Consider the following 50,619-nt stretch of genomic DNA (forward strand, 5'->3'; position numbering starts at 1 on the left):
CCAACTGGCGTCGTACGAGGGCGTCCAGCACGTCGTACACGCGCTGGCGCGGCACGTCGGCCTCCCGGGCCGCCTCGGCGGCCGTGTAGGAACCACGCCTGATGAGCGCCAGGTAGACCCGTGCCTCGTACCGGGCCAGGCCCAGCGACATCAGGTCGTTGACCGTTGCATCTTCCAGCTCCATGGCTGCACAAGGTACCCGCCGCGGCCGGGGACTTGAGGGCAAGGTTTTACCAACCGCCCCTGTTCTCTTCGGCAAATGTTCCATAGCCTCGTCAACAGCCACCACTGACCGGGGTGGCACGACCGACAGCATGCCCGGAAGCGGGCTCCCCCCACGGCACACCCCCAACGGAAAGCGCTTGTCATGCACTCGCCACCTCGCTGAGGCGGGTGCCCGGCAGCGCCTCCGCCCGCCGTCGCGGGAGCCCATCCATCCCCCCACGGAGGGCAGTTCATTGCATTCGCATCGCAGAAGGAACCCGATACGCCGCGGCATACCCGCCCTGCTGGGCGCAGCAGCCCTGATCACCGGCGGTTTCATCGCCTCGCAGTCGGCGGCCTTCGCGACCACGACCACCTCGTCCGCCACCTCCGCCGCGGCCTCCGCCGCCACCACGGTGCACACCCACCGGCTCTGCTCGCAGCCGAGCAAGCCCGGCTACATGGCCTGTCAGGCAGAGGTCCGCACCGACCTGAAGACGCAGAAGTCGCTCGGTCGCCACGACACCCCCCAGGGCTTCGGACCGGCCGACCTCCAGGCCGCCTACAACCTGCCCAAGGACGGCGGCAAGGACGCGACCGTCGCGATCGTCGACGCCAACGACGACCCGAACGCCGAGAAGGACCTGGCGGCCTACCGCTCCCAGTACGGCCTGCCGGAGTGCAGCACGAGCAACGGCTGCTTCAAGAAGATCGACCAGGACGGCGGCTCCAACTACCCGACGGCGGACGCCGGCTGGGCGGGCGAGATCTCCCTCGACGTCGACATGGTCAGCGCCGCCTGCCCGCAGTGCCACATCATGCTCGTCGAGGCCAAGTCCGCCAACATGGACGACCTCGGCGCGGCCGTGAACCAGGCGGTCAAGCAGGGCGCCAAGTACGTCTCCAACAGCTACGGCGGCGGCGAGGACGCCAGCGACACCAAGGCCGACGACCAGTACTTCAAGCACCCCGGCGTCGCCATCACCGTCAGCTCCGGCGACAGCGGCTACGGCGTCGAGTACCCGGCCGCCTCCCCGTACGTGACCGCCGTCGGCGGCACCTCGCTCAAGAAGGACAGCAGCACCCGCGGCTGGTCCGAGTCGGTGTGGGGCACCTCCGCCGGCGGTGACGGGGCGGGCTCGGGCTGCTCGCAGTACGAGGCCAAGCCGTCCTGGCAGAAGGACTCCGGCTGCGCCAAGCGCAGCGTCGCCGACGTCGCGGCGGTCGCCGACCCGGCCACCGGCCTCGCCGTCTACGACACCTACCAGGCGAGCGGCTGGAACGTGTACGGCGGCACCAGCGCCTCCTCGCCGTTCATCGCCGGCGTCTACGCCCTCGCGGGCACCCCGGGCTCCGGTGACACCCCGGCGTCCTACCCCTACGCCCACCCGGACAAGCTGAACGACGTCACGAGCGGCGCCAACGGGTCCTGCTCGAACTACCTCTGCAAGGCGGGCACGGGCTACGACGGCCCGACCGGCCTCGGCACCCCGAACGGCGTCTCGGCCTTCACCAAGTGACACCCGAGAGCTGAGCATCGGCGGGAAGGGCCCGGCACACATGCCGGGCCCTTCCCGTGCGCCCGGCTCACTTCACGGCGCCCAACTCCACTCGGCGAACGAACCTGCGCCCCGCGTGAGCGCGGGCTCGCCCGGCCGGCCGCGCCACCGAGGTTCGCAGCACATGGACCATCAGGACGATGCACCAGGTCAGCCGGTTCTGCTACTTGATGCACTGCCTGGGGAGGGCAAGGGGTGCGCCACCGATGATGCCGCATGAGATCAGAGGAATCTCCCGGCACCTTGTGCCGGAATCTGGCCACAGGAACCGCACAGACACGCACATAGAACGCAATTTCGATCGACCGTGATCTTCCGCATACCTGCCGCAACCCAAGTCCGTACGGTGAACTCCATGCGGCTTCGGTACGGATTCCGCCTGTACCCGACGCCGGTCCAACGTGTCGCGTCGGCCAGGGCGTTCGGGTGCGCTCGCGTTGTGTTCAACGACGCGGTGCGCACCCGTGAGGACGCGCGGGCTGCGGGCAGGCCGTTCCCGAAGATGGCCGAGCTGTCCCGCAGTCTGATCACCCAGGCCGAACAGACGGTCGAGCGGCGCTGGCTCGGTGAGGTCTCTGCGGTGGTGCTGCAACAGTCCCTGCACGCTGCCGAGACGGCAGTCGATCCGGTTCACCTCGAGCGAAGTACCGGGCCGCCGCGTCAAGGGCCTGGCACGCACCCGACTGGCCAAGAGCGTCCACGATGCGGGCTGGTCCCAGTTCGTGGGCATGCTGGAATACAAAGCGAAACGGTACGGACGATCCTTCGTGAAAGTCGGCAGGTTCGAGCCCACCAGCCAGGTCTGCTCCACCTGTGGACACCGCGATGGTCCCGAACCTCCCCATGTGCGGGAATGGACCCGCACGGCCTGCGGCACCGTCCACGACCGGGACCACAATGCCGCGAAGAACGTGAGAACGGCCGCCGGACCGGCGGCGTCAGCCTGTGGAGCGCCGTTAAGACCAGATCCCGTTCTGGCACAGCGCGACGAAGCAGGAAGCCACGGAAGCCCGCCCGATGTCCATGCCGACTGAGCGGCACAGCATCGAGCGAGCAGGCGACAACTCCCTGTTTCAGGGAGAGCAGGTCAATTCAGCCCGATCGCGGCGCAGTCCGCCGCGTACGCCGGGGTGCAGATGTCCTTGACCGTGTAGACGCCGTCCGCGATCACGGTCTGCTTGATGTTGTCCCGCGTGAGGGCGACCACCGGCACGAGCCGCGCCGGGATGCTCTTCGTCGTCGGGCTGTCGACCGTGTCCCGGGTCAGCGCGTCGAACTGGATGTCCTTGCCCTTCACCTTGTCCACCGCCAGCTGCGCGGCGTCGGTGGCCTCGTCCAGGAACGACTTGTACACGGTCATGTACTGCGCGCCCGAGACCACCCGCTGCACCGCGTCCAGGTTCGCGTCCTGCCCGGTCACCGGCGGGACCTGGGTCGCGCCCGCCTCCTTCAACGCGTCGATGACCGCGCCCGCCATGCCGTCGTTCGCCGAGTAGACGGCGGCGATGTTGCCCAGCCCCATCGACTGGATCGTCTTCTTCATGTTCGCCCCGGCCACCGCGGGCGACCACTTGTCGGTGTCGAACTGCCGGACGATGTCGACCTGGCCCTGGAGTTCACCGAGCGCGCCCTTCTTGAGCAGGGCCGTGTTCGGGTCGGCGGGATCGCCGTTCATCATGACGACCTTGCTGCTCGCCGCCTTCGGTCCGAGCGCCTTGACGAGGGCGCGGGCCTGGACCTGGCCGACGAGTTCGTTGTCGTGGGAGACGTACGCGTCGACCGGCCCCTGGGCGAGGCGGTCGTACGCGATGACCGGTATCCCGGCGTCCTTGGCCTTCTGCACATCGGGCGCGACGGCCTTGGCGTCCAGCGCGTCCACCAGGATGACGTCGACCTTGCGGGCCACCATGTCCTGGAACTGCCGGCTCTGCGTGGCCGCGCTCGCCTCGGCGTTGGCGTAGACGACCTTGCCCTTGCCGTTCGTGAGGGTGGCGACCTCCTTCGCGATGATGGGGTGGTCGAACTTCTCGAAGCGCGCCGTCGTCGTGTCGGGCAGGAGCAGCCCCACCGTGATGTCGTCGCCCTTCGCCGAGGACGCGGAGCTGTCGTTTCCGCCGCCGCCGAGGACGCCGCACGCGGTGAGCGTGAGGGCCGAGGCCGCGGCGGTCACGGCAACGGCGAGACAGCGCAGGGGAGTTGTGTGGGGGGTCGGAGCGTTCACTGCAGGTGCCTTCCGGAATCAGGGAGCATCTGGGAACCCAGGTGGCGGAAGCAAACGCGGAACGCGGCAGAGCGTCAAGACGTCAGGACATCACGATAGTTGAGGCCCGGCGCCGCCGACGGCGAGGGAGTCGAGAGCGGCGAGGATGTCGGCGGGCTCGGCCCGCCGGGTGTAGTCGGTGTCCACGAAGGCCCAGCGGATGACGCCGTCGCGGTCGATGACGTACGTGGCGGGCAGCGGCAGGGTGCGGGCGTGGCCGCCGTTGACCCGCTGGAGGTCGAAGCCGAACGTGTCGTAGACGGCGGCCAGTTCGTCGGTCAGGTCGAAGGCGAGGCCGTAGCGCGCGGCGGTGTCCGAGCCGATATCGCTGAGCACGTCGAAGGCCAGCTCGTGCTTCTCGGCCAGGGTGAGGGACTCGTCGGGGATCTGCGGGGAGACGGCCACGAGGCGGGCGCCGCGCGCGGTGACGGCGTCGTGGTGCCGCTGGAGGGCGCGCAGGGCGAGGTTGCAGTACGGGCACCAGGCGCCGCGGTAGAAGGTCAGCACGACCGGCCCGGCGGCCAGCAGCTCGTCCAGGACGACGGTCTGGCCGGTCGCGGAGGGCAGGGTGAAGCGGGGTGCGTCGGCGCCCGTGGACAGTGCGCGGGCGGCCTGCCCGGACGCGGCGAGGTCCCGGGCCGCGCGCTCCATGACCTCCCGGTGCTCGGCCGGGAAGTCATGCGCTGAGCGGGACTCGAAGGAGGCACGCAGGGCGCGCAGTTCGGCGTCGAGAGTCATGGTGGTCGCCTTTCGTCCGGTGCCCGTCCCGGAAGATCACGGAAGATCTCGGAACGGACGTTCCAAGTTCGCTTCAGCCTAGCGGGCGACGGGCGTATCTTGGAACCCTCGTTTCAGGATGATGAGGGAACCATGCCGGACATCAAGCACTTCGACCCGGACACGGCCCTGGACACGGTGGTACGGCTGTTCTGGCGCCAGGGCGTCGCCGCCACCGGGATCCAGGACGTCGTGACCGCGACCGGCCTCAACCGCTCCAGCCTGTACGCGACCTTCGGCGGCAAGCAGGACCTCTACCTCGCCGCGCTGCGGCGCTACGTCGAGACCCACTCCGCACCGGCGTTCCGGGACCTCGCCGAGGACGGGCGAGGGCTGCCGGCCGTCGCCGCGTTCTACGCCGGACTGATCGAGGTGCGCTGCTCGGGGCCGTACGCCCGGTGGGGCTGCATGGTCGTCAACGCGCACGCCGGCGCCGAGAACGGCGACGCCGAGGTCCGCCGCGTCCTCGACGAACACCATCACCGGCTGCGGGGCGCCCTGCGCACCGCCCTGCGCACCGCCCGGACCCGGGGACAGCTGTCCCCGGAGACCGACCTCGACACCGCCGCCGAGCTGCTGGCCGTGCTCGCCTACGGGGTCAACCTGCGCTCCCGCGCCGGCGCCGCCCCCGCCGACCTGCACCGGACGGTGTCCGCAGCGCTGGCCCCCCTCGGCGCCGAGCACGCCTGAGAACCTGAAGCACAAACCCGCGAGCGGCTTACACCCGCACCCTCGGCGGGCAGAATCGAGGTATGCGGGTTCTCGTCGTCACCGCCGGTTCACGGGGAGACGTCGCACCGTTCACAGGGCTCGGACAACGGCTGCTCGCAGCCGGACACGAGGTCGCCGTAGCCGCCCACGCTCCCTTCGCGGCCCTGGTCGAGGCGTGCGGTCTCGCCTGCCGGGCGCTGCCGGGGGATCCGCAGGAGCTGATCCGCTCCCGGGGCCGGACGGTCTCCCCGGCCGAGGCCCGCGCGGTGATGACGACGTTCCTGGACGACCTGGCCTCGGGCGTGGTGGACGCCGTGGCGGGCGGTGCCGATCTGCTGCTGACCGCCTTCGGCCCGGCGGCGTTCAGCCGGGCGGCGGGAGAGGCGTTCGGCGTCCCGGTGCTCGGCACCTATCTCGCCCCGGCCTTCGCCACCAGGGAGTTCGCGCTGCCCGGCGCCGCGCCGGCCGACGCCGACCTGGGGCCGGAGGCCAACCTCGCCGCCGGCTGGGCGGTGCTGCGGCGCGGGGACCTGCTCTTCGCGGACGCCGCGACCCGGCTGCGCGACCGCCTCGGCCTGCCCGCCGGACGGCCGTCGGCACGGGCCGGCCCGTCGGCGCCGCTCACCCACCGCGGGCCGGTCCTGCACGGCTTCAGTCCGCTGGTGGTGCCGCGCCCCGCGGACTGGCCGTCCGGAGTCGGCGTCGCCGGCTACTGGTGGCCCGCCCGGCCCCGGGACTGGCGGCCGCCCGCCGAACTGGTCGACTTCCTCCAGGCCGGCCCGGCCCCGGTGTTCGTCGGCTTCGGCAGCATGACGCCCGCGGAGGGCGAGCGGCTCGGCGCCCTGGTGGCCGCCGCGGCGCGGCGGGCCGGGGTGCGCGCGGTGGTGCAGGCGGGGTGGGCCGGGCCGAGCGGAGCGGGCGACGACGTCCTGGCCGTCGGCGACCTTCCCCACGACTGGCTGTTCCCCCGCACGGCCGCCGTCGTCCACCACGCCGGGGCGGGCACCACCGGAGCCGGACTGCGGGCCGGGGTCCCCGCCGTCCCGGTCCCGTTCATGGCGGACCAGCCGTTCTGGGCGGCCCGCCTGCACCGGCTGGGCGTCGCCCCCCGGCCGCTGCCGTTCCCCGACCTCACCGCCGAGACCCTGGCCGCCGCGATCACGGCAGCCGCCGCCGAGCCGCTGCGCCGCCGCGCGGCGGCCATCGCCCGCCTGATGTCGACGGAGGACGGCGCGGGGACCGTCCTGACCCGCATCACCGAGGGCTTCGCCCCCTGACGTCCGGAGCCACGGCCTCCCGGGACCACGGTCTCCAGGCCCTGGGGGCCTCCCGCCCACGCCGCGCACCCCTCCGGCGCCCTCGGCCGCGGAGGGCGAGCGACCCCGGTCCGGGAAGAGCGGGCCCGTCGGCGAACGGCGGCCCCGGTCCCCGAAGACTTCTCCGGCCGGCGGAAGACCCCCGTGGCCGAAAGGCGCCTCCTGTCCGCGAAAGCCCCGTCAGCCCGCGCGGCGTCAGTCGGCCAGGGCGCCCATCGGGTCCCACGCGGGGAGCACGATCGGAGGTTCGTCCAGGGCGGCGGCCAGCTGCGGGGGCAGGGCGGAGCGACGGGCCGCGATCTCGAAGACGTGCTCGTCGAACCACGAGTCGTTCATGGTCCAAAAGCCCCGGTCGGCCTTCTCCTCGCCCCAGCTGTTCTCCACCCGCCAGCGGCGCGGGCCGCCGTCCACCACGTCGACGCCGGTGAACAGCATCGCGTGGGTCATCTGGGTGTCGTGGTGCAGCAGCCGGTCGGCCTTGTCCATGGTGAAGGGGGTGTCGTAGACCGCCGCGTAGTCGAAGAGTGCGGCGTCCCAGACACCCGCGTCCGAGCGCATCATCTTGGTCACGTCGCAGCCGAACCACACCGGCTCGCCGCCCGTGATCGACTCCATGGCCAGCCGCTTCAGCAGCTCCATCCCGACGTTGAGATAGACCACCGGCGGGCCGTCCACGACATTGCCCAGGTGCTCGACGGTGAAGGTGCGGCCGACCGGGCTCGACGGACGCGGGTCGTGCACCAGGCAGACGTACTCCTCCAGCGGAAGCTCCACGTAGGAGGCGGCGAACTCGGCCGGGGTGAGCCAGCCGTCGCGGTGGAACTCCTTGTCCTTGTCCTCCCACTGCCACAGGAACCGCTGCGGCGGCGTGCCGAGGTGGATGCCGAGCACGCGGTGGACGGCGGCCAGCACCTCCCGCTTGCGCTCCCGCTGCGCCTCGGCCCCCTCGCCGGCCAGCCCGCGCAGATCACGGGCGCCCTGGCGGAGCAGGGTCTTCAGGGCCCGGTTCATCGCCCGGGTCGCGGAGGAGCTGTGGGTCTCCGGCATGGCCGACTTCGGCACCAGACCGTGCTTGGCGATCAGCGCCACGAACATGTTCCACTGTCCGCCGTCGCTGATCGGGTCCTCCAGCAGATGCGCGACCGTACGGTCGTCGACCTCCCGGTCCGAGGTCTCGATGACCGCTTCCAGGAAGTGGTTCGCCCGCTCGAACTTGTCCCACCAGAGCAGGTGGTTCTGGGAGAACTCGAAGTCCTTCACGCCCAGCTTCCGCGCGGCCCCGACCCGCAGCAGATTGAGCCCGGCGAACATCCAACACCGGCCGCTCTGCTTCTGGTTGGTGACTTTCCAGTCGTCCAGGTGGTGGGAGACGGAGTGGTCGATGCCGGTCAGGATCCGCCGGTCCAGGGCGACGTCGTCCACCGACGTCTGGGTGACGGCGTTCTGCATCAGCCGGTTCACCGTCCGGGCGGCGAACTCCTTGTCGAAGGAATCGAGATGATCCGGTGTCAGGCTGCGGTCCATGCTCCTCACCGTCGCACGGCCGTTCACCCGCAGTCAACGGAATGTCGAACGCCGGACGACAATACGTGACGACCATGATCGACACGTGAGGCGTGTCACACTTCAGAAGGAGGGGGAAGGAAGAAGGCTGTCATGGCGGAGCAGCCCCGGCGACCGGCCGACCCCGGTGGTACCCACGCCGAGGGTCCCGGGAGATCCAGCGTCGGCCTCCCCAGCATCACCGAGTCCGCGCGCTACGCGCTCACGGAGATGGGGCCGAGGCGCGGCCTGCTGACGCTGCTGTCGGTGAACCAGACCGACGGCTTCGACTGCCCGAGCTGTGCCTGGGGCGAACCCGCCCCCGAGCACCGCAAAACGGCGGAGTTCTGCGAGAACGGCGTCAAGGCCGTCGCCTGGGAGGCGACGCGCAAGCGGGCCGACGCCGCCTTCTTCGCCGCGCACACCGTCGCCGAACTGCGCGAGCGGGACGGCCACTGGCTGGAGTCGCAGGGCCGGCTCGCCCAGCCGCTGCACCTCGCCCCCATCACCTGGGACGACGCCCTCGCGCTCACCGCCGCCCGGCTCCGCGAGCTGCCCGATCCGAACCGGGCCGTCTTCTACACCAGCGGCCGTACGAGCAACGAGGCGGCCTTCCTCTACCAGCTGCTGGCGCGCCGCCTCGGCACCAACAACCTGCCGGACTGCTCCAACATGTGCCACGAGTCCAGCGGCGCGGCCCTGACGGAGACGCTCGGCGCCGGCAAGGGCCTGATCGCGTACGACGACATCGCCGAACACGCCGACCTGATCATCGTCGTCGGCCAGAACCCGGGCACCTGCCACCCCCGTATGCTCACCGCGCTGGAGGCGGCCAAGCGGCGCGGCGCCCGCATCATCGCCGCCAACCCGCTGCCCGAGGCCGGCCTCGGCCGCTTCCGCAACCCGCAGACCGCGCGCGGACTGCTCGGCCCCGGCACCCGGCTCGCCGACCGCTGGCTGCCGGTGCGCGTCAACGGCGACCTCGCCCTGTTCGCGGGCCTGAACCGCGCCCTGACCGACCGCGAGGACGCCCGCCCCGGCACCGTCCTCGACCACGACTTCATCGACCGGTACTGCGAGGGCTTCGAGGCCGCCGTCGCCGCCTGGCGGGCCCTGGACTGGTCCCGGATCGAGGCGCTCAGCGGGCTGTCCCGCACCCGCATCGAGGCCTGCGCGGCCGACGTCCTCGACGCGGACCGGGTGATCGTCTGCTGGGCGATGGGCCTGACCCAGCACCGCAACGCGGTGGCGACCATCCGCGAGATCGTCGACTTCCTGCTGCTGCGCGGCAACATCGGCCGCCCCGGCGCCGGACCCGCCCCCGTCCGCGGGCACAGCAACGTCCAGGGCGACCGCACCATGGGCATCTGGGAACGGATGCCGGACGCGTTCCTCGACCGGCTCGGCGACGAGTTCGACTTCGACCCGCCCCGGGCCCACGGCCTGGACACCGTCGACGCGATCAGAGCCATGCGCGACGGCGAGGTCGACGTCTTCACCGGCCTCGGCGGCAACTTCGCCTCGGCCACTCCCGACACACGGGTCACCGAGGCCGCGCTGGCCAACTGCGCCCTCACCGTGCACATCGCGACCAAGCTGAACCGGTCCCACCTCTGCCATGGCACCGAGGCCCTGCTCCTGCCCTGCCTCGGCCGCACCGAGCGCGACCGGCAGGCGTCCGGCGAACAGTTCGTCACCGTCGAGGACACCATGGCGATGGTGCACGCCTCGCGCGGTCGGCTCCCGCCCGGCTCCCCGCACCTGCGCAGCGAGGTCGCGATCGTCGCCGGCCTCGGCCTCGCGCTCTTCGGCGACGGCCTGGGCTGGCGGGCCATGCGCGACGACTACGCCGTCATCCGCCGGCACATCGAACACGTCGTACCCGGCTTCCACGCCTTCGAGCAGCGCGTCCGGCAGCCCGGCGGCTTCATGCTGCCCCGCGCGCCCCGCGACTCCCGCACCTTTCCCACCGCCACCGGCAGGGCCCGCTTCACCGTCAACCCGCCGACGGCGGCCGACGTCCCGCCCGGCCATCTGCTGCTGACGACGGTGCGCTCGCACGACCAGTTCAACACCACCGTCTACGGCCTGGACGACCGCTACCGCGGCGTCTCCGGCACCCGCCGCGTCGTCTTCCTCAACCCCGACGACTTGGCCCAACTGCACCTCAACGACGGCGACTTGGTCGACCTGATCAGCGTCAACCCGGACGGCGAGCGCCGCGCCCCGGGCTTCCGCGCCGTCCGCTACCCGACCCCGCGCGGCTGCGCCGCCGCCTACTACCCCGAGACCAACGTCCTGGTCGCCCTGGACGCCACGGCCATCACGAGCAACACCCCGGCCTCGAAGTCGATCGTGATCCGCGTCGAGCCGGCGACGCCGGGCACGACCGCCTGACCGGACGTACAGGGCCGGGCGTACAGGGCCGGGCGTACAGGGCCGGACGTACGAGGCCGCCGCCTGCCGCGGATGCCAGGACCCCAGCCTGCCGTTACCGCGCCGCCGCCTGCCGTGGGTTCGGCTTCAGGACGGCGAAGACCGCGCCCGCCGGATCCGTCAGCCAGGCCACGCGGCCGACGTCGGGGATGTCCGACGGCGGCATCAGGACGGTGCCGCCGTTGTCCCGCACGGCCGCGACGGTCGCGTCCGCGTCGGACACCGCGAAGTACGGCACCCAGCGCGCCTCCTGGCCCTCCTGAAGCGGGGCCACGCCGCCGAAGGCGCCCTCCTGCTGGTCCCCGTCGGCGACGCTGAGCACGCGGTACGTCATGCCCGGCGCCGACATCTCCGCAGCCCGCCAGCCGAAGAGCCGGTGGTAGAAGGCGAGGGCCGCCTCCGGGTCGGGGACGTGCAGTTCCACCCACACCAGCGTGTTGTCCTGCGACGCCCGCTGCAGCCCCGTACCGGACTGGATCACGGCGAACTCGGCGCCCTGGGGGTCCGTGAGCTGGGCCATGGAGGCCTCGCCCATGGTGATGGGCTCGACCCGCACCGCACCGCCGGCCGAGGTCACGGCGTCGACGGTGGCCCGGATGCCGTCGGTCCGGAAGTACGTCACCCAGGCGGGGTCCGCGCTCTCCTCGGTGAGCCGGCCGGCGGCGGCCACCGTCGCGCCGTCCTGCTGGAAGAAGCCGTAACCGCCGGTGTCGGGGCCGGCGGAGGCGAAATGCCAGCCGAAGACGGCGCCGTAGAAGGCGGCGGTCCGGTCGAGGTCGGGACTGCCGAGGTCGAGCCAGACGGGTGACCCGGTGCGGAAGTCTGTGCCGAGCATGCGTTTCCTCCTGCCGATCCGGTGCGGAGCCGCCCGCCACTATGCCCACGGTCGCCGTACGGGACGGCGCACCGACCGGGTCGGCCGACGGGTTTCACCCGGGTGCCGAGGCCCGGCGGCGGGCCGGACCGCAGCACATGCCATCGGCGAAGAATCTGCGCAGGAGTGGCACACGGGCTGCACACAGCGTTTCGAAAGGCTCGTTAGCGTGTGGGATCGCTCGATCCCCCGTACGAGCGTGACCAGGCCGTGGTCCCGGTGACCGACGGCGCAGTCAACCCAGGAAGACCGCAGATGGACTACTGCTCCTCGTGCCGCCGGCACCTCAACGGTGCCCTGGTCTGTCCCGGGTGCGGCGCCTACGCCCCGGACATCGCCCCGCCCGGCACCGACGGGCACTCCGGCGCGTACGCCTCCGGCACCGCCTCCCCCCACATACCCTCCACCGCGCCTGCACCGGCACCGGCGCTCGACGACACCGCCTGGTACGACGGCGTGCCGGCCGCCGGCCCGGCCGAGTACGGCGCCGAGGCCACGGCGGGCGCGGCCGACGTCACGGACGCGCCCCGCGCCCCGCAGGGACGGGCGGCCCGGCGGCGGCAGCTGGCCCGCTGGAAGAAGAGCCAGCGCCGGGCCGTGGTGGCGACCGCCGTGGCACTCGTCGGGGGCGGTCTGGCCTTCTCCTCGATGGACCGCGGCTCCGGCGACCGCGCCCAGGCGGCCACCGCACCGGACAACCGCAGCATGGGCCTCGGCGAGGAACAACCCGCCTCGCCCACCCCGCCGGCGTCCTCGACACCGCCCCCGTCCGCCCCACGCCACGCGGCACCCACCACCTCCGGCGCATCCACCGGGTCCACGGCCCAGGCCCCGGCCGGGTACAGCTACGTACCCCAGCAGCAGTCCCACACCTCCGCGCCCCACACGGCGCGATCGGCGACCCGCCCGGACAGCGTCCCCACGACGCCCCGCCCGACGGGCACATCGGCCCCGAACACCGGAACCTCCACCAACTCCTCGACGAGAACGGGCAGTTCAACGTCTTCGACGCCGACCCCGCCCCCCACCACGAGCACGGCCCCGAGCACCCCTTCGAACTCCTCGGGCTCCTCGGGCTCCTCCTCGTCCTCTTCGTCCTCCAACCAGCTCTGCCTGGTCGTGATCTGCCTGGGCGGATCCTGACCCCGCAGCGGGCCCCCGGTGATCGGCTACGCTGCGCGTCCGACGACCGGGGGAGAGAGAACATGCTGATCAAGCGCACAACCATCGCCGGTACGGCACTGCTGCTGGCCGCCCTCACCGCGTGCGGCGGCCACACGGGCACCGCCCAGGCGGCCGGGAGCGGCGCCGCGCCGACCCCGGTGCCGGTCACGGGCCTGCGGGACACCGTCCGCCACGTCACCCGGCAGACCACCCGCGCCACCCGGCCCCACCTGGTCCGGTCCTGCACGACGAGGACCCACCGGGTCCGCCACTCCACCCGCACCGGCACGGGCAGCAGGCGCCGCACCCGCACCTGGTACACCACCGATCACTACCAGGACTGCCACACGGTCCGGCACGGCACCGACACCTACCGGCGCGTGATCCGCCCCGAGCGCTGGTGCGTCCGCCTCGACGACGTGAACGGCAACCGCAGGCGCGACGACGTCTGGTACCAGGTCACCCACGTCGACTACGACACGGCCTCCACCGCCGCCGACCACACCCGCCTGCGCTTCGTCCCGCTGGTCCCGGACGACGGTTGTTGAACAGAGCACTGGCTGCCGCGTCACAGCGGCGATCAGAGTTCCGGCTTCTCCTCGCGAGCGCGGTGCATCCACTCCAACGGACCGCGCCGCAAGGCCTCTTCGGCGAGCCACTTGGCAGAAGCCGTCTTCAACGAGGCGAGGGAGGTGTCGATCCACGCCTGCGTGTGCCGGTTGCCCTGCTCACGGTATTCGACGGCCTGCAGGAGACATTCCAGCTTGTCCGCGTCCCGGGCACATACCGATTCCGCCGAATCCCGCGCCTCGTACCCAGCCACGGCGCTGCCCACGACATCGGCCAGTGGCCCTGGCAGCGCCGCCGTCTGGTCCCCGGTGACTTCGGTGTTGGACGCTGCCTTCAGGTACCGCTTGCCGAGGTGGGGAATGTCAGTGGTGCGGGTCTCCTGGCTGTCGTGGAAGAAAGCCAGGAATGCGGCACGCTGCGGATCGGCACCCTCCAGCGCCGCGATGGCCGACGCGATGACCGCGGTTCGGTGGGAGTGATCGGCGATGCTCTCCGGGTCGGGGACCCCGGCAATGACCCAACCGGTGCGCTTGTAACGCTTCAGGAGGCCGATTTCGTAGAAGAAGTCCACAATCCGCACGTCGCTCTCTGCCATGAATCTCCTTGTCCAGCCATGGTCGGCTACATCCGCCCGCAGTCGTCCGGGGGCGCGTCCTCGGCTCGGTCAAGGCAGCGGTCAGGTAGGCAGATGCCACCGAGGGCCATCAGGGCTGCCCAGCCACACGACCTGATCCCACTCTGTGACGGACATACCGAAGGCAGTTTGATCCGGTGCGCCCGCCTCCTGCCACACTTGGAGCGAGGCCTCGACTTGGTCCCACAGGTGCAGGGGCCCGTCCTGGTGAACCGTCCATCCGCTGCCGTCAGGCTCGATCCAAGCCTGCGAGCCGGTTGCCACATCGACCAGCGCAATGCTGCTGTCTGTGCGGATCAACTCGGCTGAGGGGGCGGCAAGTTGTGCGACGAACAGCCCAGTCCAGTCGTCCACGACATCGGGGGCCATCTGTACGGGCCGGGTGCTGCCAGGATGCTGGTAGAAGGTGGGTCGGGGTGGCCGTTCATGAGGCCGGGCGAGCATATAGGAGACCTGGTCACCGGTGAACCGGCCTTGAGCCATGCCGTCGTCAGCAAGATCGAGCCGGATCAGTCCGGCGCCGAGCATCCAGCCGCTGATGGTGCTGATGATGCTGCCCTGGTCCCGGATCTGCCACAGCCACGACGCCGGGATGGAGCGAACGGCGCATGTGGCGATCACGGTGTCGTAGTCCGCGCCATCCTGGTGTCCGCGAAGGCCGTCTGCAACAACGAGGTTGGGTGAGCAACCGGCTGATCGAAGGTGATGCGCGGCGGTTGCGGCTAGTTCCTCGTCGCACTCGATCGAGTACACGGATTTGTCCCCGAGCCGGTGGCACAGGACCGCCGTGGAGTACCCGGTTCCTGTGCCGATTTCGAGGACCTTGTCGCCGTCGCGGAGGTCGGCAATCTCAAGCATGCGGACGACCAGGGACGGCAGAGTGCTGGATGACGTGGGACGTCCAGTGATGGGGCCGGAGGCCTGATCGGCGTGGACGCCTTCGACCTGGGTCACCCAAGTGGTGTCCGAATAGACCATGTGGAGCCACTCGTCTTCGTCGATCCCCGCACGGTTGGCCGGCACCCACTGGGTGCCGTCAGGGCGGTAGACGACATCGCCCAGGAACAGTTCACGGGGCACCTCTTCGACCGCTGAGCGCAAGGCTGCGTCGGCGAGTTGGCCGTGGGAGACGAGTTCATCGGCGAGGCTGCCGCGGAGGGCCGAGCTGGTCGTCATCGGTGGTCCCGATCCGGTTGCTGGAGCTGGTCTGCGATGGCATTGACGATCGGGCTGGTGATGGGGTCCGGAAACCAGGCGAACTGGCCGTTCGGGTTGCACTCGTACCAGTGCCATGCGCCGGTGCCGTCGAGGCCGAAGTCGAAGGCACCGAAGGCCAGGTTGAACCGCTCAAGGTAGTTGTGCGCTGCCTTCACCACGTGCGGCGGTGTTTCGATGAGCGTGTAGCTGACATCGTCGTAGTGGCGGCGCCAGTCAAGCCCTGGTGATCCGTCGATCCGTACGGCGAACAGGCTGTTGCCGACCGCCGTGAGTCGTACGTCCGCGACCTTGGTCACGCGCTCCTGGAGAAGGTGCATGGTGCGGGCCACACCGTCGTCCAGGTCCTCCGGGGCGACCTCTTCGACCCACACGGTCAGTCCCCGGCCGTCTTCATCCGCGTACTCGCTGTTGTAGAGCGGCTTGTAGACCACGGGACCGTGCTCGCGTACGAACTTCCGAGCCTCGGCCACGTGATTCGTGAGCAGCGTCGGCGGGACGGTGAATCCGCACGCTGCCGCTGCCGCGAGTTGAGCAGGCTTGTACTCCGCAGCTCGGTTCGACCACGGATGGTTGACGTAGTGCGCGCCCGTGAGGGAGGCGAGGATGCCACCGAGCCCGTACCGGGCCTGCTCCGCGCACCAGCGAGCGTCGGCACCGGACAGCCCGCCTGGCGCCCCGTACGGGCGGGGGCGACGCCAGTACACCGAGCGCACGCCGTCCAGTGCCGTGCCCCGCGTTACGGTCCGCAGTGTTCCACTGAGTCCCGAGTCGCCCACATGTGCTGTCACGGCGACAGCGTCTGGGAAGTCACCCGGGTCGAGCCGGACCACCGGAACCTGACGCCTGCCCAGCTCCTCGATGACGAGGTCGGCAGTCAGGTCGTCCAACTGTGTGACAACGAGAACCGGCGACGTGGTCAATCGGTGTCTCCTTGCTGATCGCTACCCTCGTCCGTGTTGCCGTCCAGGCTCGTCCTCGGCTTCGTCTCCGTGTTCGTCTCGCTCCGCTTGTGCCGGTCCATGGTCGGCAGCCGGAGACCGTCCGTCCCGATCAGCTGGGCGGTCTGCGTGTCCGGATCGAGCACCATCGGTGCCGATTTCAGGACGGCTGCTTCCGGGTACGGCTTCATCCGCGACAGCCCCCACGGTCGCACCACAGGCATCGTCACCGTAGATCTTCTCCTCGTCGCGTTCTGTGATCAATTTGGTGGCTCGCGGAGCGTGCCTTCCTCGGTGCAGCCGGTCGAGGAGAACATCGGCATCATCGTCTGCATATCCGTCATATCCGTCACTTGTGCACCCCGGACGCGTGGTCGCGGATCTCCGTGGCGTGCCGCGCGGCCTTCGTGATGTCCCCGGCGTCCCTGGCCGTACCGAGCTGCCGCCAGTTCGCGGAGCAGATCACGCAGCCTGGAGCGGGCACGCAGTCCAGCAGCCATGCGTTGGCTCCCACCGGAAGGTCGATCGGCCGTTCCTGAGTGGTCTTCGTCCGTGCCATGGATGCTCCCCGACGCTCTGCGTGACACCGGTTACGACAGTAGGAACCCGGGAATGGGCCGGTCCACGGAGTTGCACGTGGTTGCACGCAGCCCCTCGCACGCTTGACGCCCTGGCCAGGCAGCCGTGACCCTCGTGCAACCGGAAGCAACCGACTCGACATGAGGAGGGGCAATGCATCTACGGTTCGTCGGGAAAGACCCGGAATCCGGAGATCACGGCTGCCCGGCCGTATGGGTGGACGAGGAAACTCAGGATCTCGTCATCCAGGGCACCAGGGCCGACGCCGGCACCGTCGCCCGAACCGTTCAGGACAGCCCGCTCCCTGACCATGAGGGCGTGATCCGGCTGCCGCAGCGCATGATCCCGCTGCTGAGGGAGGCACTTGATGGCGCAAAGCCTGAGTAGCTTCTCCGACCTTCTCAGGTCGGTAGAACACACCGCCGTCCACCTTGAGATGCGGGACGTCTACACCGCACCCAACGAGGATGAGGGGTTCACGGCGTGGAAGCGGGGCCGCCGACTCGACCCGGCCGATCGCGAGTCGTGGTGGCGCCCCTGGCTCGATCTGGTTCAGGAGGTGACCTCGCAGGGCGTTACTGTGCGCCGGGCACGGATCGTCTCGGAGCCGGTGAGCGAGTACATCCGGTACGAGCACTCGTTCACGTTCACTAATGTCGCCGCAGGTGAGGAGGTCCGCTGGCTTCCGAGGCGGCTCGCGTCGGATCTCGCGCTGCCGGGCAACGACTTCTGGCTGTTCGACGGGCGGCTCATCCAGTTCAACGTCTTCGACGGCGACGGGCGTTGGGTACAAACCGACCAGACCGACGAGCCGGCCGTGGCCCGGCTGTGCGCCAGAGCGTTCGATGCCGTCTGGGAGCGGGCCGTCCCGCACGAGAAGTACGCCATCTGATAGGCCCGGTACGTCAGTTCATGCCCACATCGCCACTTTCCACCGCCCAGGCCGCACGTATGGCCATCGCCGTCCGCCTGGACGAGATCAGGAGGGACGCAGGGCTGACCGGGCATGAACTGGCTCATCGGTGCGGCTGGCACAAGTCGAAGGCGTCCCGCATCGCCCGCGCCAAGACCGCTCCGTCCGATGCCGACATACGCGCATGGTGCCGGGCGTGCGACGCCGAGGATCAGGCGGCGGATCTGATCGCTGCGTCTCGCACAGCCGAATCCATGTACGTCCAGTGGCGGCAGATCCACCGCGACGGCATGCGACGCGTCCACGAGAAGACCCTTCCGCTCTACCAGCGGACCACGCATTTCCGCGTCTACGCCTCGAACGTGGTCCCCGGCATGCTCCAGACCGCCGCGTACGCGACAGGACTCCTGCGTTCGATCACAACCTTCCAGGCCACCCCCGACGATGTGGCAGACGCCGTCCAGGCGCGGCTGCACCGCTCCCGCGTCGTCCACAAGGGCAACCACCAGTTCGCCCTCCTGCTCGAAGAGGCAGTGCTCTACTACCAGGTCTGCGATGCTCCGGCGATGGCCGAGCAGCTCCGTTACCTGCTGGACGTCATGTCCAGGCCCAACGTGTCCCTCGGGATCATTCCCTTCACGGCCCGCCGCACCGTGTGGCCGCTCGAAGCGTTCTACGCCTTCGACAACGCCCAGGTGGCAGTCGAGACTCTGACGGCTGAGGTCAACATCACGGCACCCGGCGAGATTCGCACCTACCTCAAGGCGTTCGCCGAACTGTCCGCGATCGCGGTTCATGGCCCAGATGTGAGACGGCGGATTGTAAGAGCCATGGAGTCCCTGGACTGAGGCCTCGCATGATCACCGATCAAGGGAGGAGCGGCGGTCCCGAGATCTCAATGCGGTCAGTCGGCGGACTCCCCGTTCTCAGGCGCATCGGTGGGCGAGGGAGCTCCGGGTACGGCGATGACAAACACGCCCTTGCCCTGAACACCCTGAACGACTCCCTCGGTAGCGAGTAGTTCTATGGCGGACTTGATGGTGCGACGGCTGACCGCCCCGCCTGTCTCTTGTTCCAGTTCGTAGTGAGAAGGGATGCGGCGGCCAACCGGGATCTCCCCGCGTCGAATGCGCTCACGCAAGGCGGATGCCAGCTGCACATACATCGGGGTGATGCTGTCCCGGTCGATCTCAATCATGACCAGGAGCGTAAAAGGCCAACTCAGGTCAGGATAGGGCGGGCTATCACGTCATGGGACGTTCCAAGACGTACTAAGTAGCGGTACAGTCACATCACGTGAAGACCCCCGCGACGGGTGGAGCCGTCCGGGGGCGTGGCCACCGACCACATGGAGGTTGATGACGATGAGCATTATCCACGCATTCCTACGATGGGCCCTGGGCCTGCTGGCACCCGGCACCGGCTGCCGCCGGGCCAGCACAGGCCCCACCACACCGGCACTCGCATGGCGACCCGAGACGCCCCGCACGACCGCCCCGGCGCTTCCCGCCCACCGCTCGCCCTACGGCCTGCACACATCCCTCGACGGCGAAGCGACGGCCATGGTCCGCCCGTACCTCCTCGCGGTCGAGCGGGAGCGGGAGCGCGCGCAGCAGTACCGGCGCCGTGTCGCCCTGGTCCTGGCCGCCGACTTCGGGATCGGCCTCGACCGGCACGTCGTCGGCGCGGAGGCGGTGGCCTGATGGACGCGAATCCCGAGCGCCCCGAGGCGGAGCCGGGCGGACGGCGCCCGGTGCGGATGTGCGTCCGCTGCAACGGCACCACCGACCAGCCGGTCGTCGTCTCCGAGGTGCACGCCAACACCGGGCCCGGCTTCAACGTGTACGCCTGCCCGGACTGCGCGACGCACTTCCCACCCCAGCCGGACGTGCTCGTCCTGCTGCCCCGCTCCTGCCGTGCGGGGGACGAGCCGTGAGCGCCCCCACCACGACGGGCGCGTCGGCGCGGTCGGCCGAGTGCACGCTCGCCACGCGCAGCGGGTACGAAGACCTGCACGCCCGGTGCCGTCAGACCACGGACGTCCCCCTGCCTCACAGCACAGGCCTGCTGTTGGTGCACCGCTGCCGCTGTGCCTGTCACCGGCGGGGAAGTCCCCTCACCCCTCCCCCCTGATCGCCGACTCCACCGCCGCCACCCGGTCCGCCAGCAGGCCGAGGGCGGCGACGGCGCGGGTCAGGGGGTCGTCCTCGGGGCCGCCGAGTGCGCGGGCCCGTACATAGGCCGATTTCACCTCGGCCCAGCGTGCGGACTGGTCCTCGCTCAACTCGCCCCGCAGCTCCGCCAGTTTCAGGAGGCTGGCCTCGGCGCCCGTGGTGAGGGTCTGGGCCTCGGCCGTGTAGTGGTCGTGGACGACGGCCTCGCGTTCGGCGTCGTTCATGACGGGGCGCAGACGCTGAGCGATCTTGTTCATGTCGCGGTAGGAGCCCTGGAGGCGGAACGGGGGTTCCGTGCGGGCGGCCTCGGACTGGGCGGCGGAGGCGATGTAGGCGGCGTTCACGGCCAGGACCGTGTCGCGGACGGTGAGAGCGTGCCGCAACAGCCGTACGACGCCGTCGAGTTCGGAGGCCGGGAGAGGGTGTGTGAGGTGGTCGGCGTGAGCCGTCGGGTCGCCGGACGCCAGCCGGACCAGCTGGTCCAGGTCGGCCCGGTCGCGGGCGGCGAGCGGGGCGAGGACCGGGTTGGCGGTGAGGGCGTTCTCCAGGAAGCTGAGCGCGAAGACGTCCTCCTTGCCGGTGAGGACGTCGCCGAGGTTCCACACGTCGGCCCGGTTGGCGAGCATGTCGGGGATGCGGAAGCGCTCGCCGGACTCGGTGTACGGGTTGCCGGCCATGCACACCGCGAACCGCTTGCCCCGCAGATCGTAGGTGCGCGGCTCGCCGTCCCGCACGCCCTCGACCCGGCGCGTGGCGTCGCACAGCGGGATGAACTTCTGGAGCAGCTCGGACGAGGTGTGCTGGATGTCGTCCAGGTAGAGCAACGTGTTGTTGCCCGCCGACAGAGCGAAGTTGATCTTCTCGATCTCGTGCCGGGCCGTCGCGTTCGGGGCGTCGGCCGGGTCGAGCGAGGTGACCGTGTGGCCGAGCGCGGGACCGCTGACCTTGACCAGCATCAGGCCGAGCCGGTCGGCGACGTACTCCATGAGCGTCGTCTTGCCGTAGCCGGGCGGGGAGACGAGGAGGAGCAGGCCGCCGGTGTCGGTGCGCTTCGTCTCGCCGGTGGTGCCGAGCTGGCGGGCCAGGCTGTCGCCGATCAGGGGGAGGTAGACCTCGTCGACGAGGCGGCCCCGGACGAAGGCCGACATGACGCGGGGGCGGTGGTCGTCCAGTCGGAGCCGGTCGCGTTCGGCCGCCACCAGGGCCGTACGGCGGCGCTGGTAGGCGCGGAAGGCGGTGACCTCCGTGGCCGTGAAGCGGGATGTGCGGGACAGGAACTCGTCCACACGCACGGTCAGTTGGCCGGCCGTCACGCGCGGGTGCGCGCCGAGCAGGCCCGCCGCCGTGGCCGTGAGCGGGGCGTCGCCGTCGTAGCGGGGCAGGGCGGGGCACAGCTCGGCGGCCACCGCCTCCGCCAGTTCGCCGGGGCCGGTCTCGGTGCCGGTCGCGGCGGCGTACGCGCCGAGCCAGGCCGCCACCACCTGCCGGCGGGCGGCGAGATCCGTCAGCCCTTCCAGGTCGGCACGGTAACTCCCGTCCGCGTGACGGAACTTCTCCAGCAGGGTGCGGGCCGCGACCCCGAGCACGAAACCCTCCGGGCCACAGGTCAGCTCCTCGAAAAGGTACGCGGCGGCCGGGCCGGCGGGCCCGGAACCGTCCCAGTCCCCGATCGCCGCCGCCAGCTCCCGCTCCAGCTCGCCGACCGCCGGTACGGCACCGAAGGTGTCCCGGGCGCGGGCCAGCGACACCGCCCGCCGGGTCCAGGCCGTGCGGGCCTCGTCCGTCGTGCCGTGCGCCCAGAACAGCTGGGCGGCGGCGCGGGCGGCCGGCTCGTGGCGCAGGGTCCCGGCGCCCTCGTGCAGGGGCAGCAGCACACGCAGCAAGACCGTCGCGTCGTGGTCGTGGACACCGCGCTCGTACCCCTCGTCGTACGACTCCTGCGCCGCCCGGCGCACCAGGTCCGGCAGGTCGTCGGCGGCGGCGAGGGCGGCCGGGCCGTGCTCGGCGAGCAGCCGGGCGGCCAGGTACTCGGCGCGGTACACCTCCGGTGACTCGGAGGGCAGCAGGCGCTCCCAGTAGGGGCGGTACGCCGCGAAGTCGGGGTCGGTGACGGGGGCACGGTAGTCCGTGCCGGTCACCGCGAAGGCGAGGGCGTCGCCGTGCGGGACGAGGGTGAGGTCGAGCGGCTGGGTGTTGACGGCGAAGCGGTGGCCGCCGAGCAGCAGGGTGCGGCCGTCGTCCGCGTACAGGTCGGTGCGGTCGCGCAGGGCGCGGGCCGCCTCCTGGCGGGCGGACTTCAGGCGCCCGTCCAGCTCCTCGGCGCGCACGCTGTCGCCGAGGCCGCACAGCTCGTCCGCGGTGCGGCGGACCTTGCCGACCAGCGGGTCGGAGGCGAAGTAGGTGGTGACCGCCTCCGTGTCGGCCAGTGTGGCCGCGCGGCGGGTGATCGTCTCCAGCATGCGCCCGGCCGAGACGGCGAGCTGTTCGGCGCGGCGGGCGCGGGCGTCGGCGAGGGACTGCTTGCGCGCGGCGAAGGCCTCGTAGACCTCGGCGCGCCGGTCGGCCAGTTCGGTGAGGAAGTCGTCGAACTCGGCGAACCGGCCGTCCAGGTCCTCCAACCGGCCGAGTACAGCGGTGAGTTGGTCGTCGCACGCCTCCGGGGTGGCGCAGGCGCCGAGCGCGGCGGTGACGGCTTGGGCGAGCAGGGCGGTCTCGGCGGCGAACTCGGCGCGCCCCTCGCTGTCCTGGAGGGCGCGGCGGCGGACGTCGAGGGTGGCCCGGGCCCGGTTGACGCCGCCCAGCACGTCGGCGATCCGCTCCAGTACGGCGGTGCGGACGGTGGCGTCGGCGATGTCGAGGCCGGTGACGACCTCGGTGACCGTGCGCAGTCCGTCGGCGAGGTCGTCGAGGCGGGCGGCGACGGGCGCGGCCGCGGCGACGGTCGGGGCGGCGGACGCGTCGGCGACGAGCCGCTCGACCTCCTCGCGCTGCCCGGTGAAGGCGTCCTCGCGGGCCAGGAACGACACCGCGCGCCGGCCGAACGCGGCGAGGTCGTCCTCGGCGGCGGACGCCAGGTCCGCCAGCCGGGCGGCATCGACGTGGCGCAGCTCCCGCAGGGTGAGCAGGTGGCCGTGTGCGTGCCGCAGTTCGGTCAGTCCGCGCACCCAGACGGCGGCCTCGCGCGGGGCCTCGCCGCGCAGCCGGCGCACGACGGCGGCGATCCGCTCGGCGGCCTCGTCCAGCGCCCCGGCGGCCTGCCGGGTCAGCTCCTGGACGGTCTCGAACTCGGCCAGCACCTGCTCGGCGGTGTCCCGCACCTCGTCCAACGGATCCGCGAGATCACCGAGTTCGGGATCGGCGAGCCAGTGGTGGGTGTCGGCGGCGCGCACGCAGGCGGCGGCCAGCGCCCGGTAGCCCGCGCCGGTCTCGATCCCGTCGGCGACCAGCCGGGCCACCGACAGGCAGTCGGCGAGCCCGCGCACGAGGTCGGCGTTGCCGACGCGGGCGAGCGGCCCGGTGCCGGTGCGCAGGGCGGCGGCGTGGGTGTCGGAGACGTACGGCGAGGTCCACCACTGGAGGGGGTGGGTGTGCGCGGGTTCGTCGGCGCCGGCGCGCAGCACGGCGAGGGCGCCGTCGGCGAACAGCGCCCAGCCCCGGCACGGCAGCGGTGTCTCCACCTCCTTGCGCAGGGTGTTGTACGGCAGCAGCAGCGTGCGGCCGCCGGCCCGGTCGCGGAACGCGTACAGCACGTCCTCGCCGTTCGGCGCGCGCACCTCGCGTTCGAACTCCAGCCCCTGTACGTCGAGTTCGTACGTCTTGTGACCGCCGCCGGCCAGGCAGTAGCCGCCCGGGAAGACGATGCCCTGCTCCTCGGGGAGCAGGCGGCAGGCCTGCCCGATGCCGTCGAGGCGGACCACCGTACGGGTCAGGGTGTCGAAGACCAGGTGGCGGTCGGCGTCCTCCTTGTACGGCCGCACGCGCAGCAGCACCAGCGGGCCGGCCTGGGCGTGCGCGACGGCCGCGTCGGCGAGGGACTGGAGCGGTTCGCGCACCGGCTCCGTGTGCAGCGGTTCCCCCTCCGGGGTGCGCACGACGAGGCTGCCGCCGACGGTCGTGACCCCGAGGCCGCCGGGGACGGCCACGTAGGGGTCGCGGCCGAGGACGTGGTCCTCGCGGCTGGTCTGCGTCCAGGTGACGTCCTGGCCGGGCGGGAAGACGTCGTCGCGGTCGCCGCGCGCGTCCAGGAACGCCGCCCGGCCGTCGTCGGCGAGGCTCCAGCGCAGGACGCGCACGTCGTCGGCCTTCTCGCCGGTGCGGAACACCGCGAGGAGCCGGCCGTCGACCCGGCGCAGCCGCAGCAGGCGGGCCTCGCGGTAGTAGCGGTGCAGAGCCGTGAACTCCCGTACGAACGCCGGGTCGTCGAGCAGTCCGGGCACGGCGTCCTGCGGCAGGCGCTCGCCGCCGCGGTCGTACAGCCCGAGGACGTCGGCGACGGACGCCTCGGTGCCGTCGGCCGTCCGGCCGGTGCCGCCGAAGAGGAGGACGTCGCCGACGGCCACGATGTCGCTCGGCAGGCACGGGTGACCGGTGCCGAGGCGGGCTGTGGTCGCCAGCTCCACCCGGGCCGAGCCGAACTCGTCGGCTCGGCGGGTGTTCAGCGTCTCCGCCCTGCGGGCCAGCTCGGCGGCGTGGGCGGTGAGGCGGTCGCGGAGGAGGTCGTAGGTGCCGGCGTCGACGGTGCCGGTTGCCATGGCGGATGTTTCCCTTCAGGGCCGTGCGGCTACGGGCTCGGGGGGCAGGTCGTAGGCCGAGTGCGGCTGCTTCGTGGCTTGTCGCGCAGTTCCCCGCGCCCCTAAGGGCGCTTCAGTTCAGCGCGTTCTTCCCGTTGAGGGCCGCCAACCGAGTCTCCGCGAGGCCCAGTTCGCCGGCCCTCTCCAGGAGCTTCTGGAAGTCGGCAGCCTGCGACCCGCCCCCGCTCATCAGCTTCATCAGCAACGCCGACACCGTCAGGTTCTGCACGTCCGCCGTGCCCACGGAGCCCAGGATCCGGCTCAGGTCGTCCGTGAAGCTGGCCGAGCCGTCCAGCCAGGGGCCCGCCAGGGCCTGTGCCGTACGGGAGTTGTCCACGAAGCCGTCCACGCCCTTGCCGAGCGCGACCGAGGAGACCAGCCGGTCGAAGAAGACGGACTCCCCGCCGACGATGTCGATGTCGGCGTTCTCCAGCCCGGTCGCGAGGACGGTCGCCTGGGCCTCGGCGACGTGGCGCTGGGTCTCCAGGCCGGCCAGCCGGATCTCCTTCTCGGCCTGGATCCGCAGCCGGTACTCCTCGTGCCCGCGCGACGCGTCGTCCAGCGCGGCCATCGCGGCGGCCTTCTCGGTGAGGCCCTCGGCCTCGGCCTTCAGCTTCTCGCCGATGGCGGCGGCCTCCGCGAGCGCCCGCGCCTTGGCGCCCTCCGCCTCGGCCAGGCCCTTGGCCCGCACGCCCTCGGCCTCGGCCTTCAGCCGTGCCTCGGTGGCCTGTGCCGCCGCCTGTGCGCCCTGGGCCTCCGCGAGCCCCCGGGCCCGCGCGCCCTCCGCCTCGGCCTTCAGCCGGGCCGAGGTGGCCTCCGCCGCGGCCCGCGCCGCCTCGGCCTCCGCGAGCCCCTTCGCCCGGGCGCCCTCCGCCTCGGCGAGCGCCTTGGCCTGGGTGCCCTCGGCCTCGGCACGCAGCCGGGCCTCGGTGGCCTCGGCCTCCGCGCGGCCGGCCTTGACGGTGACCTCGGCCTCCTTGTCGCGCACCTGGACGGCGGCCAGCCCCTCGGCGGCGGCCTCCGCCTGGACGCCCTCGGCGAGCCGCAGCTTGGCGCGGGCGTCGAGGTCGGCGGTCTTCAACCGGGCCTCGGCCAGGGTCAGTTCCTCACCGGCACGGTGCGTGGCCGCCTGTTCCGCCGCCTCCGCCGCCTTGATGTCCTTGACCAGCCTCTCCTGCGCCTCCGCCTCGGCGGCGATGACGAGGGTCTGCCGTTCGCGCTCGGCCTCCTCGACCACGCGGAGCTTCTTGATGGACTCCTCCTGCTCGGCGACCGTACGGTCCACCGCGACCCGTTCCCGGATGACCTCGGCGATCTCCCGCTTCTCCGCCTCGACCTCCTTCTCGGCGGAGATCTTCGTCAGCTGGGTCTCCCGCTCCCGTGCGATGACCTCCAGCAGCCGGTCCTTCTCGATGCGCTCGTTCTCGACGGCGATGACCCGCTCGCGGTTCTTCGCGGCGACGGCGATCTCCCGGGCCTGGTTCTCGCGCTGCACGCCGAGCTGTTCCTCGGTGCGCAGGAAGGCGCCCTGGGCGCGCAGCCGTTCCTCCTCCACCACGCGGGCGGTCTCGGCCTCCTCGCGGGCGCGGGACGTCTCGATCTCCCGCTTCTGCTTGATCTCGGCGTCCGCCTGCCGGCGCTCCAGCTCCAGGATGGCCTCGCGCGCGTCGACGTTCTGCCGGGTGATCTCCTTCTGCTCCGTGCGCTGGGCCTCGTTGGTCCGCACGTGCTCGACCGCCGTCAGCTCGGTGATCTTGCGGATGCCCTGGGCGTCGAGGACGTTGGCGGGGTCGAGCTGGGTGAGCGGGGTCTGCTCCAGGTAGTCGATCGCGGCGTCTTCCAGGTGGTAGCCGTTGAGGTCGATGCCGATCAACTCGATGACGTGGTACCGGAGTTCCTCGCGCTTGGTGTAGAGGTCGGTGAAGTCCAGCTGCTTGCCGACGGTCTTCAGCGCCTCGGAGAACTTCGCGTGGAACAGCTCCTGGAGGGTGTCCTGGTGGCTGGCGCGTTCGGTGCCGACGGTCTGGGCGACCTTGATGACGTCCTCGACGGTCTTGTTGACCTTCACGAAGAACAGGATCCGGATGTCGGCGCGGATGTTGTCCCGGCAGATCAGCCCGTCCCGGCCGGACCGGCTGATCTCGATCGTCTTCACCGAGATGTCCATGACCTCGGCCTTGTGCAGGATCGGCAGCACCACCTGGCCGGTGAAGGACACGTCCACCCGGCGCGTCTTCGACACGATCAGGGCCTGGCTCTGGTCGACCTTGCGGTACAGCCGCGAGAACCCGAGCACCGCGAGCACCACGACGACGAGACAGACGGCGGCGAGCACGCCGAGGGCTTCCATGGCATACGTCCTTGCCTCAGACGACAGATCGGAGCCCTTGGCAGTCACAGCTCCCGGTGCCGGACATCAGCAGACCTGCCGGTGTCCGGCACCGGAAACCCCCCGTAGTGCTCCCCGCCGACCATGGTGCGTGGGGGCGCGTGCCGGCGCATTGCCGGTTCCCGGCAGTGTTCACTAGGGTCTTTGTGCCGGACCTGCGCTAAGAAAGCGTCACCGGCGCGTCAAGATCACGGGGGACGGGGGCGGACGGCGTGCGGGACCGGCATGACATATCCGGGCAGTACGAGCACTATCTGGACGGTTTCAGCGACACGCTCACCGAGGTCGCGGCCACCGGGCGCCGGCTGACCCGCGAGGAGCTCAAGGCCCGCCGCACCCTGGGCGAGCAGGCCGCCGAAGCCGGACACGGACTGCGTGCCCTGGTCGTCGCCCATCTCGCCGCCGCCCGTGCCGCCTGGCCGGTAGGCCCCGGCTCGGCCGAGAGCACGCTGGCCGCCCTGGCCGCCGTGGAGCAGGCGGTGGACGCGTTCGCCGAGGGGTACGAGCGCGCCCAGCGGCTCACCGTGCGGCGCGAGGAGGCGGCCCGCCGCGAGTTCATCGACGACCTGCTGTACGGGCGCGGCGGCCTGGGCCGCCTGGCCGAGCGCGCGGAACGCTTCGGCCTGCGCCTGTCCCGGGCGCACGCGGTGGCCGTGGCCGAGGGCCCGACGGCGTACGTCGAGGGCCTCGGCGTGGCCCGCACCGTGGAGGCGGCCGTACTCGGCCGCTTCGACACCCGCAGCATCCTGTTCACCACCAAGCACGGCCGGCTGCTGTGCATCGCGCCCGGCGACGAGGACGAGATCCTCACCTGCTTCGCCCAGCAGGCGCACACGGCAACGGACGGCGGCCGGGTCGCCATCGGCCGCGCCCAGCCGGGCCCCGGCGGCGTGGTCCAGTCGTACGAAGAGGCCCTGGCCGCGCTGGAGATGGCCGGACGCCTCGGACTCGCGGACCCGGTCCTGCGCGCCGCCGACCTCCTCGTCTACCCGGTCCTGGCCCGGGACCGGCAGGCGATGGCCGACCTGGTCTCGCACACCCTGGGCCCCCTGGCGGAGGCGAGGGGCGGCGCGGGCCCCCTGCTGGAGACCCTGAGGGCGTACTTCGACGCGGGCTGCGTGGCGGCGGAGGCGGCCCGCCGCCTCTCCCTGAGCGTGCGGGCCCTCACCTACCGGCTGGAACGCATCCACCACCTCACCGGCGCCAACCCGGCCGACCCCGCCCACCGCTACATGCTCCAGACGGCGGTGATCGGCGCCCGCCTGCTGGACTGGCCGAACCGCCCGCTGTGACGGACCGGTTCAGCCGGACACCGAGAACGGGCCCCGGCAACGGCCTCGCTGGCCATCGGAAAGTACTTGCATTCTTGGAAAGTAATGTCCATGCTGACAGCAGCACGCCAGACGCACGACGCACGCGGGGCGGACCGACCAACCTCCCTGCCCTCACCGAAAGTTGACGCATGAACGACACGGGGGAACCGATGGACGCCCTGGACGCACGGCGGGCGCAGGACGCGCTCGCCGCCGCCCGCGCCGCCAGCAGCGCGGCGCGCCGGGCCGGCGGCCGGGACCGGCCCCGGCGGTTCCTCGTCGGCCAGGGCCTCGCCATCGCGGCCGGCTTCACCGCGCTCGGACTGGCCGACCTGCTGCCGCGGTACGGGACATGGCTGATACTCGCCGGACTGGCCTGCACCGCCGGCTTCTTCGCACTGGTCTGGATCGGCGCCCACCACGGCGGCGTGACCGGCTGGTTCAGCCGCGCCGGCGGGCCCCGCCGTTCGGCCTGGGAGCTGTGGTGGGGACCCCTCGTCACGATCGGCGTCGGCATGCTGGCCGGCATCCCGTACGGCGCCGCGGGCTGGCTCATCGCCTTCGGTCTCGCGACCGGCGTGGAGCACGTGCTGCGCGCGTTCCTGTCGCGCCAGGGCAGCACCGCGTGAGCGGCCGCGCGGGCGACTCGCCGCCCACCCTCGACCGCGAGCTGCACCATCCGACGCGGCTGGCCCTCGCGGCCTATCTCTCCGCCTGCGGCGAGGCGGAGTTCGCCGTCCTGCGGGACTACTGCCAGATCTCCGACTCCACGCTGAGCAAGACCCTCTCCGCGCTGGAGAAGACGGGGTACGTCAGCGTCCGCAAGGGCTACCTGGGCAAGCGGCCGCGCACCTGGGCCGCGCTCACGCTCACCGGCCGCCGGGCGCTGGGCCGTCACCTCGCGGCGCTGGAGGAGATCGCGGCGACGGCCAGGCGGACCGCGGGAGGTTGCGCCGAGGACCCTGCCGGGCACGGGAGTTGACCGGGCCGGGCTACTCCTCGTCGACCGTGCGCACCTGGGTAGCCTCCCCCGGCTCCCGCAGTCCGTCCAGCTCCGAGCGCACCAGCAGCACGTCACCGACGAACAGGTCGTACACCAGGATCCCGATCACGCCGCCGATCAGCGGCCCGACGATCGGGATCCACCAGTAGGAACTGAACGAGCCGGACACGCTGCCCGGGAAGGCCAGACTGTTCCAGCCGGCCGCGTAGGTGAACAGGCGCGGCCCGAAGTCACGGGCCGGGTTGATGGCGTAGCCCGCGTTGGCGCCGTAGGACATGCCGACGGCGGCGACGACGAAGCCCACGATCAGCGGTCCGAGGTTGGCCTGCACGGCCTGGTTGCGCAGGTCGAGGACGGCGGCGATCAGCATGAGCAGGAACGCCGTACCGACGATCTGGTCGACCAGCGGCCCCCAGTAGCCGCCGTGGAAGTACGCCGCCGGGAACGTCGCGAAGATGGAGAAGGTAGCGTTCGTGTGCCCGTTCACCTTCGGTCCCGTCGCCGCGTGGTCGTAGGCGTGGATCGCGTCGTGGTAGACGAGGTAGACGAGCGCGGCTCCGGTGAGCGCGCCCACGACCTGCGAGAACCAGTACGGCAGCACCTTGGCCCAGGGGAACCCGCGGCGCACCGCCATGGCCAGGGTGACCGCCGGGTTGAGATGGGCACCGCTGACGCCGCCGGCCACGTACACGCCGAAGACGACGGCGAACGCCCAGCCCCAGGTGATCAGCAGCCAGTCCCCGGCCGCGAGGAAGATCGTGGTGGGCGTGGCGGCACGGCCCGAACCGGGCAGCGCGGCCACCGCCATCGCGACCACACCGCAGCCGAACGCGATGAGGACGAGGGTCCCGAGGAACTCGGCGAGACACTCGCCGAGGAGCCCTCCCCGGCTTCTGAGCCGGGACGGCTTGATGATCGCGGGGATTTCGACAGCCACTCCGAGCCCCCTCGAAGAGAGCAAAACGGGCAATGCGACCATATTGGCCTACAAACCCGCACCCCGCAGTTCAGCTGTCGAGGTCGTCGGCGAAGTGCCGGAATCCGTGCCGCTCCCGGTGCAGGCCCCACAGCACCTCCGCGAGCACGTCGGGGTCCTTGCGCGCGTGCCCGGGCGTGATGGCGCCGGGGACGACCAGCTGGGCGACGTGGATGCCCTCGCCGGCGAGCCGGTCGTGCAGCAGATGCCCGTACGCGCTCTCCGCCGCGAAAGCGATCGAGGTACCGGCCCGCTCGGGATGCGGTACGGCGGCGGTCCCGCCGTTGACGAGGAGGATCGTCCCGCGCCCGAGCCGCCGCATCCCCGGCAGCACCTGCTGCACGGCGGCGACGACCCCGTACACGGAGAACTCGATCGGCCCGACCAGCTCGCGGTGCCCGGTCTCCAGCACGGGACGCATGAAGTCCCGGTGCGGCACCGGACTGTACTGGAGCACCTCCACGGTCCCCAGCTCCGCGGCGGCCCGCTCCAGAGCCGCCGCCAGCTCCAGCGGCCTGCGCACGTCGGCGGTGAACCCCGCGGCCCGCACACCGCTGGCGGCGAGGTCCTCGACGAGCCGGTCGAGATGGTCCCGCTGCCGGGCGAACAGCGCCACGGAGAACCCCTCCCGCCCGAACCGCCGCGCGACGGCGGCCCCCAGCCCGGTCCCCGCACCCACGATGGCGATACTGCTCATGGGGGCCATCCGTACCGCGCCCGGCGGCCCGCCACACCCCTCCGGCCCCCGGACCGGCCGGGAACTACGCCACCCCGGCCTCCCGCAACCGCTCCGCCTGCGCGGCGGTCACGGCCCGTACGGCGAAGAACCCGGCGATCGCGGCGCCGACCACGGCCGCGTCGGACGTCAGCAGCGGCCAGACCTCGTGATACGCGCGGGCGATGATCTCGTCGGTGGAGTCGCGGTACATCAGCCCGACGCCGCTGAGCATCCCGATCAGCCACAGCGCCCACCACACGTTCACGGAGCCGGGCACCCGGCGCCCGGGCGCGCTGCCCTGGAACGCGTCCACGACGATCCCGCGCGGGAACCACAGGTTGACCAGGGGCACGACCCACCCCAAGTACACCCAGATCCCCGCGTACTTCGGCTCGTCCCCCGACAGCGCACGGGCGTTGTCGCGCAGCTGCCACAGCCAGGAGACGAAGAGCAGGGCGCACAGCGCGACGGTCGCACCGCCGGCCGACGTCACCAAGTGGTACGAGTCCTCAAGGGAGTTGAGCGGGCGGTGCACGCCGTTCCCCTGGTCGGGCGGGCCCGCGGCCGGTTTTCCGGCGGCGGCGAGCCGCAGCTCCCACACCCCCCGTACCACCCAGGCGAGCCCGGCCAGCAGCAGTCCCCCCGAGGCCAGCCGCCCGGACACCGTGATCGGCCGGAGCCCGAGCGGACGGGCGGAGAGCGCGTTCATCTGTTCGGTCACCTGATCATCCTGTCCTATGGGAGGCGCCGCTGGGCCATCCGTGTGCATCCGTCATGCGATCGGCCGTGCGCGGGCCGTTCCGGCTCTCCCGCACGGTGTCCGCGCGGCAAGGATGACGAGGAGCATGACGAGGCGCGGACGTCTTGGCGTGCGCGGAGCGCGAGCAGCGGGAGACAGACGACTTGTGAGCATCATCGACGAACCCCACGGTGCCGCCGCGGCCGCCGACTCGTACGAGAGCGAGGTGCCGCTCCGGGCCAGACAGCCCGGCGGCGTCGTGGTGAAGTGGCTGACGACCACCGACCACAAGACGATCGGCACGCTGTATCTGCTGACGTCGTTCGCGTTCTTCCTGGTCGGCGGCGTGATGGCACTGCTCATGCGCGCCGAGCTGGCCCGGCCGGGCCTGCAGCTCATGTCGAACGAGCAGTTCAACCAGCTCTTCACGATGCACGGCACCGTGATGCTGCTGATGTTCGCGACACCGCTGTTCGCGGGCTTCACCAACTGGATCATGCCGCTGCAGATCGGCGCGCCCGACGTGGCGTTCCCGCGGCTGAACATGTTCGCCTACTGGCTCTACCTGTTCGGCTCGCTCATCGCGGTGGCCGGCTTCCTCACCCCGCAGGGCGCGGCCGACTTCGGCTGGTTCGCCTACTCCCCGCTGACGGACGCGATCCGCTCCCCGGAGGTGGGCGGCGACCTGTGGATCATGGGTCTGGCCATGTCCGGCTTCGGCACCATCCTCGGCTCGGTCAACTTCATCACCACCATCATCTGCATGCGCGCCCCCGGTCTGACCATGTTCCGCATGCCGATCTTCTGCTGGAACGTGCTGCTGACCGCCGTCCTGGTCCTGCTCGCCTTCCCCGTGCTGGCGGCCGCGCTGCTCGCCCTGGAGGCGGACCGCAAGTTCGGCGCCCATGTCTTCGACGCGGCCAACGGCGGCTCGCTGCTGTGGCAGCACCTCTTCTGGTTCTTCGGCCACCCCGAGGTGTACATCATCGCCCTGCCGTTCTTCGGCATCGTCTCCGAGATCATCCCGGTCTTCTCCCGTAAACCGATGTTCGGCTACATGGGCCTGATCGCCGCGACCATCTCCATCGCCGGTCTGTCCGTGACCGTCTGGGCGCACCACATGTACGTCACCGGCGGCGTGCTGCTGCCGTACTTCGCCTTCGTGACCTTCCTGATCGCGGTGCCGACCGGGGTGAAGTTCTTCAACTGGATCGGCACGATGTGGAAGGGCAGTCTGTCCTTCGAGACCCCGATGCTCTGGTCGGCGGGCTTCCTCGTGACGTTCCTCTTCGGCGGACTGACCGGAGTCATCCTGGCCTCGCCGCCGCTGGACTTCCACGTCTCCGACTCGTACTTCGTGGTGGCCCACTTCCACTACGTCGTGTTCGGCACGGTGGTCTTCGCCATGTTCGCGGGCTTCCACTACTGGTGGCCCAAGATGACCGGCAAGATGCTGGACGAACGGCTCGGCAAGATCACCTTCTGGACGCTGTTCGTCGGCTTCCACGGCACCTTCCTGGTCCAGCACTGGCTGGGCGCCGAGGGCATGCCGCGCCGCTACGCCGACTACCTGGCGGCCGACGGCTTCACCGCGCTGAACACGGTCTCGACCATCAGCTCCTTCCTGCTCGGCACGTCGATGCTGCCGTTCCTCTACAACGTGTGGAAGACCGCCAAGTACGGCAAGAAGGTCGACGTCGACGACCCGTGGGGCTACGGCCGTTCGCTGGAGTGGGCGACCTCCTGCCCGCCGCCCCGGCACAACTTCGTGACCCTGCCCCGGATCCGCAGCGAATCCCCGGCGTTCGACCTGCACCACCCCGACATCGCGATGGCGGAGCACGAGCACCAGCTCCCGGTGCGGACCGACCGAGGGCAGACGTGACCGGCCCGGCCGCGCACGGAGCCGACGGCACGCTCGCGGGCCAGGTGGAGGGCTACCTCCTGTGGCAGGCGCGGATCGCCGAAGCGGAGCAGCGCGCACGGGAGTTCACCGGCCCCCTGGACTGGCTGACGACCGCGCAGCGCGAGGAGATCGAGCGGCGCTACACCGTCGACAGCCTGCACCGGGCCCGCGCGGACCTGGAACGCGTCGCCGCCCGGTGCCGGTCGCTGCGCACCGAGTACGAGCACCGCTACACCGAACTGCGCCGCCGCTGTCTGGCCGTGACCGTCGCCACCGCCGTAGCGGTGTGCACCGGCTGCACGGCGGTGGCCGCTCTGCTGCTGGTCTTCTGAACGGATCCTCACGCCATCCAGAAGAAGACCGCTGTCATGCGCTTCTCCTCCAGCGTCCGGCCGGTGTAGTCCGTCGCGCTGTGCACGAGGTTGGCGTTGTAGAGGAGCAGCCGGTTGTACTTGTGCGGGACGCGCACGTCCTCCTCGAAGTGGTCGCCCGGGACGAAGCGCGTGCCGAGGGCCTCGACGAGGTTGTTGTGCGGGGCCTGGACGATGTTGCCGCCGAGCCGGCCGCCGGGCAGTGACTGGCGGTAGAAGGCGGTGCCGCAGTTCTTCGGCACGTGCGGGTTGAGGTAGAGGACGGCCGCGTACCGGCACAGGGCGCGCGAGTCGGTGTGCGGGCGGGGCTCGCTCTCGCCCGCGCCGACGACCTGGACGCAGTTGTGGTTCAGGGTGCCGCCGCCGGGCGCCTGCTGCACCCACAGTTCCTTCGCGCCGGTCGCCTGCTTCACCAGCCGCTCGATGACGGCGAGTTCGCCCGGCGCCAGTCCCGGCATGGCGCGCAGCCCGGGCCACGTCTCGGAGGTGTACGGATACCCCTGGACCCAGTCGTCCTTGGCCAGGCACCGTTCCCGTACGGCGTCGACGTCCGGCAGGACGTCGTCGAAGACCCAGTAGTCACGGCCCTTGGTGGGCTTGCGGTAGGGCAGGACGGGCAGCGCGGCGGGCGTCCTGGGGGGTGGCTGTGGGGGCATGCGGCGAATCTATGCCAGCGTTTCCCCCGCTCTCTCCCGAGGAATGGTCAACTCTTCCGGGCGAAGGTCAACTCTTCTTTACCTGTCGCACAGATACGAACGGCTTCCGCATCCGTACTGCTGTGTGTCCGAGCCGCCCCGCACGCCGTCACGTGGGCGGCACCCCGACCGGGCAGGAGGCACGGTGCGCTTTTCGCGGAACGCGACGGGAACTCTCTTCGTGGGCGGTGCGATGGCCGTGACCCTCGCGTCACTGGCCTACCCGAGCATGCTCGGCCTGAGCAAGGTCGCCACCGCCCAGGACCGCGTCATCGCCAACACCCAGTGGGGGCCGCTGACCGAGCAGGACCGGGACTTCGTGGTGAAGGTGCGGGCGGCCGGTCTGTGGGAGTACCCGGTGGGGCAGATGGGGCTCCAGAAGGGGACCACGCCGGCGGTCAAGACGGCGAGCGAGCACCTGGTCGACGGGCACGCGGCGCTGGACACCACCTGCCGCAAGATCGCGCCGATGCTGAACATCACGCTGCCCAACATCGCGAGCCCCCAACAGGAGGGCTTCGTCCGGCAGTTGCAGGCGGACAGCGGGACGAAGTTCGACAGCGACTTCGCCAACATCCTGCGGATGACGCACGGCGCGATCTTCAACACCATCTCGAAGATCCGCTCCACCACGAAGAACACGCTGGTCCGAGCGCTCGCCGACCAGGCCAACAACACCGTGCTCGACCACATGACGGTGATGGAGAAGACCGGTTTCGTCGACTTCGACCAGACGATCTTCCAGCAGACGACCCCGCCGAAGCTGCCGAACTCGGACCTGACGCCACCGCCGCCGCCCGCGGGCCAGCCGCAGGTGGTGCTGACCCCGCCGCCGAACGCGACGTCGACCCCCGTGGACATCAACGGGATCGCCGGGGGCGGCGGTACGGCCGGAGCCTCACCGGGAGCGAGCCCCGCGCCGACGGCCGGTTAGGAGCGCTACGCCAGCCACACCGTCGTATCGGGCGGGAGAACTCCGCTCCCGTCACACGGCCCGCTCGCCAGCAGCACCTCACCCGGCGGCAGCGGTACCGGCACCTCCCCGAGGTTGGTGACACACCGCCAGCCCGGGGTGCGGGTGAAGTCCAGGACGTCGGCCCCGCTGCCGGCGGACCACGTCAGCGTCTCCCCCTCCAGCAGCTTGCGGCGCAGGCGCAGGGCGGTGCGGTACAGCTCCAGGGTCGAGCCGTCCGCCCCGGTCTGCGTCTCGACGGCGTACGACGCGAAGGACGGCGGCTGCGGCAGCCAGGCCGGGCCCGGACCGAAGCCGTACGACGGGCCCGTCGCGGTCCACGGCAGGGGGACGCGGCAGCCGTCGCGGCCCTTGCGGGTGCGGCCGGTCTGTTCCCAGACGGGGTCCCGCAGAGCCTCGGCGGGCAGGTCGGCGACCTCGGGGAGCCCGAGTTCCTCGCCCTGGTAGAGGTACGCCGAACCGGGCAGCGCCAGCATCAGCAGGGTCGCCGCCCGGGCCCGGCGCAGTCCGGCCGCGGTGTCCAGCGCGGGGGTCCTGCCGCCCGACAGCAGCCAGGCTTCCGCGTCCGTGCCGGGCGGCAGCAGGAGCCGGGAGGCGTGGCGGACGACGTCGTGGTTGGACAGCACCCAGGTGGCGGACGCGCCGGCGTCCCGGGCGCCGGACAGCGACACGGTGATCAGTTCACGCAGGTCACCCGCGTCCCAGGCCGCCTCCAGGTACTCGAAGTTGAAGGCCTGCCCCAGCTCGTCGGGGCGGGCGTACCGGACGCGGCGGGCGCCGGGCACCCAGGCCTCGGCGACGGCGGTGCGCGGCGGGGAGTAGCCGTCGAGGACCGTGCGCCAGTCGCGGTAGATCGCGTGGACCTCGTCGCGGTCCCAGTACGGGTGGCCGCCCGGCGCCACGCGCGGCAGCGACTCCTCGCCGGTGGCGCCGATGTCCCCGGTGTTCCGCAGCGGTTCGGCGAGGTCCTTGGCGAGGCCGTGGGCGACGTCGACGCGGAAGCCGTCGACGCCCCGGTCGGACCAGAAGCGCAGGGTGGTGCGGAAGTCGGCGCGGACCTCGTCGTTCGCCCAGTTCAGGTCGGGCTGTTCGGGCGCGAACAGATGGAGGTACCAGTCGCCGTCCGCGGTGCGCCGCCAGGCGCTGCCGCCGAAGACGGACTGCCAGTCGGTGGGCGGGAGTTCGCCGTGCTCGCCCGTCCCGGGCCGGAAGACGTACCGGTCGCGGGCCGCCGATCCGGGGCCGGACCGCAGCGCCTCCTGGAACCAGGGGTGCAGGTGGGAGGTGTGGTTCGGGACGATGTCGACGACGACCTTCAGGCCCAGCCGGTGGGCCTCGGCGACCAGTGCGCCGAAGTCCTCCAGTGTGCCGAGGCGCGGGTCGACGTCCCGGTGGTCGGCGATGTCGTAGCCGCCGTCGGCGAGTTCGGACGGGTAGAAGGGGCTCAGCCACAGCGCGTCGACGCCGAGCGTGGCGAGGTGGTCCAGCCGCCCGGTGACGCCCCGCAGATCGCCGACGCCGTCACCGTCGGCGTCGGCGAAACTGCGGGGATAGACCTGGTAGACGACGGCCTGCCGCCACCAGTCGGGGTTCCTGGGGGAGAGGTCGGGGGAACGGGTGGCCATGCGGGCTCCTTCCGACAGTGGGCCCCGCCGTGTCCGGCGTACGCGCCCTACCTCTCCACTGTGTCCAGATAGAGCTTCACGTACCGCTGTACGTCCACCTCCAACGCCACGTCCACCAGGGCCTGTTCACGGCTGCCGCCGTGGATCTCGGACTCGCCGGGGCGGGGGCGGCGGTCGACGATCGTCTGGCCCCGGGACGGGCCGGGGGACAGGGACACCTCGACGGGCAGCAGACGGGTGGTGAGGCCGCCCGGGTCGGCGACCGCGCACACCGCGCCCGCGTCACCGAGGCCGCCCGACTCCTCCGCCTCCGGCTCCTCGCCGATCGCGGTCGGCCGGTGGGCGAGCAGGTCGCCGGCCAGCCGGGTGCCGGGGTCGTCGCTCGCGCGCAGCCGCCGTACGTCCGGGGTGTCCACGGTGACCTGCATGAAGACGTCGAGCCCGTACATGGTGACCGGCACCCCGGCGGTGAGCAGGATCGCCGCCGCCTCCGGGTCGTGCCAGACGTTGAACTCGGCGACCGGGGTGGCGTTCCCGATGCCCACGGCCCCGCCCATGAAGACGATCCGCTCGATGTTGCGGGTCACCTCCGGGTGGGTGCGCAGGAGCAGGGCGATGTTGGTCAGCGGCGCGGTCGGCACGAGCGTGACCGGGCGCGGGGAGGCGAGGATCTCGCGGCGCAGCAGGGCCACGGCGTCCAGCTCGGACGCGGTCCGCCGCGGCGCGGGCAGGCCGAGGTCGCCCATCCCGTCGCTGCCGTGCACGTGCTGGGCCGAGCGGGCCGGCTCGATCAGCGGGCGGGCGGCACCCCGGCCCACCGGGATGTCGGGTGCGCCCGCCCGCTCCAGCACGGTCAGCGTGTTGCGGACCACGCCGTCCACGTCCGTGTTCCCGGCCACACAGGTCACCGCCCTGAGGTCGATCCCGGGGTGGCGCACGGCGAACAGCAGGGCGAGGGCGTCGTCGACACCCGTGTCGCAATCGATGATCACGGGGGTGGGCTGACCGGTCACAGTGGACTCCTTCCGTCGAGGCGACCCTAGATCAGGACGGTCACTCCCACAGGGCGGTGCCGCGCGCCGCGACCCGCCCGGCGATCCGGCGCAGCAGCTCGGACACCGGCACCGGTCCGGGACGCCGCCCGTCGCGCAGCCGTACGGCGGCCAGCCCCTCGGCCGCCTCCCTCGCGCCGATCACCACCTGGTACGGCACCAGCCGCGCACCCCGGATCCGGGCCCCGAGGGTGCCTTCCTCCGGCCCGACGACCTCGGCACGCAGCCCGCCCTCCACCGCCTCGCGGACGACCGCCGCCGCAGCCTCCGCCTGCTCCTGCGCGACCGGCAGCACCGCCAGCTGCACCGGCGCCAGCCAGGCCGGGAAGGCGCCCCGGTGGACTTCGACCAGGTGGGCGACGGCCCGTTCGACGCTGCCGATGATGCTGCGGTGGACCATCACCGGGCGGTGCTTCGCGCCGTCGGCGCCGATGTAGTGCAGGTCGAAGCGGGCCGGCTGGTGGAAGTCGATCTGCACGGTGGACAGGGTGGACTCGCGGCCCGCCGGGTCCGCGATCTGGACGTCGATCTTCGGCCCGTAGAACGCGGCCTCGCCCTCGGCCGCCTCGTACGCGATCCCGGACTCGTCCAGCGCCTCCCGCAGCAGCGCGGTCGCCCGGCGCCACAGCTCCGGGTCGGCGACGTACTTGCCGCCCTCGCCGGGCAGCGACAGCCGGTGCCGTACGGCCTCGATGCCGAGGTCGGCGTAGGCGCGGGCGATCAGCCGCAGCGCGCCGCGGGCCTCCGCCACGGCCTGCTCCAGGGTGCAGAAGACGTGCGCGTCGTTGAGCTGGATCGCGCGGACGCGGGTCAGACCGCCGAGCACGCCGGAGAGTTCGGCGCGGTGCATGCCGCCCAACTCGGCGAGACGCAGCGGGAGTTCGCGGTAGCTACGGGAACGGGAGCGGTAGATCAGGGCATGGTGGGGGCACAGGCTCGGGCGCAGCACGACCTCCTCCGCGCCGAGCCGCATGGGCGGGTACATGTCGTCGCGGTAGTGGTCCCAGTGCCCCGAGATCTCGTACAGCTCGCGTTTGCCGAGCACGGGCGAGTACACGTGCCGGTATCCGGCCCGGCGTTCGGCGTCGCGGACGTACTCCTCCAGGGCGTACCGGACGACCGCGCCGTCCGGGAGCCAGTACGGCAGCCCGGCGCCCATCAACGGGTCGGTGTCGAACAGGTCGAGTGCGCGGCCGAGGCGGCGGTGGTCGGGGAGGCGGTCGCCGGGGAGGCGGTGGTCGCTCATGGTCTTTGGTCCTCTCCTCGCTGCGGAGGGGAGGCGAACGCCCCGGGATGCGCGAAAGCCCCGGGGCGCTCGCCCCGGGGCTTCGTTGCTGCTGGTCAGGTGTCAGCGCGCCGGGACGGTCTCCGGCGTCGTCGTGCTCGACGGGTACTGCTGGGCGCGCTGCATGCGGCGACCGTAACAGCGGCCGGGGCGGCCGTCGAGGGAATTCCGCCGTGCCCGCTCCCGCACCGCCCCCGGCCCCTCACCCGTACGGACCGGAGCGCTGGTGGGGCGGGCGGGACGGTGGTGCCGTGAGAACAGGACCCCACCGGCCCGCAGTCCAGGAGGCAGCCCGATGCCGTCGATGCAGTCGTTGACTTCGTTGACCGAGGCGATACGCTCCCGCCCCCGTCTGCGGCACTCCCTCATAGCCGCCGGGCTCATCGCCGTCGGCGGCTGCGCCGCCCTCGGGCTGAACCATCCGGCGACCGCGCCCCAGCCCCTGCCGACGATCGACCGGCCGACCCCGATCCCGAAGGCGCCGGGGCGGCCGAACGGGGCCTCGCTCACCGACGCGCAGGCGCAGGCCGCACTCCTCACGCCGACCGACCTCGGCGCCTCCTGGACGGCGACCCGCGGGTTCGCCACCTGGCGGGACGGGATGCTGAAGGCGACCAGCTCGGCCGGGGAGTGCTCCCGGCTGCTGAACGCGCTCTACACGGACGAACTCCTCGGCGGCCCGCCCCGCGCCACGATCGGCCTGGACGACACCGACACCGACGCCCAGCTGCACTACCAGATCGGCGCCCGCCGCCCCGCGGACGTCGACGCGACGCTCGGCTGGCTGAAGTCGCTGCCGGCGCAGTGCGCCCGCTTCACGGCCACCACCGACAACGGGCTCCAGGAGGACGTGCGGGTCGACGCGGCCGCGCTGCCCGAGGTCGGGGACGCCCGCCAGGGCCTGCACCTCACCATCGCCACCACCACGTCCGACGGCCGGGACCACCTGCTCACCATGGACGTGGCCGCGGTCCGGGTCGGCCAGGACGCCTTCGCCCTCACCAACGGCGGCCTCGGCGACGTTCCGAACGCCGCGACCCAGGCCGCCGTCCAGGTGGGCGCACTGCACCTGACGGACGTCCACCGGCGGGGCCGGGCGCAGGTGTGATCGGCGCGGACGTCACAACGGCGGCTGCGCCGGTGCCGGGCCCAGGGTGGTCGTGCCCGGGGCCGTGCGGTGGCCGAGGCCGGTGCGGTAGGCGTCCAGGGCGGCCTCGGTGCGGCCGGTGCGGCGCAGCAGGTCGCCGAGGAGGCGGCACAGGTCGGCCAGGTCACCGGCGGCGCCCGCGCGTTCCAGCAGGCTGAGCGCGCGGACGTAGTGCTCCTCGGCGGCCTCGGTGTCCCGGGTGTCCTCCGCGATGATGCCGAGGAGGCGGTGGGCCGCGGCGGCGTGCACGGCGCCGCGCTCGGAGGAGAAGTCCCCGAGGACCTCCTGGAGCAGGACGGCGGCCTCGTCGGACTTGCCGCGCCGGTGCAGCACGTCGGCGAGTTCCACGGCCGCCTGGCTGCGGTACAGGGCGGCCCGGCTCACCGAGAGCATGGTGTACGCCTGCCTCAACTCGGCTTCCGCGCGGTCCAGTTCGCCGTTCTGCGCGCAGACGTAGCCGCGCATCCAGTGGCAGTTGGCCAGTTCGGTGCGCAGCCGCAGCCGGCGGTACAGCTCGGCGGCCTTGGCGAGGGAGGCGTCGGCCTCGGTGAGCCGGCCCTCGGCGAGCAGGGTGCGGGCCACCGAGCGGTGCATCCGGGCGATCAGCGCCGGGTCACCGGCCTGCGGGGCGAGCGCGAGGGCGAACTCGGCGGCCTGCGCGGCGCGGGCGTGCGCGCCCATGTCCATGTACGGCCCGATCGCGCTGGCGTAGAGCAGGAGCAGCGCGTCGGGATCGTGCAGCCCGCCCCGGTTCAGCTCGTCGAGCGCGGACTCCAGCAGATAGACGGCGTACCGGAGTTCACCGGCGAGGTAGTGCGAGACCGCCCGGCCGCGCAGTGCGGGCACGCGTACCGGCAGCGACTCGCCGTCGAGGCACCGCTCGGCCCGCTCGAAGCACTCCCGGGCCTTCGTCAACTCCCCCGTCTCCAGCGCGCATTCACCGAGCCCGAGCAGCGAGCCGGCCTGTTCCGCGGCCAGTCCGTAACCCGCCGCCTCGGTGAGCAGCGCCTCGTACCGCCCGGCGGCCTCCTCGGCCCGCCCGTCGGCGAGCACCCGCTGGGCCTCGGTGAGCCGCAGCCGGAGGTCGGTGGCGAGATGGGCGGGCTGCCCGACGGCCAGCTCCTCGAAGGCGACGCCGAGCCGCCCGGCGATGTGCCGCAGCGCCTCGTCGGAGGCCCGCACCCGGCCGGCCTCCACGGTGGAGATGTAGGCGGGCGTGTAGGCGGGCTCCGCCAGCTGACGTTGCGTCAGCCCGCGTTCCGTACGAAGTTGCTGTACGCGCCGTCCCACGACCGCCGGATCGTCCCGTTCCCGCATCTGTCGGATCCCCCAACTCCCTTGGCACCTCTTGCCGTTCGCATCGGGCAGCCCTAGGTTAAACGGCGGATTAAGCGTGCTTAATACGTCGCTGTTGTGTTCGTCGTTGTTGTGTTGCGAGGTCGCCGTGCAAGGACGTACGCCCGCCCCCTACGGACCCCCCACCCCCGCACCCCTGATCCCTGCCCGGATTCGCCTGGGCGCAGGCACCCCGACCGTGCGGGGTGTGGCGGCGGCCGTGATCGCCGCGGCCGTCCTCGTCCTCGCGGCCAACGCCGGCCCGGCCCACGCGGCGGACGGCACCCGTGCACCCACGGCCGTCCAGCGGCACGTCCACCACCACTGACGAGGACCCTCTCCCCGCGCCCCCGCCGGAGGCCTAGTCTTGCGCCCGTGACCTCCGCCGCCGCGCGCACCGCCCTCGACCTGACCGCCGACCTCCCGGTCCCGGACCTGGAGGATCTGTACCGGGACCTGCACCGCCACCCCGAGTTGTCCCTGCGCGAGCACCGCACGGCCGGGCTGCTCGCCGGGCGCCTGGCGGACGCCGGGTTCGAGACCGCCGAGGGGATCGGCGGCACCGGTGTCGTGGCCCGGCTGCGCAACGGCGACGGGCCCACCGTCCTGCTGCGCGCCGACATGGACGCGCTGCCGGTGCGGGAGGAGACCGGGCTGCCGTACGCCTCCCTGACGGACGGCGTGATGCACGCCTGCGGGCACGATCTGCACGTCACCTGGCTGGCCGGCGCCGGCGCGGCACTCGCCGCCGGCCGGGACACCTGGCGCGGCACCCTGCTGCTCGTGGGCCAGCCCGCCGAGGAGACCGGCCAGGGCGCGGCCCGCATGGTCGCCGACGGCCTGTACGAACGCTTCGGCCGCCCGGACGTGCTGCTCGGCCAGCACGCGGCCCCCGGCCCGGCGGGCCTGTACCCGCACTCACCCGGCCTGATCATGTCGGCGGCGACGGACGTGGACGTCGTCGTGCACGGCCGGGGCGGACACGGCTCACGCCCGGAGGCCACCGTGGACCCGGTGGTGACGGCCGCCTACCTGGTCACCCGCCTCCAGACGGTCGTCTCGCGGGAGTTGGCGGCCGGTGAGTCGGCCGTGCTGACCGTGGGCCGGATCGAGGCGGGCACCCGGCACAACATCATCCCGTCCGAGGCCCGGATCTCCCTCAACCTCCGCAGCCAGTCCGAGGAGGTCCGCCGGCGGATGCTCGCCGCGATCGAGCGCATCGCGCGCGGCGAGTGCCTGGCCGCCGGCTGCCCGCGCGAACCGGAGGTCACCATCGGCAACACGTTCCCGGTGACCGTGAACGACGCGGCCACCGACACCGCCGTCGCCGCCGTGCACGGCGAGGTCTTCGGGCCCGGCACGGTCTTCGACCCGGGCCCGGCGATGGGCAGCGAGGACTTCCCCCAGCTGGCCCTCGACGGCACGTTCCCGTACGCGTACTGGTTCGTGACGACCACCCCCGCCGAGGTGTGGGAGAAGGCCCCCGGCGACACCCTCCCGGAGAAGCTCGCGGCCGTCCCGAGCAACCACAGCCCGCACTTCGCACCCGACCTGTCAGTGATCGCCCCGGGCGTCCGCACCCTCGTCTCCGCAGCCCTGACACTGCTGCCGAGCGAGTAACTACCGGATCACGTCCTGGAGCTGACGCAACTGCCACTGGACGTTCTCCAACGCGCCCTCCCGGAGAAGCCCGCGGCCGTCCCGAGCAACCACAGCCCGCACTTCGCACCCGACCTGTCAGTGATCGCCCCGGGCGTCCGCACCCTCGTCTCCGCAGCCCTGACACTGCTGCCGAGCGCGTAACTACCGGATCACGTCCTGGAGTTGACGCAACTGCCGCTGGACGTTCTCCAGCGCGCCCTCCCGGCGGCCCGGGACCCGCAGCCGCAACTGCGCGAGCGCGGGGCCGAGTTCACGGGCCCGCGCCGTGTCCTCGATCCGGCCCCACTGGTGGTGTGCCCGGTCCGCCGCCGCCTCCACGGCGGGCGCGTCCACGGCCTGCCCGGCGGCCAGCCGCACCCCGGCCACCGCGAGCCACGCCCGGCAGCTGCCCACCGCGTCCCCCGCGAACATCGCGAGGTCGGCCCGCACTTCCGCCCAGTGCAGGGCCGTGTCGGAAGCCGGCCCGTGCGCCCGCACGGCCGCCGCCTCGTACCGGGCCGCCAGCTCGGCCGCCTCGGCATGCCGCCCGTCGCGCACGGCGGTGCTGATGGCGGTGTGCGGGTCCTGACCGGTGGGGTGAGGGGCGTGCGCGGGGGCGGTGCGGGAGCCCTGCACCGGCGCAGGCGCAGGTGCCGGAGAACCCGGGGCGGCGTGGGCCGCCGGTGGGACGGTCGGTGCGCCGGGGTGGGGGGCGGCCTGGGCGAAGGTGTAGGGGTGCCGAGGGGCGCCGCCCGGCAGGGGCGGGACCGAGCCCTGCGGGCGGGCGAGGCCCGTGGGCGGGTGGGCGAAGACCAGGTCCCGGCCGGCGCCGGCCTCGGCGATCCGGGCCAGCGCCTGCTCGTGCAACCGGAGAAGCGGCGGCCGGTGCCCGCTGCGCAGCAGCGTCGCCACCGCCTTCATGTACGCCGGCTCCGCCAGGCCCCGCCGCCCGGCCGCCGGAGCCACCCGGCCGTACACCGCCGCGTTGGGCCCGCAGTCCAGCCCCCGCTCGGCGACGTACCGCCACGCCTCCGCGTCCGCGTGCAGATCCACGACCAGCGCCGCGTCCGCCGCGGAGCGCAACCGCAGCTCGTCCCGGATCCAGTGCCACGGCAACGCGGTGTAGCGCACGGTCGCCGCGGTGGTGCGGGCCAGCGCCACATGCGGCAGATGCTGTTTGCGGTCCAGCTGGAGCTGCCCGGCGAGGTAGACGGTCAGCGGACCGGGCGCGGCCGCCGCGGCCCGCAGCCGGGTCAGCACGGCCTGCGGTTCCAGCGGATCGGCGAGTTCGACCACGTTGGCCGTCTCCGTGCCGGACAGCACGGCCGGGGCGACCGCGGCCAGCACCGGCAGCACACCGGCCGCGTCCACCAGGCGCCCCTTGCCCAGCGGCGAGGCCGCGAGCAGCAGTACGGTTCCGGGCATCGTCCCTCCCCCTGTCGACGGTCGACCCTGCGCAACCCGTGGTCACGGCTTGCTTCCAGCCAGCACCGTAACCGCTGTGACCGCACACGCGCGCCTCAGGACCGCGGACCATCCGGTTCGGGCCCTTCGTCCCCGCCCGCACCGGCCGGATCGGCCGTCTCCGCGCCCGCCTCCGCCAGTCGCCGTACGGCGAACACCGTGGTGTCGTCGCCCAGCCGCCCCCCGCTGTGCCGCAGCACCCCGTCCCGGACCCGGCGGACCAGGCCCAGGGGCTCGGTGCGCAGGTCCGGTTCGGCGGTGACGGCGCGGGCGACGTCGGGGGCCAGCGCGTAGAAGACGCCGTTGCGGTCACGGGCCTCGGTCACCCCGTCGGTGACCAGCAGCAGCGTCTCGCCGGCCGCCAGCGGCACCCGGTGCACGGGCGGCGGTGCCCCCGCCAGCTCTCCGAGCCCGAGCGGCAGCCCGTCCCCGCTCGGCAGCTCCCGCACCCCGTGCGGGCCGACGGCGAGCGGCGCCTCGTGCCCGAAGTTCACGGTCTCGACGACGTCCGGGCAGTCGGCGCAGAAGCCGATCAGCACGGCTGTCGCGAACCGGTCCCCGTCGTCCCGGCCGAGCGCGGTGCAGTGCATACGGTGCCGCAGCATCCGGACCTCCAGGCGTTCGGCGACGGTCGCGAGATCCTTCTCGTGGTAGCCGGCCTCGCGGAAGGTGCCGAGCAGCGCGGCGGCGGCCTCCACCGCGCCGAGCCCCTTGCCCTGCACGTCACCGACGAGGACCCGGGTGCCGTGCGGGCCGGGCTGGATGTCGTAGAAGTCGCCGCCGACCCGGGCCTCGACATCGGCGGCCAGGTACACGCCCGCGTGCTCCAGCCCGGCCCAGCACGGCGGCAGCGGGCGCAGCACCGTGCGCCGGGTGGTCTCGGCGATGCGCATGATGTGCAGGGTCTGCCGCTCCTTGCGCTCGCGCACGGCCGCGGCCAGCACGGCGAGGATGCCGCCGAGGCCGACCAGCACGAAGTCGCCGAGCCCGGCCCGGTACTCGCCGGGCCAGGCGCTGTCGACGACGAAGTACGTCACCACCGCGAGCACGGCGAAAGCGCCCGTCGTCCACACCCCGCAGATCGCCGCGGCCGTGCCGGGGACCAGCACGATCCAGGAGATGATCCGGAACCGCTCGGTGGTGTTGAGGTCCACCAGCACGATGCCGACGAGCAGCAGCAGCGACGGCACCCAGGCGATGCTGCGACCGCGGACCCGCAGCAGCTGACGCCCCCGCCCGTACTCCGTCTCCGTCACGGCGGGCAGCCCTCCATGCACCCAGCGAAACACGCCGGGTACCCGCCCGCATCCGGGCCCCGCCCGGGCGGGGCCACCCGTCCGGCCGACTTGCCGGGCCGCGGTGCCAGGTGTGCTCTGGAAGGCGGGGGCGAGGAGAGAGAGGAGCGCTCTCATGGCTCAAGCGGCACCCGTGCCCGGCGGCATGTCCCGCCCCGGGCGGACACCGGAGGTGGAGGCCGCCCGGCACGCCCGCCCGCCCGACGTCTTCGACGCGCGCACCCACCACGTCGCCCACTTCGCCGGCCCGGTCGTGCTCGGCCTGGTGTACGGCTACTGGGTCGCGGCCGACAACCGCGTCGGCGGTGCCATCACCGGCTGGAACCTGCTGCTCGGGTTCGTCAGCGCGCTGGTGTTCGCGGTCGTCTCCATGGCCCTGCTGACACTGGCCCCGCGGATGCCGCGGGAACTGCACGCGCTGCTGTGGACGGCGTTCGCCGGCTGCGCGTTCGGCTTCCTCTACAGCCAGAGCGGGCACTCGATCTGGCGGACGACGGTGATCTCGCTGGTGGTGGCGGGGGCTACGTTCGCCACGTTCTTCTACCGCTACTACACGCGCGAGGACGCGTTCGGGCAGCGCACCCGCTGAGCGGGTCACCGCATCCGCTGAGCGGGTCACCGCATCCGCACCAAGTGCGGACGTACGGCCTGTGTGCGTGGGCCCCGGCCGGCAGATCGCCGTACGGGGCCCACGCACTCCCCTGTTTTCCCTCTACCCACACCGGCCCCACGAGCCGGTTTCCGTCTCCCCAGCACCAGGAAACACCCGTTCGGACGAACCCTCCACCGGAGGAGCCGAAACCGCAGGTACGCCCGGCGGGCGCACGGTGGGGCGGGGGCCACCCGAATGCCACGCCCCGGTCGCGCGCCCCGCCCGAAGGCCGTTGCCTGGAAACGTGCCCCCACGTCTCAGGAGCGTCCTGTCGGCCGCGCTGATCGCCCTGTCCTGCCTCCTCGTGCCGCTCGGCGCGCTGGCGGCCTGGGCGGCGTACGGGCTGGTGGACACGGGCCGCTACGTCACCACGCTGGCGCCGCTCGCCGCGGACCCGGCGGTGCGGGACGCCGTGGCGGACACGGTCGGCGACGGCCTCTGGCGCGTGGTCGACGAGCACATGGACGTCCGCCCGGCCGGGGGTACCCCCTCCGGGGGAGGCTCCCTGCGTCCCTTCGTGCACGACGCGGTGCGCTCCTTCACCCGGACCGAGGCGTTCCGGCTGGCCTGGGACACCGGCAACCAGGTCACCCACGACGCGGTGCTGCGCGCCCTGCGCGACGAGCGGGACAGGACGGCCGGACAGCCGGTCACCGTCGACCTCGCCTCCGTCACCGACCCGGTCAAGCGCCGGCTGACCGAGGACCACGTGCCGCTGGCCGCGCGCATCCCGGTGCAGCACACCCCGGTCGCCGTGCTCCCCGGGGACGAACTGGCCGCGTACCGGAAGGGATTCCACGTGCTGGAGGTGGCCGGCTTCTGGCTGCCGCTCTCCGCGGTCGCCTTCGCCACGACCGGCATCGGGCTGGCCGTCCACCGCCGCCGGGCCGTCACGGCGACTGCCCTCGGCACGGCCCTGGGCGGCGGCCTGCTGGCCCTCGCCCTGTCCATCGGCCGCGCCCTGACCCTCGCCGACCTCCCCGCCGACGTCCCCCACCCGGCCGCGGCCGCGGTCTACGACGCCCTCACCGCCACCCTGCGCACCACGGCCTGGCTCCTGCTGGCCCTCGGCCTGACCGCGGCCGCGACCACCTGGCTCACCCGCAACGTCCGCCTGAACCGCCCGGGCCGCCCCGGCCGCCGCAGGCCGCCGGCACCGGCCGGGCGCAGGCCCGACCCGACCTGACCTGAGAAGAAGCGGAACCGGACACCCGGATCACCGGATAATGGGCCCATGTCCCGAGAGTTCCCCGTCAGCCTCACCCCTCCCGACTGGCTGGTCCGGAACCTCCAACCCGAGCAGTCCCCCGTCAACTGGCCCGCGGTGGCCCGCGCCGCCGTCGCCCTGGCCCTCCCCCTCGCGATCGGCCTCGCCACCGGCCACCCCGCCTACGGCGCCCTCGGCTCCATGGGTGCCCTCTCCGGCGTCATCGGCGACACCGCCGACGCCTACCGCATGCGCATCCTCAACATCGCCGTCCCCCAGCTCTTCGGCGCGGTCGGCGTCACGCTGGGCACGCTGGTGTACGGCCACGGCTGGTACGCGGTGGCGGCGGTCACCGGCGTGGCCCTGCTCTCCGGCATGATCTCGACGATCGGCGCGGTCGCCTCGGTCTCCGGCCTGCTGCTGCTCCTCAACTGCGTGGTGGGCGCGGGCCTCCCGCTGCCCCGCCCCTGGTGGCTCGCCCCGGCCCTGATGACCGGCGGCGGCCTCCTGGTCCTCCTCCTCGCCCTGCTCGCCTGGCCGTTGCGCTCGGGCGTACCGGAACGCGCGGCGGTGGCCGCCACGTACCGCACGGTCGCCGCGCTCCTCGCCGTCTCCGGCACCGACCGCACCGAGGAGTACGCCCGGGCCCGCCAGGCCGTCACCCAGTCCCTGAACCAGTCGTACGACCTGGTCCTCGCCCGCCGCGCCCGCCATCACGGCCGCAGCCCCGAACTCACGCGCCTGCTGGCCCAGTTGAACGCCATCACCCCGATACTGGAGGCGGCCCCCGCGGCCCACTGGGCGGCCCGACCGCTGTCCCCGCAGATCCCGGACGCGGTCCACCGCCTGGCCCACGCCGTCGAGACCGGCGCCACGGGCCCGACGGCTCTCGACCTCCCGGTGCCGCTGACCGAGACGGCCCGCGCGGTGGACCACGCCCTGCGCCACACGGCCGAGGTGGTCGCGTCCCCCGACGTGGACCCGCGCGGCATCGACGACCGCCTCGGCCGCCCCGCCGCCCTGGGCATCCGCACGGCACGGGCGGCCCGCAACGTGACCCTCTCCGCCAACTCCTGGCGCTACGGCCTGCGCCTCGCGGTCTGCATCGGCATCGCCCAGGCCCTCGTCTCCCTGATTCCGGTCCCGCGCTCGTACTGGGTGGCCCTGACGATCACCTTCGTCCTCAAGCCCGACTTCGGCTCGGTCTTCTCCCGCGCCCTGCTGCGCGCGCTCGGCACGGTGGTGGGCCTCGTGGTCGCGGCGGTGGTCCTGGCCGAGGTCCCCCTGGGCTGGTGGGACGTCCCCGCGATGCTGTTCCTGGCCCCCCTGATCCCGGCCCTGACCCCACGGGGCTACGGCTATCAGACCGCCGCCATCACCCCGGTGATCCTCCTCCTCTCGCACATCCTGAACCACCAGGGCACGGCCCTCCTCCTGCCCCGCCTGGCGGACTCCCTCCTGGGCTGCGCGATCGCCCTGAGCGCCGGCTACCTCCTGTGGCCGGAGAGCTGGCGCACCCGCGTCGGCGACCGGCTGGCGGACGCGGTGGCGGACACGGCGGCCTACGTGGAGAAGGCATTCACCCCGGGCGCGGCCCCGGACCCCGCCGCCCGCGCCCGTACGCGCCGCCGCCTCTACCGCGACCTGTCGGTCATCCGTACGGAGTTCCAGCGGGCCCTGACCGAACCTCCGCCGACCGGCCGCCGCGCGGCGGCCTGGTGGCCGCTGGTCGTCGCCGTGGAGCGGATCGTGGACGCCACGACGGCGGCCCGCGTCCGCGTGAAGCACGGGGCGCCGCCCCCGTCGCCGGCCGAGGTCGCGCAGATCACGCTGCAACTGCGGGAGCTGTCGGAGGGCGTGCGCAACGCCGAAACGTTGACCCCGGTTCGCACGGATCTCACCGGCCCGCCGGACAGCGTTCTGGAACCGCTCCGCCAGGAGGTCGCCGCGGCCCGGTCGATCGCATCCCCCCACTGAGCGCTTCGCTAACCTTACGTGTCCGTCCTGGCCAGGGATCTACGGGCATCAACTCATACGAAGGGTTGCGCACATGGGCATTCTCACTCTCCTGCGGAACGCATTCGGCCGCTCACGCAAGGGACGAGCCGCCGAGGCGGAGGGTGCGAGCCGCCTCGCGACCCGACCGGCCGAGCCCCCCACCTCCCCCTCCGCCC

General features: G+C 72.3%; 45 protein-coding genes and 1 pseudogene (1 of these 46 only partly in view). 23 read left to right on the forward strand and 23 right to left on the reverse strand.

All coding sequences use genetic code 11. The features are described from left to right. On the reverse strand, positions 1-184 hold the beginning of the coding sequence (locus BIV25_RS28320; protein WP_071375274.1) for a TrmB family transcriptional regulator. It extends 626 nt beyond the left edge of the window; only the first 184 of its 810 coding nucleotides appear in the window; the start codon lies at positions 182-184; its stop codon lies off the left edge, out of view. 274 nt (positions 185-458) lie between these two features. Between BIV25_RS28320 and BIV25_RS28325 the strand changes: the two genes are divergently transcribed. Together BIV25_RS28325 and BIV25_RS47715 are read left to right on the forward strand one after the other, a co-directional pair. Next, on the forward strand, positions 459-1,724 hold the full coding sequence (locus BIV25_RS28325) for a S53 family peptidase (protein WP_256256136.1): 1,266 nt from the start codon (positions 459-461) through the stop codon (positions 1,722-1,724). A gap of 394 nt (positions 1,725-2,118) precedes the next feature. After that, positions 2,119-2,797: pseudogene (locus BIV25_RS47715) on the forward strand (RNA-guided endonuclease InsQ/TnpB family protein). A gap of 53 nt (positions 2,798-2,850) precedes the next feature. Here BIV25_RS47715 and BIV25_RS28330 read toward each other — a convergent pair. Both BIV25_RS28330 and BIV25_RS28335 read right to left on the reverse strand, forming a co-directional pair. Beyond that, entirely contained in the window at positions 2,851-3,984 is a 1,134-nt protein-coding gene (locus BIV25_RS28330; protein ID WP_371273070.1) for a sugar ABC transporter substrate-binding protein, read from the reverse strand. A gap of 90 nt (positions 3,985-4,074) precedes the next feature. Next, on the reverse strand, positions 4,075-4,761 hold the full coding sequence (locus BIV25_RS28335; protein ID WP_071375275.1) for a peroxiredoxin-like family protein: 687 nt from the start codon (positions 4,759-4,761) through the stop codon (positions 4,075-4,077). Positions 4,762-4,893: 132 nt separating this feature from the next. Between BIV25_RS28335 and BIV25_RS28340 the strand changes: the two genes are divergently transcribed. Both BIV25_RS28340 and BIV25_RS28345 read left to right on the forward strand, forming a co-directional pair. After that, positions 4,894-5,490: a TetR/AcrR family transcriptional regulator gene (locus BIV25_RS28340; RefSeq protein ID WP_071375276.1), complete on the forward strand. Its 597-nt coding sequence runs from the start codon at positions 4,894-4,896 to the stop codon at positions 5,488-5,490. A gap of 62 nt (positions 5,491-5,552) precedes the next feature. Beyond that, positions 5,553-6,788 (forward strand): glycosyltransferase, encoded by a 1,236-nt coding sequence (locus BIV25_RS28345; protein WP_071375277.1) that lies wholly within the window; start codon positions 5,553-5,555, stop codon positions 6,786-6,788. Positions 6,789-7,022: 234 nt separating this feature from the next. On the opposite strand, the gene BIV25_RS28350 is transcribed toward BIV25_RS28345, so the two are convergent. Beyond that, positions 7,023-8,351 (reverse strand): aminopeptidase C, encoded by a 1,329-nt coding sequence (locus tag BIV25_RS28350; RefSeq protein WP_071375278.1) that lies wholly within the window; start codon positions 8,349-8,351, stop codon positions 7,023-7,025. A 132-nt stretch (positions 8,352-8,483) separates the two neighbouring features. Between BIV25_RS28350 and BIV25_RS28355 the strand changes: the two genes are divergently transcribed. Next, positions 8,484-10,766 carry an FdhF/YdeP family oxidoreductase gene (locus tag BIV25_RS28355; RefSeq protein ID WP_071375279.1) on the forward strand — a complete coding sequence of 761 codons (2,283 nt, stop codon included), beginning with the start codon at positions 8,484-8,486 and terminating at the stop codon, positions 10,764-10,766. A gap of 94 nt (positions 10,767-10,860) precedes the next feature. Here BIV25_RS28355 and BIV25_RS28360 read toward each other — a convergent pair whose 3' ends face one another. After that, positions 10,861-11,640, reverse strand: a complete 780-nt coding sequence (locus tag BIV25_RS28360; protein ID WP_071375280.1) for a VOC family protein — start codon at positions 11,638-11,640, stop codon at positions 10,861-10,863. 294 nt (positions 11,641-11,934) lie between these two features. Between BIV25_RS28360 and BIV25_RS28365 the strand changes: the two genes are divergently transcribed. Both BIV25_RS28365 and BIV25_RS28370 read left to right on the forward strand, forming a co-directional pair. Beyond that, on the forward strand, positions 11,935-12,822 hold the full coding sequence (locus BIV25_RS28365; protein WP_071375281.1) for a hypothetical protein: 888 nt from the start codon (positions 11,935-11,937) through the stop codon (positions 12,820-12,822). A 62-nt stretch (positions 12,823-12,884) separates the two neighbouring features. Continuing rightward, on the forward strand, positions 12,885-13,391 hold the full coding sequence (locus tag BIV25_RS28370; protein WP_071375282.1) for a hypothetical protein: 507 nt from the start codon (positions 12,885-12,887) through the stop codon (positions 13,389-13,391). 32 nt (positions 13,392-13,423) lie between these two features. On the opposite strand, the gene BIV25_RS28375 is transcribed toward BIV25_RS28370, so the two are convergent. From BIV25_RS28375 to BIV25_RS28395, 5 genes are all read right to left on the reverse strand, one after another. Then, a complete protein-coding gene (locus tag BIV25_RS28375; RefSeq protein ID WP_071375283.1) occupies positions 13,424-14,008 on the reverse strand; it encodes an HD family hydrolase in 585 nt (194 codons plus the stop codon). A gap of 81 nt (positions 14,009-14,089) precedes the next feature. Further along, positions 14,090-15,223: an ATP-grasp peptide maturase system methyltransferase gene (gene tgmC / locus BIV25_RS28380; protein WP_071375284.1), complete on the reverse strand. Its 1,134-nt coding sequence runs from the start codon at positions 15,221-15,223 to the stop codon at positions 14,090-14,092. Beyond that, entirely contained in the window at positions 15,220-16,185 is a 966-nt protein-coding gene (tgmB, locus tag BIV25_RS28385) for an ATP-grasp ribosomal peptide maturase (protein WP_071375285.1), read from the reverse strand. Before tgmB ends, tgmC begins: the two co-directional genes overlap by 4 nt. Continuing rightward, positions 16,182-16,427 (reverse strand): putative ATP-grasp-modified RiPP, encoded by a 246-nt coding sequence (gene tgmA, locus BIV25_RS28390; protein WP_071375325.1) that lies wholly within the window; start codon positions 16,425-16,427, stop codon positions 16,182-16,184. The genes tgmB and tgmA overlap by 4 nt, the downstream gene beginning before the upstream one ends. A gap of 125 nt (positions 16,428-16,552) precedes the next feature. Continuing rightward, positions 16,553-16,762 carry a hypothetical protein gene (locus BIV25_RS28395; RefSeq protein WP_071375286.1) on the reverse strand — a complete coding sequence of 70 codons (210 nt, stop codon included), beginning with the start codon at positions 16,760-16,762 and terminating at the stop codon, positions 16,553-16,555. A 173-nt stretch (positions 16,763-16,935) separates the two neighbouring features. Here BIV25_RS28395 and BIV25_RS28400 point away from each other — a divergent pair, with 173 nt between their 5' ends. The 3 genes from BIV25_RS28400 to BIV25_RS28410 are packed head-to-tail and all read left to right on the forward strand — an operon-like array spanning position 16,936 to position 18,543. Continuing rightward, entirely contained in the window at positions 16,936-17,169 is a 234-nt protein-coding gene (locus BIV25_RS28400) for a hypothetical protein (protein WP_071375287.1), read from the forward strand. After that, positions 17,150-17,674, forward strand: a complete 525-nt coding sequence (locus BIV25_RS28405) for a DUF6879 family protein (protein ID WP_071375288.1) — start codon at positions 17,150-17,152, stop codon at positions 17,672-17,674. The genes BIV25_RS28400 and BIV25_RS28405 overlap by 20 nt, the downstream gene beginning before the upstream one ends. Positions 17,675-17,694: 20 nt before the next feature. Further along, positions 17,695-18,543, forward strand: coding sequence for a helix-turn-helix transcriptional regulator (locus BIV25_RS28410; protein WP_071375289.1), 849 nt, complete (start codon positions 17,695-17,697; stop codon positions 18,541-18,543). A 56-nt stretch (positions 18,544-18,599) separates the two neighbouring features. Here BIV25_RS28410 and BIV25_RS28415 read toward each other — a convergent pair whose 3' ends face one another. Continuing rightward, positions 18,600-18,893, reverse strand: coding sequence for a GntR family transcriptional regulator (locus BIV25_RS28415; protein WP_071375290.1), 294 nt, complete (start codon positions 18,891-18,893; stop codon positions 18,600-18,602). Positions 18,894-19,053: 160 nt separating this feature from the next. On the opposite strand from BIV25_RS28415, the gene BIV25_RS28420 reads away from it, so the two are divergent. Continuing rightward, the gene (locus tag BIV25_RS28420) at positions 19,054-19,398 is read left to right on the forward strand and encodes a hypothetical protein (protein WP_071375291.1); all 345 of its coding nucleotides are present in this window, start codon (positions 19,054-19,056) and stop codon (positions 19,396-19,398) included. Beyond that, positions 19,398-19,631 (forward strand): hypothetical protein, encoded by a 234-nt coding sequence (locus BIV25_RS28425; protein WP_071375292.1) that lies wholly within the window; start codon positions 19,398-19,400, stop codon positions 19,629-19,631. Before BIV25_RS28420 ends, BIV25_RS28425 begins: the two co-directional genes overlap by 1 nt. Positions 19,632-19,811: 180 nt before the next feature. On the opposite strand, the gene BIV25_RS28430 is transcribed toward BIV25_RS28425, so the two are convergent. Together BIV25_RS28430 and BIV25_RS28435 are read right to left on the reverse strand one after the other, a co-directional pair. After that, positions 19,812-24,620: a DNA repair ATPase gene (locus BIV25_RS28430; RefSeq protein ID WP_071375293.1), complete on the reverse strand. Its 4,809-nt coding sequence runs from the start codon at positions 24,618-24,620 to the stop codon at positions 19,812-19,814. Positions 24,621-24,732: 112 nt separating this feature from the next. Then, positions 24,733-27,009, reverse strand: a complete 2,277-nt coding sequence (locus BIV25_RS28435) for a hypothetical protein (RefSeq protein ID WP_071375294.1) — start codon at positions 27,007-27,009, stop codon at positions 24,733-24,735. 251 nt (positions 27,010-27,260) lie between these two features. On the opposite strand from BIV25_RS28435, the gene BIV25_RS28440 reads away from it, so the two are divergent. From BIV25_RS28440 to BIV25_RS53215, 3 genes are all read left to right on the forward strand, one after another. Further along, complete coding sequence (locus tag BIV25_RS28440) at positions 27,261-28,340, forward strand: CdaR family transcriptional regulator (protein WP_079176939.1); 1,080 nt, start codon at positions 27,261-27,263, stop codon at positions 28,338-28,340. A 170-nt stretch (positions 28,341-28,510) separates the two neighbouring features. Continuing rightward, positions 28,511-28,990 (forward strand): hypothetical protein, encoded by a 480-nt coding sequence (locus tag BIV25_RS53210; protein ID WP_071375295.1) that lies wholly within the window; start codon positions 28,511-28,513, stop codon positions 28,988-28,990. Then, positions 28,987-29,343 carry a transcriptional regulator gene (locus BIV25_RS53215; RefSeq protein WP_071375296.1) on the forward strand — a complete coding sequence of 119 codons (357 nt, stop codon included), beginning with the start codon at positions 28,987-28,989 and terminating at the stop codon, positions 29,341-29,343. Before BIV25_RS53210 ends, BIV25_RS53215 begins: the two co-directional genes overlap by 4 nt. Positions 29,344-29,353: 10 nt before the next feature. Here the strand turns inward: BIV25_RS53215 and BIV25_RS28455 are convergent, their stop codons facing one another. The 3 genes from BIV25_RS28455 to BIV25_RS28465 form a co-directional block, all read right to left on the reverse strand. After that, a complete protein-coding gene (locus BIV25_RS28455; RefSeq protein WP_071375297.1) occupies positions 29,354-30,301 on the reverse strand; it encodes an MIP/aquaporin family protein in 948 nt (315 codons plus the stop codon). Positions 30,302-30,371: 70 nt separating this feature from the next. After that, positions 30,372-31,037, reverse strand: coding sequence for an SDR family NAD(P)-dependent oxidoreductase (locus BIV25_RS28460; protein ID WP_177235439.1), 666 nt, complete (start codon positions 31,035-31,037; stop codon positions 30,372-30,374). Positions 31,038-31,101: 64 nt separating this feature from the next. After that, positions 31,102-31,767: a DUF4328 domain-containing protein gene (locus BIV25_RS28465; RefSeq protein ID WP_071375327.1), complete on the reverse strand. Its 666-nt coding sequence runs from the start codon at positions 31,765-31,767 to the stop codon at positions 31,102-31,104. A 196-nt stretch (positions 31,768-31,963) separates the two neighbouring features. On the opposite strand from BIV25_RS28465, the gene ctaD reads away from it, so the two are divergent. Next, positions 31,964-33,682, forward strand: coding sequence for a cytochrome c oxidase subunit I (gene ctaD / locus BIV25_RS28470; RefSeq protein WP_071375299.1), 1,719 nt, complete (start codon positions 31,964-31,966; stop codon positions 33,680-33,682). After that, positions 33,679-34,035 (forward strand): cytochrome C oxidase subunit I, encoded by a 357-nt coding sequence (locus BIV25_RS28475; protein WP_071375300.1) that lies wholly within the window; start codon positions 33,679-33,681, stop codon positions 34,033-34,035. Before ctaD ends, BIV25_RS28475 begins: the two co-directional genes overlap by 4 nt. An 8-nt stretch (positions 34,036-34,043) precedes the next feature. On the opposite strand, the gene BIV25_RS28480 is transcribed toward BIV25_RS28475, so the two are convergent. Further along, positions 34,044-34,730 carry a DUF6445 family protein gene (locus BIV25_RS28480; protein ID WP_071375301.1) on the reverse strand — a complete coding sequence of 229 codons (687 nt, stop codon included), beginning with the start codon at positions 34,728-34,730 and terminating at the stop codon, positions 34,044-34,046. Between the two features lie 232 nt (positions 34,731-34,962). Here BIV25_RS28480 and BIV25_RS28485 point away from each other — a divergent pair, with 232 nt between their 5' ends. Beyond that, complete coding sequence (locus BIV25_RS28485; protein WP_177235441.1) at positions 34,963-35,703, forward strand: DUF4142 domain-containing protein; 741 nt, start codon at positions 34,963-34,965, stop codon at positions 35,701-35,703. A gap of 5 nt (positions 35,704-35,708) precedes the next feature. Here the strand turns inward: BIV25_RS28485 and BIV25_RS28490 are convergent, their stop codons facing one another. Genes BIV25_RS28490 through thrS form a run of 3 tightly spaced genes read right to left on the reverse strand, consistent with a single transcriptional unit; the run spans position 35,709 to position 39,665 of the window. Then, positions 35,709-37,367 carry a glycoside hydrolase family 13 protein gene (locus BIV25_RS28490; RefSeq protein WP_071375303.1) on the reverse strand — a complete coding sequence of 553 codons (1,659 nt, stop codon included), beginning with the start codon at positions 37,365-37,367 and terminating at the stop codon, positions 35,709-35,711. Between the two features lie 47 nt (positions 37,368-37,414). After that, positions 37,415-38,380 carry a nucleoside hydrolase gene (locus BIV25_RS28495; protein ID WP_071375304.1) on the reverse strand — a complete coding sequence of 322 codons (966 nt, stop codon included), beginning with the start codon at positions 38,378-38,380 and terminating at the stop codon, positions 37,415-37,417. Between the two features lie 40 nt (positions 38,381-38,420). Next, entirely contained in the window at positions 38,421-39,665 is a 1,245-nt protein-coding gene (gene thrS / locus BIV25_RS28500) for a threonine--tRNA ligase (RefSeq protein WP_071375305.1), read from the reverse strand. Between the two features lie 334 nt (positions 39,666-39,999). Here thrS and BIV25_RS28505 point away from each other — a divergent pair, with 334 nt between their 5' ends. Then, entirely contained in the window at positions 40,000-40,812 is an 813-nt protein-coding gene (locus BIV25_RS28505) for a hypothetical protein (RefSeq protein ID WP_256256139.1), read from the forward strand. Positions 40,813-40,824: 12 nt separating this feature from the next. On the opposite strand, the gene BIV25_RS28510 is transcribed toward BIV25_RS28505, so the two are convergent. Then, positions 40,825-42,168, reverse strand: a complete 1,344-nt coding sequence (locus BIV25_RS28510) for a helix-turn-helix transcriptional regulator (RefSeq protein ID WP_071375306.1) — start codon at positions 42,166-42,168, stop codon at positions 40,825-40,827. Between the two features lie 393 nt (positions 42,169-42,561). Here BIV25_RS28510 and BIV25_RS28515 point away from each other — a divergent pair, with 393 nt between their 5' ends. After that, on the forward strand, positions 42,562-43,806 hold the full coding sequence (locus tag BIV25_RS28515; protein WP_071375307.1) for an amidohydrolase: 1,245 nt from the start codon (positions 42,562-42,564) through the stop codon (positions 43,804-43,806). Between the two features lie 183 nt (positions 43,807-43,989). Here the strand turns inward: BIV25_RS28515 and BIV25_RS28520 are convergent, their stop codons facing one another. Next, positions 43,990-45,252: a hypothetical protein gene (locus BIV25_RS28520; RefSeq protein WP_071375308.1), complete on the reverse strand. Its 1,263-nt coding sequence runs from the start codon at positions 45,250-45,252 to the stop codon at positions 43,990-43,992. 95 nt (positions 45,253-45,347) lie between these two features. Further along, positions 45,348-46,547, reverse strand: a complete 1,200-nt coding sequence (locus tag BIV25_RS28525) for a PP2C family protein-serine/threonine phosphatase (RefSeq protein WP_079176940.1) — start codon at positions 46,545-46,547, stop codon at positions 45,348-45,350. 154 nt (positions 46,548-46,701) lie between these two features. Between BIV25_RS28525 and BIV25_RS28530 the strand changes: the two genes are divergently transcribed. From BIV25_RS28530 to BIV25_RS28540, 3 genes are all read left to right on the forward strand, one after another. Beyond that, positions 46,702-47,175, forward strand: coding sequence for a hypothetical protein (locus BIV25_RS28530; protein WP_071375309.1), 474 nt, complete (start codon positions 46,702-46,704; stop codon positions 47,173-47,175). Positions 47,176-47,482: 307 nt separating this feature from the next. After that, on the forward strand, positions 47,483-48,424 hold the full coding sequence (locus BIV25_RS28535; protein WP_071375310.1) for a hypothetical protein: 942 nt from the start codon (positions 47,483-47,485) through the stop codon (positions 48,422-48,424). A 48-nt stretch (positions 48,425-48,472) separates the two neighbouring features. Beyond that, complete coding sequence (locus BIV25_RS28540; RefSeq protein ID WP_071375311.1) at positions 48,473-50,422, forward strand: FUSC family protein; 1,950 nt, start codon at positions 48,473-48,475, stop codon at positions 50,420-50,422. Positions 50,423-50,619: the final 197 nt, after the last annotated feature.

Source organism: Streptomyces sp. MUSC 14, assembly GCF_001866675.1.
Lineage (GTDB): Bacteria > Actinomycetota > Actinomycetes > Streptomycetales > Streptomycetaceae > Streptomyces.

Coding starts and splice junctions, on each gene's coding strand:
- BIV25_RS28335 (WP_071375275.1), bottom strand. CDS start 4,761: ATGACTCTCGACGCCGAACTGCGCGCCCTGCGTGCCTCCTTCGAGTCC.
- BIV25_RS28340 (WP_071375276.1), top strand. CDS start 4,894: ATGCCGGACATCAAGCACTTCGACCCGGACACGGCCCTGGACACGGTG.
- BIV25_RS28345 (WP_071375277.1), top strand. CDS start 5,553: ATGCGGGTTCTCGTCGTCACCGCCGGTTCACGGGGAGACGTCGCACCG.
- BIV25_RS28350 (WP_071375278.1), bottom strand. CDS start 8,351: ATGGACCGCAGCCTGACACCGGATCATCTCGATTCCTTCGACAAGGAG.
- BIV25_RS28355 (WP_071375279.1), top strand. CDS start 8,484: ATGGCGGAGCAGCCCCGGCGACCGGCCGACCCCGGTGGTACCCACGCC.
- BIV25_RS28360 (WP_071375280.1), bottom strand. CDS start 11,640: ATGCTCGGCACAGACTTCCGCACCGGGTCACCCGTCTGGCTCGACCTC.
- BIV25_RS28365 (WP_071375281.1), top strand. CDS start 11,935: ATGGACTACTGCTCCTCGTGCCGCCGGCACCTCAACGGTGCCCTGGTC.
- BIV25_RS28370 (WP_071375282.1), top strand. CDS start 12,885: ATGCTGATCAAGCGCACAACCATCGCCGGTACGGCACTGCTGCTGGCC.
- BIV25_RS28375 (WP_071375283.1), bottom strand. CDS start 14,008: ATGGCAGAGAGCGACGTGCGGATTGTGGACTTCTTCTACGAAATCGGC.
- tgmC (WP_071375284.1), bottom strand. CDS start 15,223: ATGACGACCAGCTCGGCCCTCCGCGGCAGCCTCGCCGATGAACTCGTC.
- tgmA (WP_071375325.1), bottom strand. CDS start 16,427: ATGCCTGTGGTGCGACCGTGGGGGCTGTCGCGGATGAAGCCGTACCCG.
- BIV25_RS28395 (WP_071375286.1), bottom strand. CDS start 16,762: ATGGCACGGACGAAGACCACTCAGGAACGGCCGATCGACCTTCCGGTG.
- BIV25_RS28400 (WP_071375287.1), top strand. CDS start 16,936: ATGCATCTACGGTTCGTCGGGAAAGACCCGGAATCCGGAGATCACGGC.
- BIV25_RS28405 (WP_071375288.1), top strand. CDS start 17,150: ATGGCGCAAAGCCTGAGTAGCTTCTCCGACCTTCTCAGGTCGGTAGAA.
- BIV25_RS28410 (WP_071375289.1), top strand. CDS start 17,695: ATGCCCACATCGCCACTTTCCACCGCCCAGGCCGCACGTATGGCCATC.
- BIV25_RS28415 (WP_071375290.1), bottom strand. CDS start 18,893: ATGATTGAGATCGACCGGGACAGCATCACCCCGATGTATGTGCAGCTG.
- BIV25_RS28420 (WP_071375291.1), top strand. CDS start 19,054: ATGACGATGAGCATTATCCACGCATTCCTACGATGGGCCCTGGGCCTG.
- BIV25_RS28425 (WP_071375292.1), top strand. CDS start 19,398: ATGGACGCGAATCCCGAGCGCCCCGAGGCGGAGCCGGGCGGACGGCGC.
- BIV25_RS28430 (WP_071375293.1), bottom strand. CDS start 24,620: ATGGCAACCGGCACCGTCGACGCCGGCACCTACGACCTCCTCCGCGAC.
- BIV25_RS28435 (WP_071375294.1), bottom strand. CDS start 27,009: ATGGAAGCCCTCGGCGTGCTCGCCGCCGTCTGTCTCGTCGTCGTGGTG.
- BIV25_RS53210 (WP_071375295.1), top strand. CDS start 28,511: ATGAACGACACGGGGGAACCGATGGACGCCCTGGACGCACGGCGGGCG.
- BIV25_RS28460 (WP_177235439.1), bottom strand. CDS start 31,037: ATGAGCAGTATCGCCATCGTGGGTGCGGGGACCGGGCTGGGGGCCGCC.
- BIV25_RS28465 (WP_071375327.1), bottom strand. CDS start 31,767: ATGAACGCGCTCTCCGCCCGTCCGCTCGGGCTCCGGCCGATCACGGTG.
- BIV25_RS28480 (WP_071375301.1), bottom strand. CDS start 34,730: ATGCCCCCACAGCCACCCCCCAGGACGCCCGCCGCGCTGCCCGTCCTG.
- BIV25_RS28485 (WP_177235441.1), top strand. CDS start 34,963: ATGGCCGTGACCCTCGCGTCACTGGCCTACCCGAGCATGCTCGGCCTG.
- BIV25_RS28490 (WP_071375303.1), bottom strand. CDS start 37,367: ATGGCCACCCGTTCCCCCGACCTCTCCCCCAGGAACCCCGACTGGTGG.
- thrS (WP_071375305.1), bottom strand. CDS start 39,665: ATGAGCGACCACCGCCTCCCCGGCGACCGCCTCCCCGACCACCGCCGC.
- BIV25_RS28505 (WP_256256139.1), top strand. CDS start 40,000: ATGCCGTCGATGCAGTCGTTGACTTCGTTGACCGAGGCGATACGCTCC.
- BIV25_RS28510 (WP_071375306.1), bottom strand. CDS start 42,168: ATGCGGGAACGGGACGATCCGGCGGTCGTGGGACGGCGCGTACAGCAA.
- BIV25_RS28520 (WP_071375308.1), bottom strand. CDS start 45,252: ATGCCCGGAACCGTACTGCTGCTCGCGGCCTCGCCGCTGGGCAAGGGG.
- BIV25_RS28530 (WP_071375309.1), top strand. CDS start 46,702: ATGGCTCAAGCGGCACCCGTGCCCGGCGGCATGTCCCGCCCCGGGCGG.
- BIV25_RS28540 (WP_071375311.1), top strand. CDS start 48,473: ATGTCCCGAGAGTTCCCCGTCAGCCTCACCCCTCCCGACTGGCTGGTC.